The sequence below is a fragment of the Leptospiraceae bacterium genome (genome assembly GCA_024233835.1).
In the GTDB taxonomy this organism is placed as follows: Bacteria; Spirochaetota; Leptospiria; order Leptospirales; family Leptospiraceae; genus JACKPC01.
Window position 1 is genome coordinate 373,357 of the sequence record JACKPC010000002.1, and the last position, 57,671, is coordinate 431,027.

At 37.3% G+C, this 57,671-nt stretch carries 47 protein-coding genes and 1 tRNA gene (2 of these 48 only partly in view); 19 read left to right on the plus strand and 29 right to left on the minus strand.

The genetic code is table 11. The features are described from left to right. A protein-coding gene (locus H7A25_10975) for a hypothetical protein (GenBank protein ID MCP5500418.1) crosses the window boundary here: on the plus strand, positions 1-76 show its end. Its footprint begins 407 nt before the window's first position; 76 of the gene's 483 nt are visible here — the last part of the coding sequence; its start codon lies beyond the left edge, outside the window; its stop codon occupies positions 74-76. Between the two features lie 18 nt (positions 77-94). On the opposite strand, the gene H7A25_10980 is transcribed toward H7A25_10975, so the two are convergent. Both H7A25_10980 and H7A25_10985 read right to left on the minus strand, forming a co-directional pair. After that, positions 95-1,165 (minus strand): virulence RhuM family protein, encoded by a 1,071-nt coding sequence (locus tag H7A25_10980; protein ID MCP5500419.1) that lies wholly within the window; start codon positions 1,163-1,165, stop codon positions 95-97. A gap of 116 nt (positions 1,166-1,281) precedes the next feature. Continuing rightward, positions 1,282-2,802: an SAM-dependent DNA methyltransferase gene (locus H7A25_10985; protein ID MCP5500420.1), complete on the minus strand. Its 1,521-nt coding sequence runs from the start codon at positions 2,800-2,802 to the stop codon at positions 1,282-1,284. Between the two features lie 445 nt (positions 2,803-3,247). On the opposite strand from H7A25_10985, the gene H7A25_10990 reads away from it, so the two are divergent. Then, positions 3,248-3,994, plus strand: a complete 747-nt coding sequence (locus H7A25_10990; GenBank protein MCP5500421.1) for a hypothetical protein — start codon at positions 3,248-3,250, stop codon at positions 3,992-3,994. 300 nt (positions 3,995-4,294) lie between these two features. After that, positions 4,295-5,095 (plus strand): transposase, encoded by an 801-nt coding sequence (locus H7A25_10995; GenBank protein MCP5500422.1) that lies wholly within the window; start codon positions 4,295-4,297, stop codon positions 5,093-5,095. On the opposite strand, the gene H7A25_11000 is transcribed toward H7A25_10995, so the two are convergent. The 3 genes from H7A25_11000 to H7A25_11010 form a co-directional block, all read right to left on the minus strand. After that, entirely contained in the window at positions 5,072-5,938 is an 867-nt protein-coding gene (locus H7A25_11000) for a flagellar hook-basal body protein (protein ID MCP5500423.1), read from the minus strand. The two genes, H7A25_10995 and H7A25_11000, sit on opposite strands and share 24 nt — an antisense overlap. Before the next feature lie 48 nt (positions 5,939-5,986). Continuing rightward, on the minus strand, positions 5,987-8,824 hold the full coding sequence (locus tag H7A25_11005; GenBank protein ID MCP5500424.1) for a response regulator: 2,838 nt from the start codon (positions 8,822-8,824) through the stop codon (positions 5,987-5,989). 117 nt (positions 8,825-8,941) lie between these two features. After that, positions 8,942-9,868 (minus strand): lipase, encoded by a 927-nt coding sequence (locus H7A25_11010; GenBank protein ID MCP5500425.1) that lies wholly within the window; start codon positions 9,866-9,868, stop codon positions 8,942-8,944. Positions 9,869-10,139: 271 nt separating this feature from the next. Here H7A25_11010 and H7A25_11015 point away from each other — a divergent pair, with 271 nt between their 5' ends. The 4 genes from H7A25_11015 (at position 10,140) to H7A25_11030 (ending at position 15,668) form a co-directional block, all read left to right on the plus strand. Next, positions 10,140-12,266 (plus strand): adenylate/guanylate cyclase domain-containing protein, encoded by a 2,127-nt coding sequence (locus tag H7A25_11015; GenBank protein ID MCP5500426.1) that lies wholly within the window; start codon positions 10,140-10,142, stop codon positions 12,264-12,266. A 202-nt stretch (positions 12,267-12,468) separates the two neighbouring features. After that, positions 12,469-14,025, plus strand: coding sequence for a hypothetical protein (locus tag H7A25_11020; protein MCP5500427.1), 1,557 nt, complete (start codon positions 12,469-12,471; stop codon positions 14,023-14,025). 2 nt (positions 14,026-14,027) lie between these two features. Further along, entirely contained in the window at positions 14,028-14,882 is an 855-nt protein-coding gene (locus H7A25_11025) for a hypothetical protein (protein ID MCP5500428.1), read from the plus strand. 3 nt (positions 14,883-14,885) lie between these two features. Continuing rightward, complete coding sequence (locus H7A25_11030) at positions 14,886-15,668, plus strand: ABC transporter ATP-binding protein (GenBank protein MCP5500429.1); 783 nt, start codon at positions 14,886-14,888, stop codon at positions 15,666-15,668. Here H7A25_11030 and H7A25_11035 read toward each other — a convergent pair. Together H7A25_11035 and H7A25_11040 are read right to left on the minus strand one after the other, a co-directional pair. Further along, the gene (locus H7A25_11035; GenBank protein MCP5500430.1) at positions 15,618-16,826 is read right to left on the minus strand and encodes a hypothetical protein; all 1,209 of its coding nucleotides are present in this window, start codon (positions 16,824-16,826) and stop codon (positions 15,618-15,620) included. The genes H7A25_11030 and H7A25_11035 overlap by 51 nt on opposite strands. A 10-nt stretch (positions 16,827-16,836) precedes the next feature. Next, a complete protein-coding gene (locus tag H7A25_11040) occupies positions 16,837-19,194 on the minus strand; it encodes a hypothetical protein (protein ID MCP5500431.1) in 2,358 nt (785 codons plus the stop codon). Positions 19,195-19,602: 408 nt separating this feature from the next. Here H7A25_11040 and H7A25_11045 point away from each other — a divergent pair, with 408 nt between their 5' ends. Then, positions 19,603-22,230: a VCBS repeat-containing protein gene (locus tag H7A25_11045; GenBank protein ID MCP5500432.1), complete on the plus strand. Its 2,628-nt coding sequence runs from the start codon at positions 19,603-19,605 to the stop codon at positions 22,228-22,230. Between the two features lie 45 nt (positions 22,231-22,275). On the opposite strand, the gene H7A25_11050 is transcribed toward H7A25_11045, so the two are convergent. The 10 genes from H7A25_11050 to H7A25_11095 all read right to left on the minus strand — a co-directional run bounded on the left by H7A25_11050 (position 22,276) and on the right by H7A25_11095 (position 33,887). Further along, a complete protein-coding gene (locus tag H7A25_11050) occupies positions 22,276-23,625 on the minus strand; it encodes a DUF389 domain-containing protein (protein MCP5500433.1) in 1,350 nt (449 codons plus the stop codon). 155 nt (positions 23,626-23,780) lie between these two features. Continuing rightward, on the minus strand, positions 23,781-25,664 hold the full coding sequence (locus H7A25_11055; GenBank protein MCP5500434.1) for an AMP-binding protein: 1,884 nt from the start codon (positions 25,662-25,664) through the stop codon (positions 23,781-23,783). A gap of 9 nt (positions 25,665-25,673) precedes the next feature. Continuing rightward, complete coding sequence (locus H7A25_11060; protein ID MCP5500435.1) at positions 25,674-26,870, minus strand: acyl-CoA/acyl-ACP dehydrogenase; 1,197 nt, start codon at positions 26,868-26,870, stop codon at positions 25,674-25,676. Between the two features lie 7 nt (positions 26,871-26,877). Next, a complete protein-coding gene (locus tag H7A25_11065) occupies positions 26,878-28,023 on the minus strand; it encodes an acyl-CoA dehydrogenase family protein (protein MCP5500436.1) in 1,146 nt (381 codons plus the stop codon). Further along, the gene (locus H7A25_11070) at positions 28,023-28,454 is read right to left on the minus strand and encodes a MaoC family dehydratase (protein MCP5500437.1); all 432 of its coding nucleotides are present in this window, start codon (positions 28,452-28,454) and stop codon (positions 28,023-28,025) included. Before H7A25_11070 ends, H7A25_11065 begins: the two co-directional genes overlap by 1 nt. A gap of 9 nt (positions 28,455-28,463) precedes the next feature. Beyond that, positions 28,464-30,467 carry a long-chain-fatty-acid--CoA ligase gene (locus tag H7A25_11075; GenBank protein MCP5500438.1) on the minus strand — a complete coding sequence of 668 codons (2,004 nt, stop codon included), beginning with the start codon at positions 30,465-30,467 and terminating at the stop codon, positions 28,464-28,466. Between the two features lies 1 nt (position 30,468). Next, positions 30,469-30,924 carry a hypothetical protein gene (locus H7A25_11080; protein MCP5500439.1) on the minus strand — a complete coding sequence of 152 codons (456 nt, stop codon included), beginning with the start codon at positions 30,922-30,924 and terminating at the stop codon, positions 30,469-30,471. Beyond that, the gene (locus tag H7A25_11085) at positions 30,917-32,140 is read right to left on the minus strand and encodes a thiolase domain-containing protein (GenBank protein MCP5500440.1); all 1,224 of its coding nucleotides are present in this window, start codon (positions 32,138-32,140) and stop codon (positions 30,917-30,919) included. Before H7A25_11085 ends, H7A25_11080 begins: the two co-directional genes overlap by 8 nt. A 1-nt stretch (position 32,141) precedes the next feature. Next, positions 32,142-33,257 carry a thiolase family protein gene (locus tag H7A25_11090; GenBank protein ID MCP5500441.1) on the minus strand — a complete coding sequence of 372 codons (1,116 nt, stop codon included), beginning with the start codon at positions 33,255-33,257 and terminating at the stop codon, positions 32,142-32,144. A 24-nt stretch (positions 33,258-33,281) separates the two neighbouring features. Then, complete coding sequence (locus tag H7A25_11095; GenBank protein ID MCP5500442.1) at positions 33,282-33,887, minus strand: TetR/AcrR family transcriptional regulator; 606 nt, start codon at positions 33,885-33,887, stop codon at positions 33,282-33,284. Between the two features lie 123 nt (positions 33,888-34,010). Here H7A25_11095 and H7A25_11100 point away from each other — a divergent pair, with 123 nt between their 5' ends. The 8 genes from H7A25_11100 (at position 34,011) to H7A25_11135 (ending at position 41,300) form a co-directional block, all read left to right on the plus strand. Continuing rightward, positions 34,011-34,871 carry a hypothetical protein gene (locus H7A25_11100; GenBank protein MCP5500443.1) on the plus strand — a complete coding sequence of 287 codons (861 nt, stop codon included), beginning with the start codon at positions 34,011-34,013 and terminating at the stop codon, positions 34,869-34,871. Positions 34,872-35,120: 249 nt separating this feature from the next. Continuing rightward, positions 35,121-35,552, plus strand: a complete 432-nt coding sequence (locus H7A25_11105; protein MCP5500444.1) for a cytochrome c — start codon at positions 35,121-35,123, stop codon at positions 35,550-35,552. Positions 35,553-35,555: 3 nt separating this feature from the next. Next, positions 35,556-37,460 (plus strand): Sec-dependent nitrous-oxide reductase, encoded by a 1,905-nt coding sequence (gene nosZ / locus H7A25_11110; GenBank protein MCP5500445.1) that lies wholly within the window; start codon positions 35,556-35,558, stop codon positions 37,458-37,460. A 73-nt stretch (positions 37,461-37,533) separates the two neighbouring features. Next, entirely contained in the window at positions 37,534-38,139 is a 606-nt protein-coding gene (locus H7A25_11115) for a hypothetical protein (GenBank protein MCP5500446.1), read from the plus strand. Further along, positions 38,126-38,572 carry a nitrous oxide reductase accessory protein NosL gene (locus H7A25_11120; GenBank protein ID MCP5500447.1) on the plus strand — a complete coding sequence of 149 codons (447 nt, stop codon included), beginning with the start codon at positions 38,126-38,128 and terminating at the stop codon, positions 38,570-38,572. The genes H7A25_11115 and H7A25_11120 overlap by 14 nt, the downstream gene beginning before the upstream one ends. Next, positions 38,560-39,804 (plus strand): nitrous oxide reductase family maturation protein NosD, encoded by a 1,245-nt coding sequence (gene nosD, locus H7A25_11125; protein MCP5500448.1) that lies wholly within the window; start codon positions 38,560-38,562, stop codon positions 39,802-39,804. The genes H7A25_11120 and nosD overlap by 13 nt, the downstream gene beginning before the upstream one ends. Next, a complete protein-coding gene (locus H7A25_11130; GenBank protein MCP5500449.1) occupies positions 39,791-40,513 on the plus strand; it encodes an ABC transporter ATP-binding protein in 723 nt (240 codons plus the stop codon). The genes nosD and H7A25_11130 overlap by 14 nt, the downstream gene beginning before the upstream one ends. Next, positions 40,500-41,300 (plus strand): ABC transporter permease subunit, encoded by an 801-nt coding sequence (locus H7A25_11135; protein ID MCP5500450.1) that lies wholly within the window; start codon positions 40,500-40,502, stop codon positions 41,298-41,300. Before H7A25_11130 ends, H7A25_11135 begins: the two co-directional genes overlap by 14 nt. 302 nt (positions 41,301-41,602) lie before the next feature. Here the strand turns inward: H7A25_11135 and H7A25_11140 are convergent, their stop codons facing one another. From H7A25_11140 to H7A25_11175, 8 genes are all read right to left on the minus strand, one after another. Beyond that, positions 41,603-42,739, minus strand: coding sequence for a PAS domain S-box protein (locus H7A25_11140; protein ID MCP5500451.1), 1,137 nt, complete (start codon positions 42,737-42,739; stop codon positions 41,603-41,605). A gap of 33 nt (positions 42,740-42,772) precedes the next feature. Next, positions 42,773-43,537: an enoyl-CoA hydratase/isomerase family protein gene (locus H7A25_11145; protein MCP5500452.1), complete on the minus strand. Its 765-nt coding sequence runs from the start codon at positions 43,535-43,537 to the stop codon at positions 42,773-42,775. A 106-nt stretch (positions 43,538-43,643) separates the two neighbouring features. Next, on the minus strand, positions 43,644-43,820 hold the full coding sequence (locus tag H7A25_11150; GenBank protein MCP5500453.1) for a hypothetical protein: 177 nt from the start codon (positions 43,818-43,820) through the stop codon (positions 43,644-43,646). A gap of 86 nt (positions 43,821-43,906) precedes the next feature. Beyond that, positions 43,907-46,678, minus strand: coding sequence for a biotin/lipoyl-binding protein (locus H7A25_11155; protein MCP5500454.1), 2,772 nt, complete (start codon positions 46,676-46,678; stop codon positions 43,907-43,909). 3 nt (positions 46,679-46,681) lie between these two features. Then, a complete protein-coding gene (locus tag H7A25_11160; protein ID MCP5500455.1) occupies positions 46,682-48,340 on the minus strand; it encodes an acetyl-CoA carboxylase carboxyltransferase subunit in 1,659 nt (552 codons plus the stop codon). A gap of 207 nt (positions 48,341-48,547) precedes the next feature. Continuing rightward, positions 48,548-48,889 (minus strand): STAS domain-containing protein, encoded by a 342-nt coding sequence (locus tag H7A25_11165; GenBank protein MCP5500456.1) that lies wholly within the window; start codon positions 48,887-48,889, stop codon positions 48,548-48,550. Next, positions 48,886-51,645, minus strand: coding sequence for a SpoIIE family protein phosphatase (locus H7A25_11170; GenBank protein ID MCP5500457.1), 2,760 nt, complete (start codon positions 51,643-51,645; stop codon positions 48,886-48,888). The genes H7A25_11165 and H7A25_11170 overlap by 4 nt, the downstream gene beginning before the upstream one ends. A gap of 15 nt (positions 51,646-51,660) precedes the next feature. After that, positions 51,661-51,960, minus strand: coding sequence for a hypothetical protein (locus H7A25_11175; protein MCP5500458.1), 300 nt, complete (start codon positions 51,958-51,960; stop codon positions 51,661-51,663). 65 nt (positions 51,961-52,025) lie between these two features. On the opposite strand from H7A25_11175, the gene H7A25_11180 reads away from it, so the two are divergent. The 3 genes from H7A25_11180 to H7A25_11190 all read left to right on the plus strand — a co-directional run bounded on the left by H7A25_11180 (position 52,026) and on the right by H7A25_11190 (position 53,424). Continuing rightward, positions 52,026-52,098: transfer RNA gene (locus tag H7A25_11180), tRNA-Ala, on the plus strand. 57 nt (positions 52,099-52,155) lie between these two features. Then, a complete protein-coding gene (locus H7A25_11185; GenBank protein ID MCP5500459.1) occupies positions 52,156-52,872 on the plus strand; it encodes a hypothetical protein in 717 nt (238 codons plus the stop codon). 9 nt (positions 52,873-52,881) lie between these two features. Beyond that, on the plus strand, positions 52,882-53,424 hold the full coding sequence (locus H7A25_11190) for a peptide deformylase (protein MCP5500460.1): 543 nt from the start codon (positions 52,882-52,884) through the stop codon (positions 53,422-53,424). Here H7A25_11190 and H7A25_11195 read toward each other — a convergent pair. The 4 genes from H7A25_11195 to H7A25_11210 all read right to left on the minus strand — a co-directional run. Next, a complete protein-coding gene (locus tag H7A25_11195) occupies positions 53,421-54,071 on the minus strand; it encodes an RNA pseudouridine synthase (GenBank protein ID MCP5500461.1) in 651 nt (216 codons plus the stop codon). The genes H7A25_11190 and H7A25_11195 overlap by 4 nt on opposite strands. Before the next feature lie 9 nt (positions 54,072-54,080). Further along, on the minus strand, positions 54,081-55,085 hold the full coding sequence (locus tag H7A25_11200) for a hypothetical protein (GenBank protein MCP5500462.1): 1,005 nt from the start codon (positions 55,083-55,085) through the stop codon (positions 54,081-54,083). A gap of 28 nt (positions 55,086-55,113) precedes the next feature. Further along, positions 55,114-57,351: a phosphoribosylformylglycinamidine synthase subunit PurL gene (gene purL / locus H7A25_11205; GenBank protein MCP5500463.1), complete on the minus strand. Its 2,238-nt coding sequence runs from the start codon at positions 57,349-57,351 to the stop codon at positions 55,114-55,116. A gap of 119 nt (positions 57,352-57,470) precedes the next feature. Beyond that, positions 57,471-57,671 carry the end of an ATP-binding protein gene (locus H7A25_11210; protein MCP5500464.1) on the minus strand. The gene runs 933 nt beyond the window's last position, so only the last 201 of its 1,134 coding nucleotides appear in the window; its start codon lies beyond the right edge, outside the window; it ends in the stop codon at positions 57,471-57,473.

Sequence of the window (57,671 nt, forward strand, 5' to 3'; positions counted from 1 at the left end):
GCTTCTGGATTCCTTAATATATAATAGTCAATATATTATCTTTCTGTCCTTCTTTTATTCTCGGACTGTCAGATAATATATTGACTATTATAATTCATGGTTTTTTCTTTTTAGAAGTTTTCGATGTTTTAACTTTTTTCGTTGCACTCTTTAGTTGTTTAACTACTTTGTCAAAGTCCGATTCGATTCGTTGCGTTTTATTAAACTTGTCATATTCTTCGAATGCTTTTTTTTCAGCTTGTTTGCGAGTGACAGAACCATATCCTTCGAGAATTCTATACTCGTTAAACTCCAAAAAACGGTTTACGCTTTCGGCAAAGCTTTCCATTGTAAAGGTCGTGCGATTTTCAATAATGCGTTCGATATAATCAAAAAATCCAGAGACTGCTCTCTCCAGTTTTTTTATCTCATCTTCTTTTAAATAATTCTTTCCAACAGTGGTATCAGATTTTAAAACACGTCCATCCGGTGCATTTTTATAAGTCATCATTCCCATTAATGGCTTTTCAGCATCGGCACTTGAATAAATGATTTCCGCAGCCGTATGACCGGTGATGGCAAAGTGGAACTTATCTTGAACATGGGCATAAAAATTTTTAGTGGTTTCTGATCGTGAATCATAATCAATACTACACTCTGCAAAAATATCGGTTATTTGTTGATAAATTCTCCTTTCACTCGCTCGAATCGAACGAACACGCTCCAGTAGCTCACGAAAATAATCCTTTCCGAAAAAGCGTCCGTTTTTCAACCGTTCATCATCCATCGCAAAGCCCTTGATAATGTATTCTTTCAACAATTTTGTTGCCCAGATACGGAACTGGGTTGCCCTGGATGAATTGACCCGATAGCCGACAGAAATGATTGCATCCAGATTATAGAATTCCAGATTTCGTTTTACCTGGCGGGAACCTTCCTGTTGAACTGTTTCCAAAATGGAAATAGTTGCTTCCTTCGATAATTCACCATCCTGATAGATATTGTCTAAATGCTTCGAAATAGCCGGAACACCCACTCCAAAAAGATCGGCAATACGCTTTTGGGTTAACCAGATAGTTTCATTATGCAAAATACACTCTACTTTTATCTTGCCATCCGGTGCGGTGTAGAGAAGAAATTCAGTTAATTCATCTCCACTCACTTTAAACTCCCTCTTTCTTTCCATTCATCATGCCAGATTCTACGAATTTTTTTATTTTCCATTCCCTGTTATAGCCCTTAGTATTTAGCCTTTGGCTTTTAGCTCCTCTAATACAGAAGCCAACAGCCAATCCCCAATCGCTAACAGCCAAAAGCTTGTAACTCCTTCTTCAACATATCATCTGCCTTTTGGCTTTCTTTCCAGGCTTGTTTTAAATCGGCTAAAGCTTCTTCGACAGAAGGTAAATTATCTTCTATTACTTTTTCCACATATAAGGGAATATTTAAGTTATAGTCGTTCTCTTGAATTTCCGATAACTCAACTACCTTAACATAATTCTCTACATCCTTATAATCTTTATACCATTTATATATTTCATTCACATGCTCCGGGTCTAAAAAATTCTGTGCTCTTCCTACACGAATTTTCTCGGAAGCATCAATGAACAAAACTTTCCTTTGCTTCTTCTTTTCTTTCTTCTGTTTGAAAATTAAAACACAGGCAGCTAATTGTGTTCCATAAAATATATTTGCACCGAGTCCAATAACAGCTTCCAATAAATCTTTTTCAATCAAAGCCTGTCTGATTTTTCCTTCCGCAGCTTTGCGAAATAATACTCCATGTGGTAAAATAATCGCCATGCGACCGGATTCTGGCTTCATTGAAGAAATCATGTGCTGAACCCATGCCATATCTCCATTGCTATCCGGTGGAGTTCCTGCCATATTTCTTCCGTAAGGATCATTCAACCATGATTTTGCTCCCCAGGATTTTAAGGAAAAAGGTGGATTTGCAATTACACAATCAAAAGTTTGAAGCCCATCAGCTGAAAAAAACTTCGGTTCGTTTAATGTATCCCCTCTGATAATTTCAAAATCTTCAATACCATGTAAAAACATATTCATCCGAGCTATAGAACTCGAAGTAAGATTTTTTTCCTGTCCGTATAATTTTAGAGTTCTATAATCCTTTTTATTTTCTTTTAGATGATTTACAGACTCTAAAAGCATTCCACCGGTTCCGCAGGCTGGATCATAGACAGTTTCTTTTTCTTTTACATCTGCAATTAAACCAATTAAATGAACTACCGAGCGGGGAGTATAAAATTCTCCGGCTTTCTTATTAACCAAATCAGCAAAATGTTTAATCAGATATTCATAAGACCGACCGAGCATATCGGGTTCTACACTACTATTAGACAAGTTGTATTTGGAGAAATGCTCGATTAAATCAATCAGCAATGTATCCGGTAACTTTTCTTTATTAGTCCAGGCAGCATCTCCGAAAATTCCATACAGTTTTTCCTGATTCGCTTTCTCAATGCCTCGAAGGGCTTTCTGTATAGCAATTCCTACATTGGATGTTTTTTTCCGAACATCTTCCCAATGGCAATTCTTAGGAATTTCAAACCTATGAAATTCCGGTAAAGAAGCATACTCTTCATCTCCTTCAGACTCTTTCAGTGCCTGTTTAAATTCCTCATCATATACATCAGAAATTCTTTTAAAGAAAAGGAGTGGAAAAATATATACCTTAAAATCGGAAGCATCCACCGGGCCCTTTAAAATCCAGGCTGCCTTAGAAAGATACTGCTCAAGCTGAGATAGAGTCATTTTTTCTTGATGTAGATTTGGAAACTCAAGCAATTGTTGTTTTTTCATAGCATGTAACAATATATACAAAATTAACTTATTTAAAATAAATCAACTACAATTAATAAATTTTAAATAATTTCCCACTTGACTAACCTTACCCGATCCCGGTCAATTCCCGGCTCTAAAGAACAGGTCTGATGTCGGTCGGAATTCATGAAAAGCTCCCATCTTCGACCTTATAGGCTCCTATCTTCGACTTTTCCTTCTCATCCGGTTGCTGTCCTTCGGCTCATTTCATTCGCTCAGGAGCCGCAAGCGAAGCTCGTCGAAGTACGCTCAGGAGTCGCTGCCGGCTGAGCTAGAGAATCGAGCCGAAGCCCGGCTTGGGGAAGGGAAAAGTGGATTTTTTCCCTAATTTTTGCGATTTTTCTTATATTCCCCTTCCCTATTTTAGATTTATCGCTTGCTCTCTGGTTTATGCTATCTAAAACTTTTTCCCAAGGAGAAAAACATGGCTTTATTTGAAAACACTATTTTTTCGGCTCTCAGGGGCAGTATCGATACGGTTACGTTTTACAGGCGGAATGGTAAAACATACATCAGACGAAAGATTATGCGGCGAAAAGTCCCTACTACTCCGGCACAGGCAAAGAATGAAAGTAGATTCGGTCGTTTTCAGAAAACAGCAAAAGCGTTTAAAGAGATGATTCATTTAGGTTTTTCTGATAAAGATGGTAGCAGAAGAAAAGGCAGGTTCAACAGTCTGAACCTGCAACATTTACAAGTCCTAAACGGTCTTACATGTCTGAATTACAGTTCTCTTCGTCTGAGTGAGGGAAGTCTGGAAGAGCTTTCCGACTTACACTTAAATGCAAAAGGAAGAAGCCTTCAACTTTCCTGGAAAGTAGAAGAAGATGTAGCCAGAGAACAGAAGACGATTATCTGTATCTTTAACCAGGCTCGGAATAAAGTAATTTATACAGAAGTTCTAACTACTTCGGGACAGGCCGAATATACTTTGCCGGATGGCTGGGAAAAAAAGGACTGTCATGTATACCTTTTTTCTATGAAAGGAGATAAGCGAAGTGAGTCTCAGTACTTACGTTGTTATTCCTTTTCTCTGTCATTATCTAAGGATTTTCCAATAGTACCTTCCAGAAAGAATTTAGTCTCTCTTAGTTCTATAAAAAAGCCCAGCGGCTTTAGGTTGGGATATACTAACTACACCCCAAAGTTCGGCTCTGGGGTTTGTGAGTGAAGTGGGTAGGCAATCATTAACGATCACCCCCTTAGATCACTCACAAAATCACCCAATAGCCCATTTACAAGCCCAGGCGGGGTACAATTAAAAAACCTACCCGGAATAGAAGCCTTCGAAACCGTAACCGAACAAACCTTCCAGAAACTATACCCCAAAAAATGCTGCGGGTCTCTAAAACCCATAAAAAACCGAAGGGGGGTCTATAGGTGTACTAAATGCCATAAACAAATCTCTATATACGCATACACTCCCCTGCATAGGTTTAAACTACCCTACTGGATGTTCGGCTATGCACTTATGGAAACTACTTTACAATATCCTAAAGTAGTTCCGGCTACCGAATGGGTAAAACGATTAAACATCAGCTACAATTCAGCCTTGCTCTTAAAAAGACGTTTACAACTACTCGCTTCGGATAGCCTCACCATACTTAGAGAAGTGCTATATAATACCTTACAAACCGAATTTAAGGGTTACCAATTGCCCTTACACCAGGGCAATGGTAAAAGCTCGGCCGATTCTGTAGTGCTGTATTCGGCTTCCCAGAGAGCCAATAAAGGCCGTAAACGTAGAAAGCATTCGGGACAAACCGCTTCTATATACCTTTCGGATAGTTTAGGTGGTAAGCAAATTGGAACTTTAGTGCATACTATAGCTTTCCAGAATGGAGCGGTCTTTTACGATGCTATCCAGGATCAAACCGCCGATACCCTTTTACCCCTAATAAAAGCCACGGTTCCCAAAGAATGTCCCATATATACGGACGAAGCTTATTCCTTTCTAAACCGCATTTACCCTAACTACAGGGCGGTGAATCACTCCAAGAAAGGTAAATACAGTAGGTTCGCTAAAGACCGCTGGTCTCAGGATGGGGTACATAACCAGTTAGCCGAGGGCAGGAATTCGGTCTTAAAAACCGCCTTTAGGATTTACCGCTATATTAGTCCTGAGTATGCACCACTATACCTAAACGAATTTTCGTTCTTTGCGAATCTAAAGGCTCTGGGTTGGGATATACTTACTAAACCCCAAAGTTCGGCTTTGGGGTTTGTGAGTGAAGTGGGTAGGCAATCGTTAACGGGTTACTTCGTTAATTAATCTACCGAGTAAGGAGTCATGGGTTTGCAGGGCTTTTGCATTGGCTTCGTAGGCACGGTTTACTTCTATCATCTCCACCATTTCTGTGACCACATTTACATTAGAAGCTTCTAAATATCCCTGCATGACCGAAGGCTCTGTTCCTTCTGCGAAAGGCATAGGTTCACCGGACTCCGGTGTATCATTATAAAAGGAATCCCCTTCTTTATCGAGGTGTCTCGGATTTTCTACCGTGCGAATTTTTATTTTATCGAGAAGAACAGGTGTTTCGTAACGGTTCTGATCGGGGCTTGTGCTTCCTTCCACCGGGTCATTGCCCAGTTCGGCATTGATATAGACCTCTCCGTTTTCTTTCACCAGGAAGTTATTGCGGCCTACTTTTATAGGTCCATTCTCTCCCATAAGAGGAAAGCCCTGGGGAGTTACAAGATAACCGCGGGTGTCGAGAACAAAGGCTCCGCTACGGGAAAGTCTCTCTCCTCGATTAGTCATTACGCTAAAAAATGCCGGTTTCTCACTTCCGGGTCTATCCTGAAGCATAATGTCAAAATTGTTATTGGTAGTTTTTACAGCCCCCTGCTCAAATCGAGTATAAACCTCGTTTACCTCGGTTCCGAGGCCCAATTTGCCAACAACAGGAGAAGTATCGAAAGAACCCATAGGAACTGTGCCGAGACCGTCTTCATCATAACGGTGGATTAGCATCTCAGGAAAGGTTTTAAACAGGGTTAAATCGCGTTTAAAAGCGGTTTTATCGGCATTCGCGAGGTTATTGGCAATCACGTCCATCCGTGTTTGCTGGGCTATCATTCCATTTGAACCTGTATAAATTCCTCTGAGCATTTCTTCGTTTACCTCTCCCTGTTAGTATCGAATGCCTTTACAAATAATTTAGGAAAAATCGTCTTTTTTCAGCACATTTTTTGGCTTTCCGAGGTGAGAACACCAGTATTCGACTGTTTCTTCCAACTGATTTACGTCTATAGGCTTACTGAGATAATCATCCATCCCGTTTTGCAGGTATTTCTCCTTATCTCCTTCCATTGCATTTGCGGTTAAGGCTATGATATAGGGGCGTTTTTCTCCATAGATCCTATGGATTTCAATACTGGTTTCTACTCCATCCATCTCCGGCATTTGAATATCCATTATAATCAGCTGGTATTCTCTCTCCTGTAGTTTTTCCATTACTTCCCGCCCATTCCAGGCAAGTTCTATTTTAAAGCCCATGTTCTGGAATAATCGCAGACATAATTTTTGATTTATCGGATTATCCTCTGCAACCAATATGTTTATATTCGCTTTCTCATGTATGGCTTCTCGCTGCACCTGTGGTTCTATTTCTGCATTCCCGGGTTTTCCATCCTTTGCTTTAATCGTAAAATAAAAGGTACTTCCCTTACCCTCCTGACTTTTAAACCAAATATGTCCTCCCATCATTTCCACCAGTTTCTTAGAAATCACAAGACCGAGTCCTGTCCCACCAAATTTTCGGGTCATAGAAGAATCTCCCTGGGAGAAGGGCTGAAACAATTTCCTTTTCTTGGTATCTGAAATTCCGATTCCTGTATCTTCTACTTCAAACTGTAATATAAATCCATCGTTTTGATACTCAACCATCACCTTCAAAACAACAAAACCCGTTTCGGTGAATTTTAAAGCGTTCCCTAATAAATTTAAAAGCACCTGCCGGAGTCGGGTAGAATCAAGACAAACCCAGTCCGGAACACCGGGAAAAATTTGTAATTGAAACTCTATTTGTTTTTCTTTCGACTTCACTATAAAAAGATTAATTGTATCCTGTAAATACTCATGTAACTGAAAATTTACCTCCTCTATCATGAGTTTACCGGACTCAATCCTTGAAAAATCTAAAATATCATTAATAATTGTAAGCAAACTTTTAGAAGACTGATTTATCAGGTCTAAATACTCAGTCTGCTCTATATCCAAATTTGTATTTTCAAGCAGACTGGCCATTCCGAGTATTCCATTCATAGGAGTTCGTATTTCATGACTCATCATCGCTAAAAATTCCGTCTTAGCCAGATTAGCTCGTTCAGCCTCATCTCTGGCTTTCTGAAGTTCAATCTGGGAATGAATTAAACCGGTAATATCCTGTACTATTGCAATAATAAAATCTATGCTATTATCTAATTTCCGAAAGCAGGATACAGATAACTGCACATAAATCACTTCACCACTTTTCTTAAGAAACCGTTTTTCCATTTTATATTCATCTGTTTTTCCAACTAACATCTGCTCAAAAAGATATACATTTTTATTGACATCATCCGGATGAGTCATCTCTATCCAACTTTTCATCATAATCTCTTCTTTGCTGTATCCCAGCATTTCACAGAGATGCTCATTCACAAACAACCATTCTTTGTTAGCCGAGGTCATCGCCATGCCGACGACTCCCAGTTCAAAAAAGCGTCGAAAGTAAGATTCGTTTTTTTCTATAGCTTCTTGAATCTTTAATTTTAGATTCTGGTTTATTTCGCTTAATTTTTGGCTTAATATCTCTTTTTCTAAAAAAGAGGAAGAAAAGCGTATGGAAAGAATATATGCCTGTAAAAATATAAATATAAGAAAACCATAGCTACTCAGATAAAATGTATATATAAGCTCATTCGAATGCAATACATCATTCACTACAAAAATAACAACCAAAAAGCCGGAAAGTAAAACATGATACGCAAAGCGTCTTTTCTCCCGGATAGCCATGATGATACAATAAATAAAATAAACTATCGTTGATATAGTAATCACCTGGTAAATCGGAATGAGAAGACTCATATACCTTGTAGACAAAATTAAATTCAAAAAAGAAAAAGTAAAAGATAGGATATACAATAAGACCTGTATCGGTCTGGGAAAATTTAAAGGAAAAATACAACGGAAAAAATGAAAGTGTAAGGGTACCGCTATAAAAAAAGTAAAATATTCCATTTTCAAAATATTCCTATAACTCGCAAGCGGCAGACCGAAAAGCAGGTGACGATTCGTAGATACAGTAACCCTGATAAAAATAGTAAAACAGAGTAGAGCAAAAACCAGAGAAGATTTATCAGTTCTTCGAATTATAAAAAGACCAATATGATAGATACTCATTATAAAAAGAGCACCTGATAAAAAGATTTCAGGATATATTCTATTGAAGTGTATTTGTACGATTTTAGTCTGTTTCCCGATATATATAGGATAACGAATCCCTCCCACCCTGAAATCAAAGTTGCTCACCTGTATAAGTATTTCCACTTCTTGTTGCCTGGGAGTAAAAAATACTTCAGCAGGTAAAAAACTGGGAATCGAGTCCTTTACATTTTTCCCGACCTTACCACTTTCATGAAGGAGCTGCCCATCCACATAAATACGAAAAGCTGTAGACTGTGCTCGACAAAAGATTCCATAAGAAGTTTTTTCTTCGGGTAATTTTATATGTAAGCGGTAGGTTGCATAGCCTTCCTTTCGGCTCATAAAACCTTTTCCCGGAATTTTCCAGGTCTGAGGGAGACTGATTATTTTTGCTTTTTCTACTTTGTCAAAAGAAAATTCACCGGGTTCAAGAATTTGAAGCCAATAAAACTCCCAATTCTTATCCAGCTTTATGATTTGATTTCGAAAATCAACAGAACTGAGGTCGGTAACTTCTTTTGCCTGCATGTTTATGATTCCAAGAAGAAAACAGAGTCCATACAGGAAAAAACGTACAGCAAACCACATGAATTAGAATTAGTTATTTAAGAAGTTCTATATAGCAAGAAATTTTTTTTCAAAGAAAATAACAGGAGATGAAAGCACCTCCTGTTACAGCAAACTAAAAATCGGAGAAAAAATGTTTTATTGTTTATTCATAGCATTCTTAGCCATAAAAAGGTAATAACCCTCTACATCAAAAGACCATTCACCGGACTTAAAGGTATTAGACATTTGCAGGTGATCCAGACCGGTAGCAAACCAGTTCCAATTGGGTTCACCCAGCCAGGTTCCCCATTTTTGGGAACTTAAAGGAACAAGGCCGTCATTAGCAAAACCCTGTCCGCCCGAGGAACCACCCAGACCGCAAATCGGATGTAAAATTCCCATCAGAGGGTGTTGAACTATATCAGTAATCGTGATATGAGAGCCTGTAGAAAAATACTTTACCCCGGAAGAATTTGGAGTATAGGAATTAAACGCAGAAAGACCCTCTTTGGTTAAGGATTCCAGGGCAGCTATTCCATCCTGATCAGTTCCACTCCAAATTAATTTTGTAACCACTCCCAGAACCTTACTTACAAAAGGTTCAATCCAATCCGGTAAAACGGCTTTTACAATATCAGCAATAGGGCTTCCATAATGAGGAGTACTGACAGTAGTCAAAGAGGACACATAAGTAGACATACCTAAATTGGAAATCATATAGCGACTATCCAGACCTCCCTGTGAGTGACCAATCACATGAACTTTTTTCACACCTTTGGCGGCCATCCAGACCAGAACTTTTTCCTTGAGTTGCTGCCCCCGGATTTCATTCGATTGGGTGGCTGATTTCGTAGGAGCATAAACCACTGCTCCCTGGGAGCGCAAATATTCATCCAGTCCACCCCAATAATCAATAATGCTTACCACAGCCTTAGAGTCAGAATCTCCCCAACCAAAAAGACCGTGAGAAAGAACGATTGGATAAGAATTCTGAAGAGGCTTAGAGGAAGAGCCGGATCCGCTTGCCAGAAGCGGGAGAGAGAGGAAAAGACCGAAAATTAAGCTTGTTATTAGAGTTTTCATTTTATTTACCTTCTGTTTTCATTTAAAATTTTCAACACTGGTGTCAATTTTACCCTATCCCGAAAAGAACATCGTCCAATCTTATAAGATTTTACTTCTCACTTTATAAGATAAGAGAGAAAATTGATTTTTTTTCGTATTTTTTTGCTTTCCTACTCCAAAACAAAGAATCTTTTCTTTTAATAAAAAATGGTCGATATAAATTGAGATAGATGTTACTATAAATATTTCATTTAATTTATATATGAGTAGAGTCTTGATAACAGGTATTATGAGAAATAAACTTATAATTCTAATGTTTTTTTCCTTATTCCTTAGTTTTTCCTGTACGGATAAGAAAATTTTTCGTCCATCTCCATTAGCCATAAAAGGTGTTTTGGACCTAAGCGATTGGAGTTTTGAGAAAAATGGAATGCTTAATTTGGATGGAGAATGGGAGTTTTTTCGTGAAGTATTACTTTATACAAATAAAACGGATAGTACAAATTTGGAAGCTATTCAAATTAAGGTGCCAAATATTTGGAATGCATATATTAGTAATATTAAAACTGAGAATAAAGCATTCGGATACGGGAGTTATCGATTACGGATTAAGCTGCCAATAGATAGAGATGATTTGGCTATACATATTCCGGATACGGGAACATCTTATAATCTCTGGATAAACGGAGAAAAAATTCGTCAAAATGGACTTGTAGGAACTTCAGTAGAAACATCAAAACCCCAATTTCTCCCGGGTTTTAGTCGTTTAAAAAACCTACCGAAAGAAATGGAATTGGTAGTTGAAGTGGCTAACTTTACTCATTATAAGGGAGGATTATGGGAAACCGTAAGATTAGGTAATTATCAGGAAGTCCATGATTACAGGCAGAATCGCTTATTTACAGATCTTTTTTTACTGGGGAGTATAACTATTATAGGTTTATACCATTTTGGTCTGTATTCATTACGAAAAAAAGATTTCTCCAGCCTTTTCTTTGGATTTTTCTGCATTTGCATTGCATTTCGTTTAATGGTAACAGGGGAAAGATTTCTACATTATGAATTTCCTTCCATGCCCTGGGAACTTGGGAACAAGATAGAATATTTATCCATTTATCTTGCAGTTCCTGTATTTTTTGTTTTTGCAAGAAGCCTTTATCCGAAAGATATTAATAAAACCATAATTTATATATCCATCTTATTTCATGGAATTATTTCCATTCTTACTCTTATAACACCTGCAAAAATATACGCGCATTCTTTGATCCCCTTTGAAGTATTTTTTTTAATAAATTCGATATACATCATTTCAGCTTTTCTTCTTGCTATTTATCGAAAAAGAGAAGGAGCTTTAATATCATTTATAGGGATTTTTACTCTCATAGGAACCGGTATGAATGATATTTTATATTCTCAAAATTTATTACAAACTCGATATTATTTACCTTTCGGACTCTTTGTATTCATATTCATTCAATCATATTTGTTATCTATAAAATTTTCCAGGGCATTTTCTGATGTAGAAGAACTATCCGAAAATTTAAAGCAAACAAACCTTGCTTATAGTCGTTTTGTTCCGATAGAATTCCTAAACCAATTAGGTAAAAGAAGCATTTTAGATGTCTACCTTGGTGTACAGGTTCAGAAGGAAATGACGATTCTTTTTTCTGATATTCGTTCCTTCACAAAACTCTCAGAGCATTTGAGTCCCAGAGATAATTTTGGATTCATAAACTCTTATTTAAAAAAGATGAGTCCTGCTATTAGAAAAAATAGAGGCTTTATTGATAAGTATATTGGTGATGCTATTATGGCACTTTTCCCGGAAAATGTAGAAGATGCCCTGGATTCTGCATTGGCAATGCTCGTAGCTCTAAAAGAACTTAATTATGTAAGAAAGGAGAAAAACTTTCCGGAAATAAGAATTGGTATAGGAATCCATACAGGAACTTTAATGCTCGGAACTATAGGTGATGATGAACGGATGGATGGAACTGTAATTTCAGATGCAGTAAACCTTGCTTCCAGAATGGAGGGACTCACCAAGTTTTATTCTTCTACGATACTTGTGAGTGAGCTTAGTTTTAAAAAAATAAAAAGGCCGGATAAATACCACTATAGAAGAATCGGAAGAGTGAAGGTGAAAGGAAAGGAATCCACAGTATCAATCTATGAAATTTTGGACAGTTCTGATTTGACGAAAGTGGTAAAGTTGGAAAAAACTCGAGCCTTTTATGAGGAAGGACTTGAAGAATATTTAAAAAGAAACTTCGGAAAATCTCTGGAGTTGTTTGAAAAAGTTCTGGAAAACTTTCCGGAAGATAAAGCTTCACAACTGTATAAAAAGAAGAGCCAGTTATATTTAAAAACTCCTCCACCTTCAAATTGGGACGGAGCGGAAGAGGCTGATGATTAAACTTGCCTTTAGAGTATTATATCCGCTCATTTTTTCAGGGAAGTAGCCAAACAAGTGCTTGTTCGCTTACGTTTAAAGAAAAACTCCCGACTTTTTTGAACGGATACAGATTAGAGGAATTTTTTTTCTTTTTTTTGCTCTCAAACTCAAAAACAAAGAATCTTTTCTTTTAATAAAAAATGGTCGATATAAATTGAGATAGATGGATAGTTCCGTTAATAATAAATTAGAACTTGAGATACGTGGTGAAAGGGCTTCTGTATTTGTTCGCTTCTTTTTAACTTTTGTTTTTGCCGCAGGAAGTTTCATTGGCTACAGCATTAAACAGGATGTTTATGAAATCATTCATTTCTTTATTACCGGTGTTGCTATATATGCTGTATCTCCCATCTTTTCAATTATAATTCTAAGCCTGAGAAAATACAGACCCTATGTGAAATACATAGGGATGCTAATAGAAACCATCGGTTATTCCTTTGTTATTTTCGGCTATCTCGCGGTGAAAACACCGGAGTACATGTCCAGAGGTACCAATAACACCACCCTCCTCGGTGTATACTACCTCCTTATCGTATCTGCAACCTTACGATTTTCTACCCGCTTTACTATTTTTTCCGGTAGCATTGTAACTTTTTTATTTTTAATTTCTTCAATCACCCTTCTTCTTGCCGGGGGAACTATCGGTCCGAATCCGATTAATGCTCCCACAATCATTGTCTGCACTCTTTTCTTAACTGCCATGACCATTGCTTCCTCTATAGGAACCTATTTTGTCCGAAGTATTTTAGAAAACTTAAATGAATCCGAAAAAAATGCAAAGCAGCAAGAAAAGCATGTAAAAGAAATATTAGAAGAAAGTAAAATAGCTATAGATGAATTAAACACAATTTACTCTCAGTTAGAAACAATCGTTCAGTCCAATCATGATATCAGTAATAAGCAAAAATCTATCACAGAAGAAGTAAAACAGGCCTTTTCGGAAGGAAATCATAGCTTAAAAGAAATGGCTTCTATGATTGAAGATCAGGATGTTTTAAGTGAAAATTCCAAAAAAGCTATGGACATCCTGACGGAAGACACACAGCACATTGAAAAAATCAGCGCCCAGGTTTCTATGAAAGGTACCTCGAGTCTTTCCAAAGCAGAAATAGGAGAAAAAGAACTCGCCAATACTGTTTCCGAAATTGAAAATATACGTTCCTCCTCTCAAAAGGTAAGTAAAATCATCAGTGTGATATACAGCATTGCCAAGCAAACCAATCTGTTGGCCCTTAATGCAGCTATAGAAGCAGCGAGGGCTGGTGACGATGGCCAGGGTTTTGCAGTTGTAGCTGAAGAAATCGGAAAATTAGCCGGTCACGCAGGAAACAATGCAAGACAAATTGAAGCCCTTGTTAATGAAATGAAGCTTTCAATAGAGAATGGTACGGAAAAGATAAAGCTCTCTGTAGATTCTATTGGAGAAATCATTTCAGGCATCAAAGACATCATTATTGATGTAAAAGAACTTTCCGAAAGAATTAATAAACAGATGGAACAGGTAGAAACTACCCAGCTCAATGCAAACAAGGGACAGGAACTCTCAGCACAAATTCGTAATTCAATGAAATCTCAAGAGAAAAGTCAGAGTTTTGTTCATTTAGCTATATTAAATTTGAATAAAACAGGCTCTCTACTCAGTAATAAAGCAGATGAACTGAGTAAAAGTACGGTTCATCTTGAAAAAATTCGAAACCGTTTAAACGAAAAGATTCAATAAACATGAAAGATACTGTATTCCAGAGACATGAAAGAGAATTCGATAAGAATTTATATACCTACCCGGTTATTTCCCGACGTTCTGCCGGTCTATCAATAGGCATAAATCTTTCCTTAAGAAAGGAATGTAACTTTGACTGTGTTTATTGTCAGGTCGACAGAACAACGTATTTAAGCAATTCCAAAGATATTCAGCTTTTTATATTAGAAGAAGAACTTAGGGCATTGATTGAGAAAACTTTGGATGAAACGATCTTCTCCCACCCCAGGTTTCGAGATACCCCTGAAAAATTCCGAGTTCTAAAGGACATTTCCCTGAGTGGAGATGGAGAGCCGACAAGCAGCAAGTTTTTTGTAGAAGTTACAGATTTAGTCCTTAAAATCATAAAAGAATATAAGACTAAAGGAATATTCATAAAACCAATAGTAATTACAAACGCCAGCTTACTTCACAGAAAAACAGTGAAGGAACAATTATTAAAATTTACTCAGGAAGGAGGAGGTCCCTGGATAAAACTGGATGCCGGTACCAAACAAGAGTTTTTAAAAATTGCTGATAGCTCCATTTCCTTTTCAACTATTTTAGAAAATATTCTATCCTTCTCCAAATTAACACCGATCTATCTACAAACAATACTGTATTCAGACTCAGGAAAGTTATCCTTTTCTACTGAATCCATGATTTCCTGCTTGCAAAACTTACAAGAAAAAGGGGCTCAGATAAAAACAATGCAACTATACACTTTAGCCCGCAGAACCAAAGAGAAAAACCTGAAAGCAGTAGAAAAAGACGTTCTAAATGAGGTAGCCAATCAAATTCAATCTCAAACCGGCATTGAACTTGAAATATACCCCTGAAAAATGAATCTCATAGAAGTACAAAATCTAAGTTTAGAAATAGACAAGAAACCCATTCTAAAACAGGTTTCTTTCCATTTAGAAGAAGAGAAAATTTTCGGTCTGATAGGAGGTTCCGGTTCGGGCAAGAGCACTCTCTTTAAAGCCATTCTTTCTCTCCCCTTAGCGAGGCAGGCAAGTCTAAAAGGTAATATTTTTATAAAAGGACAAAAACCGGAGAGAATTCAAAGAAGACTGATTCAGCCAATTTTTCAAGATCCTTTTGTTTATTTTAATCCGAACTGGAATTTACAGGAAGCTTTAGAAGAACCTCTTATTATAAATTTCAAATTAAACCCCGAAGCCCGTCTGGAAAAAATTCAGTCTTTGCTAAAAGAATTCTCTCTTGAAACCAATATCTTAAAACAGAATATCAAGAAATTTTCCGGCGGAGAACTCCAAAGACTGGCTATTATCCGAGCTCTACTCTGTGAACCTGAAATTTTACTAATGGATGAACCGGTCAGTGCCCTGGATACGGTAATTCAACAGGAGGTTGTAGAAATCATACGGAACTTAAATCGAGAAAAAAAACTTTCCATTCTTTTTATTTCTCACGACATAGAGCTTGTTTCCTATCTCTGTGACTATATCTTTGTAATGAAAGAAGGCGAAATCATCGAAAGCGGAAACCCGGAACAACTATACAAAAACGCTGCTAAAGACTACACAAAACTTTTATTTCAGTCAAGAAACCTACAAACGATCCGGAGAAAAATAAGAAAAGGGAACGGGACGATAGAATAAATCCAGAGAAAGCCGTATCCATTTATTACGCTTAACTAAAATATAGTGATAGTTTTTTCTATCCATTAACTTTCCCGCTCTATCATAGTAATCTTTTCTTATAACTTTTCCCTCTTCATAAAGTATTGATTTCTGCGGCTTCTTTGAAAATCCATAATAAAGAACTGCTTCCTGGTTTCCTTTATAAGAATAGAGAATTTTACGATAACCTTCATAGTTATACACAGGTTTATTTTTAAAGTCCGTATAATACTCCATTTTTTTTCGACCTTTTTTATCGTAATGAATATGCAATACGGGTATGCCGTTTTCATCTCCGGCAATTCTACGGGTGGAATCGTAATTCACAATTTTCACGAGCTTGCCCGAACGAGTGTATAGATATATCTTATAACTATATAATATTCCATTTTTATAAAGTTTTGATAATTTAAGATTACCCATCTTATCATAGGAAAATGTTTCTCTATATCGGATACTGTTATCTTCATTGAATACCATTTTTTCAAGAAGAAGCTTACCTTTCCTTTTATACTTTAGCCTCGAATTAATGTCTTCCGGTAACACAGTTGCTTCTCCGGAAGAAACAAAAGCAGGTAATAAGGTTGTATCTATTTCCGGGAATATAGAGGGAGAAATTTCTTCTTTATTTATATCTAAAGCCTTCTTAAAAGTAAGTTTATTATTAATATAGGTGTATATGTAGCGATAGACACCCTGTTTGTCCAGAGCAGGTTCTCGGTTTTCGTTAAGATTACTGATAGAAAGTGGTTTGAGTTCCTTTGAAAATAAAATCGCATGGAACTTCACAGATTTTCCCACAAGACCGGGTATCGAAGGTAAAAGATAAACATAAGCTTTTTTAAATTTTTTAAAAGTATAGATATATTTCTTTTTTTCTTCCGGTCTATATTCAATACAGGTATAAGACAGTTTTTTATGACGATAAGAAAAGGCCAGAGAGGATTTTTTCTTTTTCTTTGCCGGGTATACGTAAAGTCTTCTTAACTCTTTATCTTTCTTGATTTTCTTTAGCTGGTATTTATAACCACCGGATAGAGCAATCCACTCATCCTGGCTTTTTCCTTCAGGAGAGAAAACCAGGATAGTAGAAATTAGAAGGAAGGTGAAAAAACTTTTAGCTTTCAGCTTAAACAATTAATCTTTATTAAATATTTTTCATTAAAATTGTATGAACTATCTCCAACTCAACTCCTAACTTCTTAGAAATCTCTTCAGGATCCAGATTATCCCTGGTGTAGAGATACATGACCTTATCTTTGAATTCGCTCATTACATTATTATACTTTTGATTGCTTCCTGTTTTACGTTTTTTACGGGATTTATTATGACTCGATGTAAGAAAATCAACTTCTTCCATCATAGAACTAAATTTGGTATATTTATCATCTGCCTCATTCATTAAATCCTGCATACCCTCTTTCATATCCTCGAGGCGTTTTTCCATAGTTGCAATCTGCTTATGGCGGATAGAGAGGTCATTTATCATCAATTCTATTTTATTGAATTTGGATTCCATCATCTTCATATCTACACTCTTAGCGTTAATTTCTGCTAATTTGGTATCAAGAAGTGAGAGAGCCTGGTTAATATCATCTCCCTTTCTATCCAGAAGATCAAAGTCACGTGAAATGTTGTTTAACCTTGCATTCAATTCCATAGTGCGTTTTCCCTGTATATTCAGGTTATTCGCCATGAAACTCACCTTCTTACCCATTTCTGAAATATCGTTTAACTTTTGATTCAGAGTATCTTGAAATTTTTCAATTTCACCAAATTTTTTATCAATAATATCAATGAAAGCCATTTTCTCATTTAGCTTTTCTGCTTTACGGTTGACTATATGGCAGGCCTGATTGGTTTTTTCAAGTTCATTCTGAAGTCCGAGAATCTTTGCTTTTTGTGCATCGATCATCTTTAATTCCATTTCAGAATTCTTTTTAGCGGCTAAAACGAGATCTGCATTACGCAGATAAGAGTTAACATCTTCTTCCCGTATTTTAAGCTTCTCTAATTTAGAAGATATATTTAAATAAGAACTTTCGGAACGACGAACCATTTCTTCGACCTTGTCCATATTCGCATGGAACTTTTCCATTTTGCGAACTTTCTCAGCCAGGGCATACATAGAGTTCTTTAAGGAATCCTTTTCCATGTGCATCTCGTTGAAAAGGTTCTGTTTCATCACAAGTGCACGTTTCAGCTCGTCTTCAATTCCCTCTTTAATTTTATGAAACTCAGTTTTAGATTTGCTGAATTCTTTACGGCTGGCTTCAATGAAATCCATATTGGACTTCTTCATCTGATCCAGATATAAATTCGTTTGCCCCTGTAGAATAGAAGATTGATTGGCAATGCGTCTATCCAGTGCGGTATTAAACTCATCGATTTTTTTCTTATGTTTATCTAAAAATGCAGAGGTTTGCTCGGAGATTTTTTCATCAAGCTTATCATTGAACTCATCGATCTGCTTTTTGTTCTCTTCAAAAAGAGTCTCACCGGCTTCTTTTATACGGTGAATGGCTTTATCGGTGTCCAGTTTTATCCGTAATAGCTTATCCTGAACATCCTTATAAACACTCTCTCCATAACTGGCAATTAAAGCTTCCTGTTCTTCATACAAATTATTGCCGAGCTTTTGGATTTTATTGAGTATATCACGTGTTTCTTGCCTGGAAAGCTCTGTCTTTTCCTCAAATTCACTTAGAAGGTTTGAGGTTTTGGCATCCACAGATTCGAGTCGAGTTCTGAATTCCTTCTCGAATTGGGCTTTATATTCCTGAAACAGATTATCCATCTGAACCTGGAAAAGTTCATTGCTGAATTTTTTACGATCATTCAGGGGAATTTCTAAGCGAATTACAGTCTCATTATTCTCTCTATCAGAGATCAGACTGAAAATTTGTTTTCCAATCCGGTATTCATTTAAGGAAACCACGTTATCGGGTAAGCTTTCAGCAACTTCATTGGAAGCTGTGCCGGGTTCAAGAATAGATTGAGTCAGATTTGGCAGGCTCTTTGCTGATTGCAGCTTCTCTCTGAGTCGATATTCTTCTTCGGGAAGTAAGATAAAATTATTTTTTACAAAAACACTGAGTAATTCGGGACTAAAGTCAAAGGTTGTCTTAACAGAGAGATTATGTTTTTTAAAAGTTTCTCGATATTTTTCAAAATTATTGCTACCATCCAGTTTTTCTAAAAAGTCCAGCCCTTTCTCGTAATCGGTTTGATTGAAAATGTCAAGCCCCATCTCCATAAACAAAGCTCGTTTTAGATTGGCAAAAGTGGCGTGTACGACCATCGCCTTTACCGAATTGTAGCAGATCTCCATGAGATCTTTTCTTTCATACTTTTCTAAGATGGAAGATATAATTTTACGCAAAGAATCTTCACTGGCATCGGATAAATAATAGGTTTTCACCGATATAGGTTTATTCTCATGTATGGCTTTTGTAATTGTTCCGCTTACTTCTTTCACCGGTTTTCTCATCTCACTGTATGACATATAATCTTGCACCCTCTGTAGTTTTTATCCCTATTTTTATAATAAAGCACTAAAGCTATCTATAGGATTTTACGATAACTAGCTAGTAATTTTTGTAAAGCAAACTTTCCAATATTTTTCATTACTTTTTCATTTTTCATTATGTGACATAAACAAGAGTTTTATGAGACATAATTACTTGCATTCCCCCTTATCCTCCAAAAAAACCACCACCAGTTCCTGTAATAGCCTCCCCTCTTTACTTCACTTAACTACAAAAGTTCAACGGCTTACGAATCCTATAGTGAAAAATAAGAATGTCAATAAATTATTATACGCTCTACCACTTTTTTTTAAAAAAAATTCTTCCTATTGAGCTAATTTTAGAAAAATTCTAAATTTACTTGTTATATTCCTAGAGGATAAAATATGAAATATAAACTACTCCTATCCATACTACTTACTTTAACTTTTTTAGGTTGTAAAATATCTCGAAATTCATCAAAAACAGATTCTTTAAACCGTGTTTTTGCTTCACTTCAGTCTAAATCCACGAATCCAAGGTTTACAGTTAAGTGTAAAATGAATAATTCTTCCGGCACTGCGGCCCAGAATTGGGTTATTAGTCTGCAATCCAGTCCTTCTTCCGGCGCTGTATCGACCGCTTTAAGTCTCAGGGCGACCGGAAGCAATGGCACACCAACGCTTTCCCCGAGCGGAATACATTTTCAGGATGCAGATGGCGTAAAAGGAAAAATTTCCGGCTATATACAACTATTAAAAGCTAGCTCTGAAACAGATATAACAGGCTACAGACTGTACTGGGGTAAATCAGAAACAGAAAAAATTTCCCAACTCGCCGATTTTAAAAAGACAAACGGAGATTATAAATACATTCTTGGTAGAAACTCTTCGATTCCTCAGGGAACTTCTTATCTCTTAGCCTATTCTTATAATAATAACGGGGAAAACCCGGTACCGGCAGTAAAAAAACTAATCGATATTAATATTATTGCGACTTCCGATCTGAACGGAGAATACAGTCTTCCCGTGGAAATAGGAGGAAAAACGGTTTATCTCGTAATTAAAGACGGAGAAATATTAGGGGAAATCACCTTTGATCTTTCTGCAATTACCTCAAGCTCGCAAATGGAAGGTGTCAAAGAAGATCCATCAAAATTAAATCTCAGTATAAATTCTTCTTCCTTCACTGCTACTGTCTTAGATATAAACATTACCTCTTCTGATAATACTCTTACAGCCACATCAACACCTATTCACAAAGCAGAGGGTTTAAGTTTTATAACAGATTCTACAGGGAAAAAAACCGGTCTGTATATAAAAAAAGCCTTAGATGAATCCGATCTCAGTCATTATGTTATTTACTTCGGACAGAATGGTTTTCGTCTCGGAATTTTTGCTGCCGTTGCCAAAACCGGCTCAGATATAAGCTATTCCATTCCTTCTTCTGCGAGTCCTCCGGTCGGAGCCGACTCTGTTTTATTGTTTACCAAAAACTCAGCCGGTGAAATGGAGGAAGGAATTAGTTTAGCTTTATCGAATATTACGACGGCTCCCGGTTTTACAAACATCTATAACAATGGTAGAGTAGAAACCACATTTCTTTTAGGAACACAAGTAGCTGCCGAAAGTGTAGAAATTTCTATCGATGGAGGAAGCTATCAGAGTGTTACAACAAGCGGTACTACCTGGAAATTTTCTTTGCCGGTAGGTATAAATCGCTGGAAAGATGATTCTAAGCATACACTTAGCCTTCGACATAAAGGAAACAGTCTTACAAATACGATAACAGTTTTCAAAGGAAAAAATAGAGATATTAATGGAGATGGATACCCCGACTTCGCTATTTCCGAACCTTTTGCCGGTAATAATGGATATGTTCATATTTATCATTCCAATGGAAGCAGTTTGAATACGACTCCTTTTACCATTACCGGTACAGTAACCGATTTTGGAACTTCCCTGGCCATAGAAGATATGAACGGAGACGGTTACGCTGATCTGGTAGTTGGTTCACCCAGTGATTCCAATGGAAGTATTTATATTTTCACTTCAACTGGTACAGCAGGGATTACAAACTCAAATAATAGTACCTATTTTCATAAAATTACCGGTGCTACTACTTCCTCAATGGGAAGCAGTATTGCCCTTGCTGACTTCAATGGTGATGGCTACGTTGACATTGCCAGTGGAAATCCAAGTTATTCTACATCCGGTGGAACCTTTATTTATTATTCCAGTACCGGAAGTTTTAGTAGCTACACTACATCTTCGAATGCTTCCACTTCTTATACGGGAGCTGCTACCAGTGATAATTTAGGAAAGAGCCTTCAAGCAGCCGACTTTAACCAGGATGGATATACCGATCTTGCCATTTCATCTCCCGGAACAGCTAATGGATTTGTCAATGTTTATAATGGTTCGGCCTCAGGTTTGTCAGGCACGGTAAGTTTCACCTATACTTCCACATCATCATCCGGTTTTGACAAAGCAGGAACTTCTTTGAGTAGCGGAGACTATAATGGAGACGGGTATCCCGACCTGGCTATTAGCGGAAATGAAGATAATAACCTGTATCCAAGCGTTAAAATTTTTAATGGTTCTGCTTCAGGCTTAAGTTCTCCTACCTCAATTACAATTATAGGCGGTAATTATTCGGGAGAAACAGCCAGCTTTGTAACTTCAGGAGATGTCAACGGAGACGGCTATGATGACATGGCCTTCGGACAACCTTTCTCTTCAGGCGGAAATGGAAGAATCCAAATTTTTCTTTCAAGTGGTACAGCAGGTTTAAGTAGTACTGCCTATATGAGTATAGACGGACAGGCTTCCGAACAATTAGGTAGCTCAGGAATCTTAGTCGACTATAACGGGGATAATAAAAGAGAACTTATTGTAGGAATTCCCGGATACAATACTTCTGCCGGAAGAGCCGGATACACAGGTATTAGTTCCGGAACTGTAAGCTTAAGTTCTTACCTTTATCCACCGATTCCAACAGCAAACGCAAAATTTGGATATTCATTTTCTAAATAGAACTTTGTAAAAGGCGAGTATTAGCTTTCTCGCCTTCGATTTTCTTTACCACTGGCTCACTTCTTTCAGGTTTTCTATTTCCAGTCTTGATTTTAAATATAAAATCATGGTTTTAATTTCTGAATCAGAAGGTTTTTTCTTCCATTTTACAAGTACTGTTGGTTCCTTCACGCTACTAAAATCTTCTGTTTTGGAAAATAGTAAATCACCAAAGGAAAAGGATTCTACTTTCGGAAATAGAAAAGATATTTCCTTGGTTATAGAAGGTAAGAGTCTTTGTTTATTCTTAAAACTCAGTAATTCATTTTCTAATATTTTAATCCTATCATCCTTACTTTTTATCAATTCTTCATTATTCTTATATAGATTTGTTAGGAAATCTTTGCTGATTCCCTTATCCTCGGTTTTTTGTGGTAAAACCGTTTGTCTGGACTGGTTTACTTTTAAACGAACGTTCTCCAGACCATAAATATCCAGCTTACCTTCTAAGAGGTTGATTATCTCATCTGATAAGGGTTGACCGATTACCGATATTTCAATAGTCGAACCCCGGGCAGAAAACTTCAAGTCATGGTTTAAAACCTTGCTGTTCGGAAAGGTAAAATTCTCTGTCACATAACGGTTTGCCCTGGCTTTAAAGATAGCCTCCGTCACAACCGTCCAGGCCATATAGATACTGGGTATTATGGTTATAATCGCAAAAATAATAATATATAACCTGACTTTTTTCTGTGTCTGCATGTCCACAAAGGTAACTCGACGAAAATTTAATAGGCGAACAAATATGACAGTAGAAATCGCAATAAAAAGTGTGTTGATAAAGAATAAGTAAAAGGCACCCAGAAAAAATGTCCAGCGTCCGGTAGCTATACCAAAACCCGCTGTACAAAGCGGAGGCATTAAAGCAGTAGCAATAGCTACACCGGGAATTGCATTTGTCTTGTCTTTTCTGGCACCGGCCATAATCCCGGCAGCTCCACCAAATATAGCGATAATCACATCATAGATAGTGGGCTTGGTTCGGGCCAGAAGTTCGGATTGCACTTCTGTTAAAGGAGTTATGGCAAAGTAAATGGCTGAAGTAATGATACTCGCAACAGCCGCAACGCTTAGATTTCTTAAAGATTTTTTTAATAAAGGAAAATCATAAATTCCAACCGCGAGACCTGCACCCATAATAGGACCCATTAAAGGAGAGATTAACATGGCTCCAATAATGACAGCAGGTGAATTCGTGTTTAAACCCACTGAAGCAATAAAAATTGCAAAAATTAAAGACCAGAGGTTCCCGCCTTTAAAATCGATACCCTTCTTAATACTTTCGACTGTTCCTTCTTCATCGATCTCGTGTCGAACATTTAGAAGACTCTGAGCGACCTGCACCAAAGAATCCATGTGCTTTTCAAGTTCTTTGTCTTCCGGTTTTACAGGCTCTGTGTTTTTTACTTCTTCCACAATTCCCTCCTTACTCCTTAAAAAGTAAAGGGTCTACTAAAGCAGAAAAAATATACAATCATTTTTTACTTTTTTTTACAGTTTACATGAAAATTTTAGTATATCTGCTCTACTTCTTTTTTAAAACTCTCCAGTATCACATTACGTTTCATCTTTAAAGTACGGGTCATTTCTGTATCCAGATCAAAATTCCTCGGTGAAATATAAAAACAATTTCCCGGTATATGTTCAAAAGATTTGAATCCATTCTTATGGCTGATTTGCTCGCTTATAATAGTTTTAAATAACTTTCTCAATTCTACATTATCATTCCAGCTTGTGTAATTGTTTCCGACTGTGGTAACCTTTTCCATCACCCTCTCATAGTTCGGAACGATAATCACACTCAAGGTCTTTTTTTCATTTCCTAGAACCATTACCTGATCGATATATTCTGACTCCAATAATTTGTCTTCTATTGGCAAGGGCTCCACATTTTCTCCTCCTGCCAGGACTAATGTGTCCTTGGATCTACCGGAAAATTGTAGTTCCTTTTTCCAATTCAGTGAAATTAGATCTCCCGTGCAAAAATATCCATCTTTATCAAAACAGGTTTCATTCAAGTCCGGTCTTTTGAAATAGCCCATCAAAATCTGTTTGCTTTTTACCCAGAGAGTTCCCATACTCCCTATCTTCTCTGTGATATCCTCACCTATCTCGTTCTTCAGTTTTATTTCATACCCGCTTAAAACCGTCCCCAGAGTACCCGGTGTCGGACTTGCTGCATTTCGTATAGAAATTACCGCCGAGGTTTCCGTCATTCCATAACCTTCTAATACAGTAAGTCCTAATGCTGTTAAAAATCTATCTACAACACCCGGCAAGGCACTCCCGGCAGACACCGAAATGCGTAATCTTCCTCCCAAAGCCTTATGTATGGGTTTAAAAACTATATTTGATATTCCCTTTAAAGGTAATAAAAAAATTAATTTTAGACCCGAACTTATTTTTTTGTTCATTCGACTCGATACAGATGGCTGTACAATACTATATTCATAGCCAAAAAAACGAGCTTTTTCTTTCGCCCAGAGTTCTCCTATATGCAAGGCAAAGTTAAATATTGCTTGCTTAGTAGAAGACTCTCTTTTGACTTTTGCCATGATTCCATTATATAAGGCTTCCCAGATTCTCGGAACAGAAGGAAACAATGTAGGACGAAATAAAGCCAGATCTTCTTTCAGGTTCTTAGAGTCAGTAATAACAAGACTTATTCCCAACATTATTACTGCATATTCAATCGCTCTTTCAAAAGCATGCCAGGGCGGTAAAAGACTCATACCCGTATCTTCCGAACTTAAACCCGTACGTTCTATCACCTTTGTTATTCCGATGATCCAACCTTCCTGATTCAGCATTACTCCCTTGGGAGCACCGGTGGTTCCGCTGGTATAGATGAGTGTAGCTAAGTCAGTTGCTTTAGTTGTTTCAAGTCGCTTCTGAACTAATTCCGGCTCTGCTTTTAAAGCGAAACTTCCTTTTTCTATCAGTTCGGAAATAGTTCCCATTCCTTTTGCGAGAGTTCCATCTTCATTCTCTAATATAAAGATTTTCTTTAAATCAGGGGTCTCTTTTTGAAAAGACAGGAGCCTTTGTCTATCTTTTTCTTTTTGCACAATAGCAATCTTGCTTTCCGAATGATTAATAATATATACTATATCGTCTCTGGTGACATCTGTTCCGCGAGGAACACTTACTGCTCCGGAACAAATAATCGAAAAATCAACCAGAAGCCAATTAGTACTGGAGTCACAAAAGAATATTATCTTTTCACCAATTCCTATTCCTTCTGCAATGAAACCGGCAATCAACTCATCTGTTGCTGTTTTTAATTCTCGAAAGGTTCTTCCCTTAAACTCTTTTTCTTGCCGCTTTAAAAAAGCTTCTTTGTTCGGAAACCTATCTGCCGTTCTTTCTAAAAGATAATAAATCTTTTCATCCATATAACTTCTCTAAACCTTTATTCTCTTGGCTTCCGAATGAGCGATGATTTGTTTTTGTATCTCGGAAGTTCCTCCTCCAATCTCAGCAATCTTTATATCTCTATACAATCTGGCTACTTTATACTCTTCCATATAACCGGCTCCACCATGCAATTGCACAGCGAGATTACATACTTCCCTGGCTAAAGTAGAAGATAATAGTTTAAATGTGGCTGTCTTCGCAGTTAAATCTACCGGGAAACCATTGTGTATTAACCTGTCTTTAGATTTTTCTCCTCCAAATTTATCCATCATCCATGCTGTTTCATAGAGTAGGTTTCGGGAAGCTTCATATTTCACCCTCATGTCTGCCAGCATGTAAGCTACGGATTGGTGCTTATAAATCGGTCTTCCAAACGTTTTTCTTGTTCTCGAAAACTTCCTGGACTCAGCAATGCAGGCAGCCATAACTCCCACCGAATAGGCTCCTAGAGAAAGGCGCTCCCTATTGAAAGCATCCATAATAATCTTAAAACCCCTGCCCTTTTTTCCCAAAATATCATCTTCGGAGAGTTCCAATTCATCAAAAAAAAGTTCACCGGTAGGAGATGCCTTTAAACCAAGTTTCTTCATAGGCTTTCCTTTGCTGACGCCTTTTGCATTTGTGTTAACAATAAAGGTTGTAGGACCTATTTTTTTCCCATCATCTTCTAATTTTGCAAGAACAACTGCATAATCAGAATTTGGCGCATTAGTAATATAGGTTTTTTGACCGCTTAAATAATATTTTCCATTTTTCTTTCTTGCTATAGTCTTTATCCCCATTACATCCGAACCTGCATCCGGTTCGGTTACCGCAAGACAACCTATTTTAGAACCTTCTATAATACCGGGTAGATACTTTCCTTTTTGCGCTTCTGTTCCAAACTCAGATATGGGCAAACCAAATAAACCGGCAGAAGCTCCTACTGAAAAAAAAGTTGAACCACAGGCTTCAGCAAGGATTTCCTGGACTATCATAGTTTTCATATAACCCAGCTCAGATCCACCGTATTTCTTTTCATGTAGCAAACCTAAAAAACCCAGATTCGCTAATTTCTGAAATTGAGTTTTAGGTATCTCTCCGGCTTCTTCATAACTTTCCGAATACGGAGAAATTTCTCTTGTGCAAAAATGACGAAAGCCATCTGCAAATTCCTGTTCTTCTTCTGTAAAATCAAAATCCATAATTTCCTCAAGTGTTCGCTGCAATAATAGACCGCATTACTTCTGAGGTTCCTCCCCCCAGAGTACCGAGTCTTGCGTCCCTGTAAGCCCTTTCTACAGGATATTCATGAATAAAACAATATCCACCAAAAACCTGACCCATATCATACGCGACCTCATTAGCCGATTCAGTGGCATAAACCTTTGCAATCGATGACTCAATTGGTGCTGCCTGTCCTTTATCTTTTTTTGCAGCACTCTTATAAATTAAAAGTCTTGCTGCATCGAGTTTCATGCGAGCTCTTGCAATTTTATCCTGTATAGCCTGAAAGCGTATAATCGGTTCACCAAATTGTTGTCTCTGCTTTGCATGACGGACTCCATCGTCCAGCATAGCCTGCATCGAGCCTATAGAAGCCGCAACCAATACAGTTCTTTCCCACTCAAGGGTAGCTCTTCCCACTCTCGCAAAACCCGAATTTTCCTTTTCGATCCGATTTTCTTCGGGAACCTCCATATCTTCAAAGATAAGCTCACTCGTAAGACTGGTTCGCATTCCCATCTTCTCCAGTTTTTTCCCGACCTTAAAACCTTTAAAGTTTTTCTCTACAATAAATACAGAAATTCCCATGGCACCTTTAGATTTGTCAGTCACAGCCATTACAATGAAGACATCTCCTATCGGACCATTCGTGATAAACATTTTAGAACCATTTAATATATATCGATCCCCTTTTTTTATCGCACGGGTTTCCATACTTCCGGCTGCATCCGAACCCGAACCGGGTTCTGTAAGACCGAGACCTGAAGTATATTCACCGGTTGCAATTTTGGGAAGATAACGTTTTTTTTGCTCTTCTGTTCCACAAAGTACAATCGGCATACTCCCTATAATCGCATGGGCTCCGAGAGCAAGGGTAAGTCCTCCATCCAGAGAGCCTTCACCGAATGCTTCATGAGCAACCGTTGTCATTAAACAACTGGCTCCCTGCCCTCCGTATTCCACCGGAATCGAAAGCCCCAAAAGACCCACTTCCCCCATTTTCCTCCAGAGCTGCGGGTCCCAGGTTCCGTGTAAATCACGTTCTTCAGCACTCGGACGCACGTGCTTTATTCCGAAGGCTTTAATCATATCTCTATAATCTAATACTTCTTCCGGTAATGTAAAATCCATTAGTTATCCTTTGAAGGGGGTAAAACAACACAGGAACCCTTGCTTACAACTTCCCCTTTCTGATTTTTCCAGACTAAATTCATTTCTACAGTCTTCATTCTTTCATTTTTCTTAGCTACTCTGGCACTTACAGTTACTGTATCTCCGAAATAGACCGGCTTTCTAAATTTTTGTGTTACTTCAAGGGCTACCGTTCCGAGTCCTGGTAACTTCATACCCAGAATATTTGCCAGTAAAGATGCAGCTAAGCCACCATGAGCAATCCTTGTCCCAAATTCAGTTGTTTTTGCATATTCTTCGTTTACATGCAAAGGGTTAAAGTCCCCGCTGATACCTGCATATAAATATACATCTGTTTCGGTTATCGTCTTTGCAAAAGAAGCTTCTTCTCCTATTTGAATTTCTTCAAACGACTTACCTTTTATATACATGTTCTTCTCCTAAGATTTAGCCGGTCGAAAATACTTAATATCATAAAGAGTTCCTTTTCTATTTTCCTTCTCTTCCCATACAGGTTCAAGCCTAAGACCGATTTCTATCTTTTCTTCCGGGATCTCATCCACGAGATGATAAATATGGGTATTCGATCCATCTATTTTAATGTAACCGTAGGTATAAGGAGGTTTTTTGGGCTGCCCCGGAAATTCCATGTGCACGGTTGTAAAGGTTTCCAGAGTTCCTATGTTGGGAAGCTCAAGGTATTCAGTGCATTCCACATAACAGACTCCACAAAAAGCTTTAGGGGGACACTGTACCTTCTTACATTTCGGGCAGATAATTCCATAGATCTTCCCTTCTTCCTTCAGGCCATTATAAAACTTTGCAAGGGCTTTTCCATAAACCCATTTATACGGAATTTTCAAATTTCCATCGACTCTGGATAAGACTTTTAAATTACCAACATAGTCTTCGACTATCTTATTCTTCTGAATCTTACCGGTAGCTGTTTTCGGAAATTCATTTACAATTTCAATTACTTTGGGGAATTTGTATCCGGCAACCTTCGGTCTGAGATATGCTTTAACATCTCTTTCATTTAAACTCGAACCGCTTTTCGGCAGGATAAATGCACCAACTACTTCGCCATATTTCTTATCCGGAATCCCGACTATTGCACACTCTGAAATGGCATCGTGCTTATACAGAACTTCTTCGATTTCCTTCGGATAGATATTCTCTCCTCCGCAGATAATCATTTCTTTCTTACGACCTACGATAAAGTAATAACCATCCTTGTCCCTGTAACCGAGGTCTCCGGTTCTCATCCAGCCATTTACAAAAGTCTTCTGATTATCTTCTTCCTTCTTATAATAGCCAACCATCATATTCGGGCCTTTTATCATAATCTCACCGACTTCTCCATCGGGTAAAGGTTTATCACTCAAGTCCCAGATGGCCATCTCCTGCCCATCAATCGGAAGTCCGATAGAACCAATTTTTCTTTCACCATTGATAGGATTCAGAGAAGAAACACAGGTTCCTTCTGAAAGACCATAACCTTCTATTATTTTTGCATTAAATTTTTCTTCAAACTTGTGAAATACATCCACCGGCATAGGAGCAGCACCGCAAATACAGGCTTTTAAGAAACTTAAGTCTTCTCCTTCGGCTTCTTTCATTTCGTTCAAATAGTTGTAAATAGTAGGAACACCACTGAATGTTGTACACTTGTATTTCTTTAAGGTTTGAATAAAACTTCTCGGTTTAAACATCTCTTCGAGAACCACTGAAGCTCCCGCCTGCATAGTAGCCATCATAGAAGCAATCTGGGCATTCACATGAAAAAGAGGCATAATACATAAAGCTGTATCTTCCTTCTGTAAGTCTATATAACGAGGAGCTATATAACTATTATATAATATATTTCGGTGTCGTAAAATAACTCCCTTGGGGTGACCCGTAGTTCCGGAAGTATAGATCATCGAAGCATGATCATCAGCTTTAATATCTGCTGAAAAGTTCTTGTCTCCATCAGCAATTATATCTTTTAATAATATAGCATTCGGATATTCTTTCGGCACCTCGTCTCCGGTCAAAATAAGATGCTTAATTTTCGTTAAAAATTTCCAGGAAGGTTCTAACATTTTTCTGTACTGAGGAGTCGTTATTAAAACCTCTGTATCACAGTCATTTATAATATACTCCAATTCCTCAGCTTTTAATAGAGTGTTCATCGTAACCCCTACAAAACCTGCTTTCATAGAACCAAACCAGGAGAAAAGAAAATCGGGAGAGTTGGGAATGAGAATACCGACATGCTCGGATTTTTTCAGACCCAAGTTCGTTAAGGCAGAAGCCGCTGCATTGGTCTCGAGATGAAATTCCTTATACGTCCAGGACTTATCTCCGAAGTACAGGTATTTCTTATCGGGCATTTCACCGGCTCTGTGTGATAGGATTGCAGGTATAGTTTGAAATGGACAGCTTACATCTTCTTGATTCATCTTATTCCTCCGGTATAAAATATTGAATATCCCGTATAGTACCTTTTGTTTTTTCCTTCCATACAGGCTTAAGCTTTGCTCCCGGCTTTAACGCTTTCAACTTTTCCTCCGGTGCAACAACGATGTGTAATAACTCAGTATCCGCTCCTACAAAACTTAAAGCAGCAAGCATGTAGGGAGGCTCAATTCCCTCCGGTTTATTCCAGGGTGCCTGATAGACTATTGTTCCCAGTTTTAAACTCGGATTCGGATTCAGAGTCATAAACTTGTCCATTTTCTTATTTACATAAGGAGACCAGCCGAGTGGGGGAAGAAATACCTTAGAACTTACTGTACAACGAACTGCTGTAATTTCTTTTTCATCCCGAAGATTAGTTAAAAATTTTCCAATAATAGGACCGGGGTTCCACTTATAGTCGAGTTCAATTTCCCCGTCTAAAATCTTAACTTCAGCCATTGCCTTTCTCCTTATTTTTGGCTCTTTTCTTTTCAAGAGCTGTTTGCATATCTTTCTCTTTTGTCATAAGCATGATAGTTTGAAACTGAATCGCTCCTCCCCAACCATGAGCCAGACCGATTTCCGGATCTTTTACCTGATGCTCTCCTGCCCGGTTCATTATCTGTAAAGCAACTTCAGCTTGCCGTATCATTGCTGATCCACCAATAGAGTTATTGGATAAAACTCCACCACTCGGGTTAACCGGAAGTTTTCCATCCATCCTTGTAAGACCGGAATCAATTAAGTCTTTTGGAGCGTTTCCATCTTCACAAAGGCCGAGGGCTTCGAGCCAGATAAGGTGCTGACTACTAAAGGCATCGTAGATTTCTATTACATCAATATCTTCTACCGGATTTTCTATTCCGGTTTCCTTATATACTTTTCTTGCAGCTTCTTTCAGGGCAATCGGAACCGACCAATCCCTATCCACATAGTTTACACCTTCGGCGATAGTCGATACAGCTTGAATCCAGGCTTTCGGTCTCGGATTTTTATCCGCATTTTCCTCGCATTGCATTACCATAGCACAGGCAGCATCGCTGGTCGGGCATGAATCTAAAAGTTTCAGAGGAGTACTGAGCCAGGCCATATTCATCATCATATCTTCCGAAATCTGGGGAAGTTTAAGCGTAGCATTCGGATTATACAGAGCATTTTTTCTCATCATAGTCCCTATCTTCGCAAGATGCTCTAATTTTGCATCCGGTGCTCTGTGCATATAAGCCCTTGTCTGACAGGCAACCGCAGAAGGGGCACCCGCTGCAAAGTCCCGCCCCATAGTCGCTGAATATACCAGGTTTAAACCTCTCTGAACGGAGGTTTCAGTTAGCTTATCACCTGAAATCACCAGCACATTTTTATAGAGTCCGGAATTCACCATATACCAGCCTGTAATCCCGGTAGACGCACCAACCGTTCCTCCGGTCTGGATACGATAATGTGGCTTCATTACTCCGAAAGTGAAGTCGGTAGCAAACATCTCCGGTTCATTAATGCCGCAGAAAAATTCAGGACTACTGCTCGAAATAATACAGTCAATATCATCTATACTCAAACCTGCATCCTCAATAGCAATTCGAGCAGCTTCTCCCATCAGTTCTGCAAAATTCACATCTTTTCGTTTTAACTTTGTCTGTGTCTGAGCGACACCTGTAATCGCAACTTTAACCGGCATTTTAAGCCTCCACCACGTAAACTATATTTGATTGCATCGCAAGACCTGCCTGGGCATGAGCGATGGCTCTTTTCACTCCTTTTACCTGTACCTCTCCGGCTTTTCCACTCACCTGTAAGCTCGCTTCCATTAGTCTGGCCAGACCGGAAGCATAGATCACATTTCCACAGGTTACTCCCCCGCTCGGATTAACCGAAATTTTTCCTGATTTAACATAATCACCCGATTTTCCTTCTTCACAAAAACCGAGGGATTCATAGAGCATAAGTTCCTGATGAGCATAGCATTCATGAACCTCGGCCACTTGTATATCTTTTGCCTGAATCCCGGCCATTTTATAGGCAGCCTGTGCTGCCACTTCAGCACTCTTAATCCTTGAAAGGTCCCTATAAGTCGGATAATAAGCATCCGAGATAAGACCCATGCCCGTTATATAAGAAGCTTCTAATTTATTTTCTTTGATATAATCTTCTGTTGCTAAGATTAGAGCCACGCAACCATCCCCCGTCCTACCGGTATTAAGTTCGGTAATCGGACTGGCGATTTTTGGAGAATTCAGAATATCCTCTACCGAGTAGTCTCCGGCCTCTCCCTGCATTACTCTCGGATTTTTCATGCCTGCCCTGCGGTTCTTTACAGCTACCTCAGCAAAGTCTCTTTCTCCGAGTCCTGTTCTTGCTGAATAATAACCGGCCTGAATAGCCGCTATTGTATTTGCATCTCCACCCACAGGTCGAAGATAAAAGGGATCCGCACACATGCCACTAAAAGCAGAAAGGCCACACTGCGTTCCCTTTGAAAAACCCACCACCAGGGCTGTTTTAAACTTTCCGGAAAGAAGTCTCGCTATTGCATAATGAACCGCCCAGGCACCATCCCTTTCCACTTTGGATTCTTCTTTCTGAAAAGCACCTGCTGCCTCTACAGTTTGAACGTGTTGTATAGCCAGACCATCAGCCACATCGTCTCCTGCCTGTATAACAGTTCCTATTTCCTCAATACTCATAGAAGCCGATTGTAAAGCTTTTTGAACCGTATAAAAAACTGTATCTTCTACAGCCCAGTCCAAATTCTCTCTTTCAATCGTTATTCCGTGTCCGATAATACCAATTCTCATATACTTCCCCAGTATTTAGTTGTTTCAACTTTTCAAATATTGTATAATCATTGCTTCTAATTCACGAATCCGGTTTTGAATCGAACTCTTTCGTGGTTTATAGAGTGTAAAAAATAAAAGTAAGCCATCGATAGAACTCACAATCATAGAAATTAAAGTCTTTCGATTTAAATCTGCCCGAAAGACGCCTTTTTTCTTGCCATCGAGAATAATACGGTTTAAATGAAAGGCCATTTTCTCAAACCTCTCGGATAGAATACGGTTTAAGCCCATACTCTTGCCTTTTTGAGAGGACCAGATTTCAAAGAAAATCAAGATCACCGAAGAAAATTCATCGACATCCCCCATAGCCAACTGTAAAAAGTCCCTTATAGCCTTTTCCTGATCATCTGAGGAAAACTTAAAATTTCTAAACTCCTCACTTTGCCGGTTAAATACATTTCCTATCAAAGAAAGAGCAACCTCTTCTTTACTTTTAAAATAACCATAAACGGTGCCCTTCCCTATCCCGGCTCGAATAGCAATTTCTTCCACCGTAGTTTCTGTAAAGCCCTTATCCTTGTACAACTCAAGAGCCGCTTCCATAATCTGCTTTCTTTTTAATTCCTTATCTACCGGCCTCGGGCTCATATCAGGAAACTATTTATGGTTGACCGACCGGTCAACCATAAATTTTAAGATTTCTCAAAAAATTAAAGAAAAAAGTTTCACTTCCTGAGTAGTCCTGAGACAATGGTTGATAAAGGGAAAAACATGAACCAGATTTTAGTCATTGGTGCAAACTCAGTCTCCGGTCAGGATATCATTCAGAGCCTGCAAAAACATCCGGATAAATATTACATCCTCGGTAGTACATCCGGAGACAAACCCGTACCGGGAGTCCATAAAACCCTTACCGGTATAAACCTCAGCGAGCCCTCTGCTATAAGTTCTATCTTAAAACAAATTGGTAATGTAGATATTTCTCATATACTTTATATTCCTGCGAGAGGCATGGTAGGTCTACCTACTACATATTCCACAAAGGAAATGGTAGAAGAAAGTTTTGCTTATTCGGTAATTCCCATGCTGCAACTTACAAAAGAATTAAAACCCCTAAAAACCATTTGCTTTTCCGGGTTTATCACCATGCCTCCCATGCTACTCTGCTACGGTTGCATGGCTCTAACCAAAATTATTATGGAAGAACTGGCAATACAATTTCCCGATAAACTACAGGTGATTCGTCTCGGTATGTTTTTCAGTAAATCCGTAAGAGGCATTGCCCTTGCCACACAAAGAAGTATTAGGGAAGGTAAGTATCCTGAACTTAAACCCATGCTAAAGGAATGGAAGGAGTCCGGACAAAAGTTTAATCATTACTTTTTTGATAAGAACTGGTTCTATGAGGAAAACATTTATAAGAATTTTGCGAATAATTCTTCAATTTCTTTTCGTAAGACCGTCCCTGAAGATATTACAAAAGCTGTATATACCTGTTTGGAAGGAGAAAAGGCTCCTATTATAAATGTTTTAGGTGATTGGGTATGGACAGATACAAAAATGATTCCCGTGCCCGATGAAATTGAATCTATCCGTTCTTTCGCACCCAAAGACCTAAATCTGTATTTTTAGATAAGACTTAAAATCTCCTGCGAGTCAGCTATGGTCCGCACCTATATTTAAAAAATATTCCTATTTTTTCCTAAAGCGGATAGTTTTTTTCTATTTCTTGATATAGATCAATGACAAACTGAAATAATATATTACCCTCTCTTAGTTTAAGAAAATTTTCATTCATTTTCTAAAATAGTATGTTTGCGAGGAAGCTTTCCTCGCTTTTTTAAAGCTTAAATATTTTGTATAGAAAGGAAATTCTATCTAATGAAGAAACTACTTTTAGTATCCTTACTTTTATTTGTATATACCTGTGATAAACCCGATTCCAATACAGATAAAACCAGCAAACCTGAAGTTACAAATTCAAAGGGTATCGGGCCTATCACTTCAGTCACACTCGGTCCCATTGACCCTAAGCGTGCGGAAAATGGAGAAAAAATATTCCAGCAAAAATGCTCTTCCTGTCATAAAATCACAGAAAAATATGTTGGCCCTGCTTTAAAAGGAGCCACGAAAAGACATAGTCCGGAATGGATTATGAATTTCGTTTTAAACACAGAAGAAATGCTTCAAAAGGATCCGAAAGCAATTGAGTTATTAGAAACCTATATGACTAAGATGATTGCTCAGGGTTTGAATGAAGCAGAAGCCAGAGATGTATTAGAATATTTGCGTAAAATAGATGAGGAGAAATAAACAATGAAACAAATACTTTTGCTCTTAGCTTCACTCACTCTTTCCTTTACAATGAGTTGTAAGGGAAGTAAAAGTGTAGCAGATAAGGTATATATAGCTCCCGGAGAAAAAGATGAAGTTTATGCTTTTTTTTCTGGTGGATACAGTGGAAATGTAACGGTACATGGAATACCTTCAGGTAGATTATTAAAAACAATCCCTGTGTTTTCGGTATTCCCTGAAAACGGATATGGTATGGAGGAAGAGAGCAAAGATATGCTCATGACCTCACAGGGTAAACTTCCCTGGGATGATTCGCACCACCCGGAACTTTCTATGACAGATGGAATGCACGATGGCCGCTGGTTATTCATCAATGGAAACAACACTCCAAGGATCGCAAGGATAAGTCTTAAATACTTTGAAACAGAAGAGATTATAGAAATTCCTAACAGTGCCGGAAACCATGCATCTCCCTTTGCTACAGAAAATACTGAGTATCTCATGGCTGCTACCAGGTTTTCAGTACCCATTCCACAAAAAGACATACCTATCGAAAGCTTTAGTAAAGGTGAATTCAATGGAACCATTACAATGGTTAAAGTGGATTCAAAAACAGGAAGAATGAATATAGAACTTCAACTTCTGGTTCCGGGTTTTGATTATGATCTTTCTAATTGTGGAAAAGGTCCTTCGCATGACTGGTGTTTTTTCAGTTCGTATAACACGGAACAGGCGTTTAAAATGATGGAAGTTGAAGCCTCCAAGAACGATAAAGATTTTGTCTTAGCTTTCAACTGGAAAAAAGCTGAAAGTTGTAAAGCAAAAGCTAAAACAGTTCCGGGAGTTCATTACAACAACTACCACCCACATAATAAATATACTGAATCTAAAAAAATAGAGACAGTCCAAATGCTTGAACCTAAAGACTGTCCCGGAGTTGCCTTCTTACTTCCGACTCCCAAAAGTCCGCACGGTGCAGATGTGGATCCGAGTGGAGAATATATAGTGGCTGGAGGAAAACTTTCCGCTCAAATTCCGGTTCATTCTTTTGCGAAACTACAAAAGGCCATCGAAGACAAAGCTAACTTTGTGAAAGAAATTAATGGTATCCCCGTTCTAAAATATGAATCAACCCTGCACGGTGAAGTTCAAAAGAAAGAAAAAGATGGTGGAAAGAAATTTGCCTGTTTGGGTCCATTACATACACAATTTGATAGTAAGGGCAGAGCTTATACATCCTGTTTCTTAAGTACCAATGTTCTGGTTTGGGATTTAAAAACTCTTGATGTTATTGAAACACTTCCTTCCTTCTATAATATCGGACACCTTATGGTTGTTGGTGGTCATACAAAAAAACCTTATGGTAAATACCTGGTCACTATGAATAAAATGACTATGGACAGGTACCTTCCAACCGGAATGGAGATGGCTCACTCTGCCCAGTTATATGACATTTCCGGGAATAAAGGAGAGCTTCTTCTTGACTTTCCAACAATGGGTGAACCTCACTACGGACAAATGATTCCTGCTTCTATTATCAAGGATAATTCTGCTAAAATTTATCCTCTGGAAGAAAATTCACATCCGTATGCAACCAAGAATGAAAACGATGCAAAAATCATAAGAGATGGAAAAAATGTGCATGTTCACATGACAGCTCAATTAACCCATTTCAAGCCGGATACAATAGAAGTTAAGTTAGGCGACACAGTATATTTCCATGTTACCAACCTGACTCAGAAATTCGATATCCCGCATGGCTTTGCAGTCTACGGAGGTAAGATTCCTAACATCCTTATCATGCCCGGACAAACAAAAACAGTAAAGTGGATTCCCACCCAGGAAGGAGTTTTTCCTTTTTACTGTACAGACTTCTGTTCTGCTCTTCACCAGGAAATGCAGAACTACATCCGCGTAAGTAAATAAAAACATTCTAAAATACAATCGATAGCTTCAATGCTATCGATTGCTTCTAAACAAAGACAAAGAAGGGAAAAATATGAGATTAAATAAAGATATATCCAAAAGAAACCGAATTTTACTAGGTTTTGCAATTCTGTTTATGGTACTTGTATACTTCGTACCTCTGTGGTCCATTGAAATGGGGGGGAGACAATTCCCGGAACCTCTAAAAATATACATCTGGGTTCAAAAATTAAGTGGTGGGACAGATAAAGACATATACACTATAAATGATTTTAATCACTATGTAGGAATGAAGAAAATTCACACAGCTTCCATTCCTGAATTAAAGTACATGCCATTTGTTCTTGCTTATATGATCATAGGTGGAATCCTAAGCCTGTTTTATAAAAAATTCTTTATGATACTACTGGGTATATTTAATACTATTGTTGTTGGAATCACCGGGCTTTATGATTTTTACGCCTGGCTGCACGATTTTGGAACCGACCTGGATACAAGAGCACCGCTTTACAGTAAGGATGTAGACTTTCAGCCTCCTATTATTGCCTGCAAAGAAATTTTAAATGTTACTACCTGTAGTTGGCCCTATTTCGGTTCTATTTTCCTATTCATCACTATGGGTATTCTATGCTTTATTGCATATAATGAACTGAAAGGAGATACTCGTGAAACTACCTAAGTTATGTTTTACAATTTTTTTTATTCTTCTCAACTGTTCACCGGGTAAGCCTATCCCTATTAAAAAAGGTGAGTATAAATGTGAACACTGCAATATGTCAATTGTGGATCTGCGATTCAATTCTCAGGCAATTACCTCCAAAGGGAAAATATTTCACTTTGATAGTGCAGAATGCTTGATCTATTGGAGAGAAAAAATTCATCAGAGTAATGATATAAGCTCTTACTTTAAAAATTTTATTCACCCGGATCAATATATTGCTTTACAACAAGCAATTTTTTTACAATCAGAGACCCTAAAATCTCCAATGGGAGAAGGAATTTCTGTTTTTTCAAGTAAAGAAGAAGCTAAAGAGATCCGGGATAAATTTAATGGAGAGCTGAAATCTTACGAAGAACTCAAAGAGTTGCTTTTAAAGAAATGGAAAAAATAACTTTTCTTCTTATCACATACATTCTTACTGCAGGTATATATGCAAAAAATATGCAGGTATGCCCAAATTGTAAACTTTCCCTCATCTCTGAAGCCATTCAAATCGCTCAAAATTTTGATACAATAGAAGTTCAAAAAGGTATTTACAAAGAATCGAATATTACAATAACGAAACCTATTCATATTCATGGAGAGACAGGTGCAATCATTGATGCAGAAAATAAAGGACACATAATAAAAATTAAATCCGATCAGGTTATAATAAAAAATCTACTTCTAATAAATTCCGGAAACAGTGATATAGAAGAGTTTGCAGCCATTTATCTTGAAGGTGTAAAAGATTGCATAATTGAAAATAATAGAATTAATTCTTCGACTTATGGAATTTATCTTTCCAAATCTCATAATTCTCGTATTGCGAATAATCAAATACAGGGTTTTGCTAAAGGTGAAGCTCTATCCGGAAATGGTATTCATCTCTGGTATAGTGAGAATAATCAGCTCATTAATAATGAAATCTTAGGACATAGAGATGGACTCTATTTCGAATTTTCAAATAAACTTACAATCCGGAATAATAAAAGTTTGCAAAACATACGTTACGGCATGCATTTCATGTTTTCACATGATACAATAGCAGAGAATAATCTTTTTGATAAAAACATTACCGGAGTAGCCATTATGTACTCGGATAAAATTCGAGTTCATAAAAATTTATTTTTAGCCAGTAACAATCGTTCTTCTCTGGGTATACTGATGAAGGAAATAAACGATAGTACCTTAAGTTATAATACTATAGAAAATAGTACTGAAGGAATTATTATTGATAGCTCCAATAAGAATTTATTTTTAAATAATACTTTCCAAAAAAATGGAATTGCAATAAAGTTATACGGTAATTCCAGAGAGAATATATTCACAAACAATAATATTCAATATAATTTTTTTGATATGTCCACCAATACACGAGAGAGCCACAATCTTTTTACACATAACTATTGGGATAAATACCTCGGGTATGATCTTGATAGAAATAATTTGGGAGATGTTCCCTATAGACCAGTTCAGGCCTTTATCTATTGGGTTCATAAATATCAGGAATTATCTATGCTATTGGGTTCACCTGTAGTAGAATTTCTCAATCTTGCAGAAAAAGCATTTCCTTCCTTAAGTCCTGTAAACTTAATGGACAAATATCCTCGCCTAAAAAGAATTATAGATGATAGAAGTTAAAAATCTCAATAAGACCTTTGGAAAACAAGTTGTTTTAAATAAGTTAAACATAACTATTCCTTCAGGTTTGATATTTGCACTCTTAGGCCCTAACGGTTCAGGCAAAAGCACCTTCATTAAATGTCTCCTGGGACTCGCCCTACCGGATAATAAAAATTCTATCTTTTTAAATGGGCAGAATATTTCAGAAGATGTGCATTATAAAGAAAGAATTAGTTATATGCCGCAATCCCCTTCCTTTCCTGCAAATCTGAAAGTAAAGGAAATCATAAAACTTAATGAGAATTTAAATGCAAAAGAACCAATTTTTAAGGATATACTAATTAAAGATCTTTCGATTGATTCATTCTATGACAAACCCTTTAGTAAGCTATCAAGAGGCATGAAACAAAAAGTAAACATACTTCAGTGCTTTATGTATGATAGAGATATATACATTATTGATGAAGCAACTGCCAGTCTCTCTCCCGACATCTCCTTTTATTTAAAAAATCTATTAAAAACTAAAGAGAAGGAAAATAAATTATTACTATTCACAAGCCATGTCATGTCTGAAGTAGAAGAACTGGCAAAAAAAGTAGCGGTTTTGCTCGAAGGAAAACTTGTTTTATTGGGTAATCCTGCTGACATCATTTCCTCTACAAAAGGAAAGAATTTAGAAGAGTCTATTCGACTTCTATGGAAAACAAAGCAAAATGAAAACGTTTAAAACCTTCCAGGTAATTTTTAGTTTTGAAATCTATGAAAACATCAGAAGTCGCTGGCTAATTTTTAATACAGTCGCTTTCTTTTTGTTTAGCTCGATCTTGATCTATTATGGAAACTCTGAACCTCTTTCGGTAATATCAAGTTTATTAAATTTGAGTTTGCTAATACTCCCTTTATTTTCACTTTTATTTGGTTCTATTTCCTTCATTGAATCAATGCCATATTTTGAATTCATACTCATTCGAGACGTAAAACGCTCTATTCTTTTTTTGGGAAAATATCTAGGAATATCTCTTGGTTTATCTTTTAGTTATATTATCGGACTAGGAATATCTTATATAAGTATACTCGGCTTTTCCAACAATCTTATTCACCTCTTCTCTTTACTTTCTTTTGGAGTTTTGTTAATTTTTTTATTCATTGCCATTTCATTCCTATTATCTATCCTCATTCAAAAAAAGGAACTTCTATACGGATTCACTTTATTTTGCTGGTTTTATTTTTATATCCTTTATGATTTACTTATAATTGCATTTTCTGTGTTATACAGAGACTATCCATTAGAAATACCTATTTTAATTTTAGTATTTCTAAATCCCATTGATCTGGTTCGCATAGCCACCCTGTTACAATTTAAGCTTTCTAACCTTATGGGATTCGGCACAGCCTTATTTCAAAAGGTTTTAGGAGATACTTCCGGATTCTGGATTTCCATCTTTTGTTTATCTCTGTGGATCTGCATTCCTCTTTTTATAGCTTATAAGAAATTTTTAAAAAAAGATCTTTAAATCAGGTAATCCCGAACTCACTTTATATTATTTTTCTTATCCGGGTAATTTTAATAATTAAGTAATTGACACAGTTTTTAAGAAATATAGTAAATAGCTTGCTACGAGATGCTAAGGTCCCTAATATTGGTAAACTGACAGATGTAACATTTCTTAAAAATATACCAGCCTAGTTTTTTCTGTTAACAAAACAGATGATGTTGTTAATAGGACAGCTACTTCGGTCAAATAAACCTTACAAAAGAGGCCTCTTGCAAACCCAACTTTTCAAGAGGCTTATCAAAAAAATATTTGCTTATGTCCTAAAGAAATTTATTTCCTGATAAATCTCTCACTACAGCTTGAAGGATAGGCTTCTCAAATAATACCATTGTAGAAAGAGTTACTTCTACAGGAAACTCCTCTCCATTTTTTTTGCAATGGGTCCATTTAAAATGCTCTTTTCCATTTTTAAAAGCAAGATGAACTTTTTCATAAGCCTGTGGAAAGGAATAGCTTCCATCGGCTTGTCTTTCCGGAGAAAATTCTTTTGGTTCTCTGGATAAAAAATCTTCTTTATTATCGCAACCAAACATTTTATATGCCGTGTCATTACATTCAATGTGACCGTTTTCATCATCTATAATGATAGCATCCTGGCTGGAATTAAATAGAGTGCGATATTTTGTTTCTGAACTTTTTATTATTTCCTCAGTTCGCTTTCGTTCTGTTATCTCTTCTGTAACAAATAAAACTTTCTCTATTCTTTGATTGCTAAGAGAAAGAGGAACTGTTCTACAAAAGTAATACTCATTCCCTATTTCTAAATCAAAACCACATTCCTCACCATGTAATGTTTTAATAATATAGTCTTTTATGAATAAATAATTCTCTTTAAACGTACCAAAAGAATTTAAGCCAAAAATTTCTTCCAGCTTCGTAGCACCATGCTTTTTCAAGGACTGACCGGAGATAAAACTAATTTTAAAGTCTTTTTCGAAAATTAAAACATAAGAGTTTGGATAGTTTTCTGCAATCAATTGCAATAATTTTTCTTTTTGCTCTAAGTCCTGATGAGCTTTGAAAAGTTTAAGAGCCATCTTGATTGAGGTATCAAGTATAGTTATACCTGAGTTTTTTACTACATATCCATAAGAAGTAATTTTCTCAGTTTTTTCAACCAATTCCTGCTCCGTATGAGAGGATAAAAATAGGATTGGAATATTTCTTCTTTTTAAGATCTCCTTAGCAGTTCGGATACCATCCATATCCGAACCCAAGTCAATATCCATTAGAATTAAATCATAAGATTGATTTTGTTCTATTATTTCTTTTAAAGCCTCTTCTCCGCTTAAAACATAATTTACCTGATAAGCCCTGTCTTCCAGCTCAAACTTTTCCAGTACCGCTATGGAAAGTACATCTTCAACTAATAGAATCTTTATCTGAGAGATAGTCATGAACTCCACCAGTGCTTATGCTATAGTATTTAATTAGCGATTCTTTCCGGCAATCATATTTAAAGCAACTTCGAAATCGGGACTTTCTATTAGTCCTGGAATGATTTCCAGATCTTCTTTCATTCCGGCTTCAATTTTTTTGTAAATATGTTCACGATAACCCATTCGAGTAGTTAAAAACGTATTTCCGGGAAGTCGAAAAATGGTATCTATTTTTCTATAAATGGCTTTCTGTAAACTCTCCGAGTCAGGAGCTACTTCATCGACAAGTTGTATTTCGAGAGCTTCCTTAGCCTTATAAGCTCTTCCTTCCATAATCGGACGAACAGAAGCAGGTTGCACGAATGATTCGATCCCAGCCAAATAGGCTCTCGGAATCAAAAGTCCGACCAGAGGTTCAGAAAATCCGATTCTACCTCCACCTTCCAACATAAACCTATAGTCAGCCGCACCGGAAATTACAGCTCCACCGGCCATGGCAAAACCTTCAATTTTTACCATCCAGGGTTTAGGAATCATCCAGAGCTTACCATAAAACTTTGTCATTTCCAGGATGGTTTCCTTACGCTGTTCTAAATTGCAGGATAAAAGAAAACTACCATCCAAACCATTACTGAAAAACTTTGAATTTTTTGATTCTACAATAATTGCATCTGCTGTTTTACCGAGGTCTTCCATAATTTTAGTAAACTCTAACATCATATCCAAATTCAATGTGTTATTAGGGGGCAGAAGATCCATAGTTACGATAGCCACTTCCCTATTTTTACGAGTTTCACTTTTTACTTCAAATTGCATTTTAATTCCTCCAATAGATTATCATAGGTATTCTTGAATAAATTTCTGATTAATTATCTATAAGATTATTTAAGGGGAAATAAATCAATGAACAAAAATTCTCTGACTATTTTTCTTGTCGGGTTTCTTTTATTTCTTTAGCACGCGCATCTCGAATGGCCTGCTCTTTATTTGTTCTTTTTTGCATATGTGCGTAGTGTAAAACGGAAGCAAGCATAAGAATTCCGAAAACTACAGTTACGAGGAAAAGAGAGATTAGAAAAATTTTATACTGTAAGTCCACAATTTTTAGTGTATCATGAAAATTACTTTTAAAATCTAAAAATCCTGTAGAGAAAAATTTCCCTACAGGATTTTGCTGAAAGAATCTTATAAACCCATAATCTCCATGGTAAATTTTTTCCTTCTTGCCTGAATTTCAGTTTCTGATTCTTCCACTATAACCTCATCCGGCTCAATTTTAAAAATTGTCTGGCCTTTGGTTACAATTTTTCCATCGGAATCAGCGAGGAAGTTTTTAACAACCTTTCCGCTAAAAGGAGCTACAACTTTATTAAACATCTTCATTACCTCAATAATAAACAGAGGTTGACCGGCTTCAAAATGGTCTCCTTCATTTATCATAGGCGGAAGATTTGGTGCTTCTCTTGAGTAGAACATACCACCCATAGGAGCAACAATTTCGTCGGAGCTGGCTTTTGGAGGGGGAGCCAAATTCTTCACAAGTTTAGCAATATTATCCGGATCTAATAGTTCCTTCGGAATAATTGGATCTAATTTATCATCCACATCGATCTCGGTAAATTTTGCTTTTATTGCTATAGATGGAATCAACTGTAAAAGCTCCATTCCTAACTGGAAGCCGAGGTGAGAAGCCCTGGCTTTTTGCCATACTTCATCTGAGAATTTATCCGGAACCGGATTCTTACCTTCACGAAGAGCTGCATTCCAGAAAGTGAAATTTTCCTTCCTTCCGGAAAGAGTTTCAATATCATTGTAGAAATCCATTGCCGAATTCAAGACTACCTTGTCATGATCCCAAATTTGATCGCAGGGTGCCTTAAGGCCGGTTTCAGAAAGATTGAGATACAGATAAAGGTCAGAAAGAATTCTCATCGGGTTTCTGAGATATTCAATATGTCCATCTTCATGAACTTTCCAGGATCTGCCATGATACCTTCCGATAAAACCACCTAAGAGATGCGCCGAAGACATGAGTTCTTTCATGGGTCTTAAAATCAAGGTGTATTTCTTAGCCATGATCTGAGCGGCGTTCTTGTATTTACTGGCTACACTTTTATAGATTCCCATCCAGGCAACTTCCAGATCAATATTATTGATAATGGCCTGTATAGAACCAATAGCAGCCAGATAAGAACTCATGAAACGAGTAGATGGTTTGAACATCACTTCTTTACCAATTATCCAACTGATTAAACCGTAATGAACTCCCATATTGGTCTGTAGATCCTGACCCCGAAGCTCTGTGTATCTAAGAATTCTTCCCAATCTGCGGATATTTTCTTCCCGGTTATCTCCGTAACTGACAATAAGCGCGATATTGGAATCATAGGCACCGGCAACGCGGTAGTGAATAAAAATTCCCGTATCAGGGTTTGGAATACAGATACCCTGATCATCCCTGATTTCATATTCCAGAGGAGGTGACCAGCTTTGGATGAGTCCTCCCGCGTGGGGTTGTAATGCCTGGTTAGTAGCATTAATCCTGACTTCACCACCGGAGAGGTGACGAACTTCTCTTTCCGGGCGAGGAAGATTTTTTCCATGAATAGAAACTAAAGCCATCGCTTCAATCAAACTTTCTACATAGAAATAGTCGTTCTTATCTTTGGGATTAACGAACTTTAAACGGTAAGCCATTTCTGTAACCCGATGTTCTACCTGGATACGAGTATTCATCTCCATGAAGAAGTGATTCGTCCCTTCTATGATAGACTCGAAAGTAGAAACACTATCAAGGTTAACCGCTTCACCGAATTTTTCAGACTCTTCTTCCATCTCGTTTAGAGCTTTCAGGTCACCTTTCAGAACTTCGGCTTTCGTTTTTTTGCCGGCTTTTTCTGCCTCTGCAATTTCGTATTCCATAAGTTCTTTTGTAAAAGAGATCTCTAAAAGTTTTTGCTCGTGCATCTGCAAAGAACAATCACGACCACCGAGGGAAATACACCATTCCCCGTTTCCTAAAAGCTGAATTTCATTGTGACGGGTATTCTCAATGTTAAGCTCAATTAAAAAGTTACGGTTAGAACCTTTGGCGACTACCTTCGATTCTGCTAATATTTCAATAACCGCAGCTTTAACAGCAGATTTCTCCCTAACGATCCTCTGGCCTTTACCGCCACCACCACCGATATACTTAAAGCGAATCCTTCTACCCGGAAAATCTTTCCAAATTTTTTCTACTTCTTTTTCTGCTTCTGCTTGAATCTCTTCTACAGAAATCAGATCGATTCCTTTATTATAAGAAGCTTGCAAAAGATTTTCTGCATTATCAGATAATTCAATTTTATCATTATAAGTAAAAGTTAAAGCATTTTCCCTGGCAACTTTTTCAAGACCGGCCTTATCTTTTGCTTTTGTAAGCAGGGTTAAAGCAGTAATATTATCAACACCCGGAGTAACAGAAGCTCCGATTTTTCTTGCCAGCTTTTTAGCCTCGTCCTTAGCTCCTGCCTGACGTGCTACGTGAGAACCCGGACCCATAAACTTTACGCCGGATTTTTCAATTGCTTCTATAAATTCAGCGTCTTCGGCCATGAAGCCATACCCGGCAAAAATATGGGTATAATTATTATTGCGTGCAATATTAATAATTTGCTCTATACGCTCTTTCTTTTCTTCTGCACCGGCACCCATATAGTCCGGGACTCTATGAATGTTATGAGTGAAACGAAAGTTCCTGAGTTCTGGAGCCAGAGACATAGGATAGACAATACTATCTTTTTCTGAGAGCAGGATACCATATTCCTTGATTCCTATCTCATCAAAAACATCCATTGTCTCTTTACGGACAGGACCGCGACATACAATCAAACATTTAATACTGGAAAGATCAAACGAGCGCGCCCATTCTGATTCTGCATCTTTAAAACGAATTTTTCTTTTTTTTGGATCTATCATTTTCTACTCAAACTCCCTCTGAACTCCTGACATAGCACTTGGTTTATAACGGCTCATGAGATAATCTAATTGTTTACCCAGAACATTCCTGGTATGACCCGGCATAATTACACTGGAAACAGAACCCAGTGAAAGTGCTTCTTTCGGGTTCATTAACTCTTCTTCATAGCGTGCATTCAAGCCGGCTAAACCTTTGTTTTTCTCAGCCATAGCTTCATTCTGAGACATACCTTTTTTCAGGTTTGCCTGATAATCTGTTTCAATTTTTCTTAGCTGATCTTTATAAACAAAATTGGTTCCTGCAGGTCCCATCACCGCAATTCTGGCAGTTGGAAGAGTATACACCACATCAGCTCCTACAAAATAAGAGTTGAAGGTTGCATAAGCACCTCCGAAGGCATTACGAATGATAAGGGTGATTCTCGGAGTCCTTACATCGATAATCGAATCCAGAAGTTTTCTTCCTGCGAGAACGATACCTCCAGATTCCTGTTCTTTACCGGGTAAGAAACCGGTTGTATCTTCCAGAAAAATAAGTGGTATATTGTAAATATTACAGAAACGAATAAAACGGGTAGCCTTGTTTGCCGCACTGATATCGATCTGTCCTGAAGAGAAAGCCGAATTGTTTGCCACAAAACCTACCACATGTCCACCTAACCTTCCGAAAGCAGTAATCATGTTTCTTGCTCTCTGGGACTGAATTTCAAAGAAAGCACCGTGATCACAAATATTCTGAATATACAGGTTAATATCAAACGGAGTATTCATACCGGTCGGACTATTAAAGGTTTTTCTAAAAAGCAAATCCTCTTCAATAGTAAATCGATCCAGAGGATCGGAAGTTTTAAAGAAAGGAGCATTCACTTCGTTATTATCCGGAAGATAAGAAAGTAAACGTAGTGTAGTTTTTAAGGAACCATACTCATCTGCGGTTACCAGATCCACAACTCCGCTCTGACCGTGAACCTTGGGACCTCCCAGATCATCAGCAGAAATATCTTCACCTAAAACCGACTTCACAACACCGGGACCGGTTAAACCGAAAAAAGTATTCTCTGATTGAATCATAAAAGAACCCTGTCTCGGAAGATAAGAACCACCACCGGCATTGAATCCGAACATCAACATGATACTCGGAACTACACCACTAATTTTTCTCAGGGCACAGAAGGCCTCACTATAACCGTCTAATCCTCCCACCCCGGCAGGCACAAAAGCTCCGGCAGAGTCATTCATACCGATAAGGGGAATTCCATGCTCAGCTGCTGTATAAATGATCCTGGCAAGTTTATTACCATTGGTAGCATCCATAGAACCGGCACGAAGAGTAAAATCGTGACCGTATAAGGCTACATCCCTCCCATTTATATTTAAGATTCCTGTAATCAGTGAAGCACCATCAAGGTTGGGTCCCCAGTTCTGATAATATATATTGGGTTCTTCCCTGGTTAAAACTTTGATCCTTTCCCAAACAGTCATCCTGTCCTTGGAATGTTGTACGATAATTCTATCAACTCCCCCACCCTCGAGAGGTTTTTTTATGAGCTCTTCCCCCAAATTGAGGCACTTCTCATATATTTTCCCCGGTTTCTCTTTAGCATTGGAGCCTTCCTCTGCTTTTCGGAGAGGATTATCCAGCGTTAATTCTGTTATTTCCATGTATATCTTGTCTCTCTTTGCTATAATTTAAAGGTACGATTTTTCCAATTATATGTACAGACTCTCGGGTAAAGTACACCCTATTTCACATATTAGCTTCAATTTATTATATTTTAAATAGTGACATAGTAATAGGTTCCCTGTACTCGTCAATATCCGTCAATACAGGCTTATGAAAATATTTAATGATATATATCATAAAATATTTCAAGTAAGAATTTCTTTCAATGCAATCTCTGTGGTGTCAAAGACTTCAAAAAGGTTTATCATTTCCACTAACTCAAAGATTTTTCTGGTTGAAGGAGTCATGCCGGAAATGATCAGGCGAATATCCTTTTCCTTAGTAAATTTGATAGTCGTAGCAAAAATCCGTAAAGCAGAAGAAGAAACATAAGAGACTTTACTCAGATCCAAAATTAAAATCTTCTTCTTAATATCTTGAAGTATCTCCATATAATCAACTTCAATATCTTCTACCAGAGCAACATCCAGTCTTCCGCTTAAATAAAGTATCAGAGCACCATTTTTTTCTTTGGTTAATAATTTCATGATTTTGTATTATACACGGCTGGAATTTTTTTTTCTAAAAATAAGAGATTCTTATCACTTTTTCTCTGATATTCAACTTTATCCATTAACTTCTCGATTAAATATACACCAAAACCACCTTTCCTTTCACCTTTTATATTGGCTTCAAGAGATGGCTTTTGGACATTATCTCTTTCAAATGATTTACCATTGTCTTCTAATAAAATTTGCACAGAATTATCGGTAAACTTAACCGAACAGGTAAAAATCGGATTTTTTATATTGATACCCTCATAAGAATGCATTACAATATTAGTAGCGGCTTCATCACAACATAAAAGAATATCATCCCGTAAAATATCATTTAATTTCCGAACCTTAATTGCATCATAAACAAAGTCCCTGAGCAAAGGAATCTGCTTGTTTTCAGCTTTAAAGCTTTTCGAAAACTGAAAATCATTATTAAACTTAAATATTAAAAGCGTAAAATCATCAAATTGATCATTAGAACCGGAAAACTTCATAATCGTTTCATAAACTTCTTCGGCTATGGTTTGCGGGTGTAAATCCCTTCTTTTAATAATATCATCAACAAAACGTTCAAGACCATATTCCTCATGACTCTCATTTTCTTCTTCTATAGCACCATCTGTATATAGAACAAAAATATCTCCATCGGAAGGGATGATACTTCCTCCTTCGTATTTTCCATTGGGTAAAACTCCGAGCGGTGCCCCCTTACCCTTTATTAATTCATAAGTTCCATCTTTTTTAATCCATATTTGATCGTTATGTCCTGCTGAAGCATAGTCTATCTGTGAATTAGCCGGATTATAGTGAAAGAAAAAGAGTGTAACAAACATTCCGGATTCAGAATCTTCATAAATCAAATTATTAGCCTGTGCTAATAAATCGGAAGGTTTTAATTTATGATCCCGGCTTAGAGTACGGATTACCGAAGAACTCATAGCCATAAAAATAGCAGCCGGTAAACTCTTTCCGGAAACATCTGCAATTAAAAAAGCAAATTGACCGTCTGCATATTTGTAAAAATCATAAAAATCTCCCGATACCTCCTTAGCAGGCATGAATTTTTTTCCAAAAGTGAAATTAGAGCCACCGGGAACACCTCCCGGTAAAATATTCTTTTGAATATTACTTGTGATCTCAATTTCTTTTTCCATGGCTTTTTTTGCGATGATATCTTCATTTAATCGAATATTCTCATATCCTTTTATATACTGGGCAGAAATTGTTTGTAATAATCGCAAGTGTCCCTGGTTAAAAGCAGTTTTATCATTACGTTCAGAAATACAAATAGCTCCGAAAGGTCTCTTATTACTATCTGAAATCGGTAGAATAATATAGGAACCTACAAGAAAAACTTCATCTAAATCATCTAATTCCTGGTAAATAGGAACTTCTTTTTTTAAAACAATTCGATTGTCAATTATTGCATGAACAATCACTGATTCCCTTAAAAAATTTGCTGTTGAAATTTCTTCTTTACCCTGAACATGAGAGATAAGATTCAGATTTTGTTTTGAAGGATCCTTTAATATTATGACGGCTCTTCTCGCATCTAATTCGCGTACTATAATCCGAATGGATTTCAAAGATAACTCTTTTACATCTTTGGATTCCAAAACAGCCTGTCCGAGATCAAAAAGACTCGCTAATTCACTTACCTTTTTCTCCAATTCCCTGTTTGCTTTTTGAAGATCATCTACAAGCCTTGCTTTCTGAATAGCTACGGCTGCAGCTTCTGAAAAGGTTAAGAAAATATCAATATCACTTTCATTGAAATTATTTCTATCAATGGTATTGATACCTTCCATCACCCCGATTACTTCATCATCTACCACAAGTGGTGTTGCAAGAATGTTCCGAGTTACAAATCCGGAAGTTTGATCGGCTACTTTGTAAACCCGATTGTCATTCTGGGCATCATTGATGATCATAGGTGTTTTGGTAATCGCCACTGTTCCGGCAATACCCTGTCCCATAGGAACTCGAACCTTAGATAAATCTTCTTCTTTCTCGCCGGCAATTGTATGAAAATAAAGATCGTTTTTTTCTTTATCTACCAGTAAGATAGAGCAGGACTCCGTCCTGAAAACACTTTTCACTGACTCCATTAATTCGCGTAACAATTTGGATAAATGGTGAGAAGAGTTGATAATTCCGGTTACCCGGATAATTTCTTTTAATAGAAAATCCAGTTTTTTATTTTCTCGATAATTCTCTGTTCCGGTTAAGAGTATCATCAAAGATGTAGCAAATTTCAAATAGATTTCGTTTAAATCCTCGAAATAAAGGGAATCATGCAGAAGAAGATAAATATTTTGACTATAAACAGAAATGAGCTCAAAATCCTCTTTTGAAAAACTATCAAAATTATTAATCCCTTCTAAAACAAAAACTCCGATTAAATTATTCCTCTCTTTGTCGCCAACATAACAGGAAATATAGGACTCATTAACTGAAATCGAAGTACCCGGAATTAAACTTCCTTTTTTTAATAAAAGATTTTCTACATTTTCTAAAGTATAATAAGCAATCTTCTCAGCCTGTTCCGGATTTTTTAATTCGTTATTCCCTATTAAAACTCCATTGGAATTAAAAAAGTAGAGACAGCCCCTATTTGCATTTACCCACTTTTTTCCTTCCGATACAATCACCTGAAAAAGCTTAGTAAAAATTTTATTATCTGAGAAGAAAAAACGATTTTCCTCTCCCATCTGTAGTACCGGGTAGTGTTTTATATTCTTTTCCAAAGTAATTCGTACTTCTTACATGAAACTGGCTTCTTTTCGGAGTTTCTTATTCTCTTCTTCCAGGGAATTTATTTTATCGAGGGCTGCAATCAATTCTTCCCTGGACATGTTCGCTACTATATTAGAAGCACTTACGGTTTCTTGAGCATTCTTAAGCTCTTGAGATGAAAACTGAATAATGGATTCATAAATTTTTATCATTTCATCGGCATTCGCTAATTCTCTCTCATTTAACCGTAAAACCTTTTCGTAGCCTCTAATAATCGCGTTTTGTGCTTTAATCTGTTTCTGTAATTCTTCAATGGTATCTGACATTTATGCAGCCTCTAATCTTAATTTATTGACAAATAATCTCTAATCAAAAATTCTGTTCTCATACCGGGGATGTAGCTCAGTTGGGAGAGCGTTTGAATGGCATTCAAAAGGTCGGGGGTTCGATTCCCCTCATCTCCAATCTGCCACACCTGTTATTATCAGAGCTAATAATCAAACAGATGTCAATATTTTTTTATGTCCTTTTCTAAAAACAACAGTCTCGAAATTGTTACACTCGGTGAAAAAAGAGGTTTACCTATTATCATCCTACAGGATATTTTTACCGGTTTGGATTTTTCTGATTTAAGCGATCTCTTTCAAAATTATTTTCAAATTCATCATTGCAAGCTGAAACTCAGAAAAGAACATTTCAAACACCAGATTCGAGGCCCTATCAACCAGATTCAGGATATTATTTTTGAAATCCAGTCCATTATCAAAACCAAAGCGGTTCTTCTCACAGGCGGCTTTACATCCATTTTCCTCTTTGAATTTGCAAGACAGAACCCAAACAAAGTAAAAGCATTAATAAGCCTCTCTCCTCCCCCTAAAAGTACGGAAACTTTCTTTCCATATAGCACGTATATTAAGATACTTGCTAAAAATTCAATTTGCCTTCCGGAGCTTTATAGTTTTTTTGCTTTAGAAAAAATAAATTTCATGAAGCGCTTTTTTAAATACCAAAAACTGGTTTATTCCCAGAAATTATATACAAAAACTTACCTGATGTACGAAAAAAAGAAAACCGGCTTACTAAACCCTTCAGAAATTGATGAAATTTTTAAAAATTATCGAGTTATCAAATTCGACACCCCTCCTGATACCTGTTTTAAAGAAAAACGTTTTAAGAAAGTCTTATATTCTGTTTTTAAAGAAGAAACAAAACTAAACCCCAAAAGAATTATTCTATAAGGATATGTAATGGCTATAAGAAAAGTACTTAGACTCGGAGATCCTCTTTTAAGAAAAGAAAGTAAGGATGTATTAGAAGATGAAATTAGAGAAAAAGAATTCAAAAAGCTTTTACGTGATATGTTTGATACCATGAAACATGAAAATGGTATCGGTCTCGCTGCTCCTCAGGTTGGAGTTCTAAAAAAGCTGGTTGTGGTGGGTGAAGAAAGCGATAGGTACGAAGATAAAATTGAAATGAAGCAACACATTCTCATTAATCCTATTATTACTCCTTTAAGCGAGCCGGAAGAGGGAAAAGGTTTCTGGGAGGGTTGTTTGTCCGTTCCCGGAATGAGAGGCTATGTGGAAAGACCCGGTAAAATAAAAATAGAATGGTATGATGAAAAATGGAATTTTCACTCGAAGGAAATCGAAGGTTTTCAGGCCATTGTCTACCAGCATGAGGTAGACCATCTTTACGGAACATTATATGTCGATAGATTAAAAGATTCCCGTCTCTTCGGATACAACGATTCTCTTGTTATCGAAGAAGAAAAAAAGTTGGATTAGATAAATTTCTCAAATTCAATATGGTTTGTATAGGAAATCATATCTTCCGGTATCGGAGCTATAACTTTATGAACCTGCTCTTGTAGATCTTTAAATTTCAATTGATACGCATGTAATAATTGCCTATAAGCTTTTCCCGCGGAAGTATTACCAGTATATACTCTGTCACCCAGGATAGGATGGCCTTTTTCAAAGATATGAATCCGAATTTGGTGTCGCCTACCGGTAATTAATTTTGCTCTTAGTACCGAATAGTTTTTTTTTGAATCTGAATACAGGAGTTCAAATTCAGTAATGGCCTTTTTCCCTCCGGAAAAAACTGTTTTTACTCTCCTGTTTCCATCCTTCAAAAATGATTCTATACGAAATTGTTTTTCTTTCACCAATCCTTCAACAATAAGAATATATTCTTTTTCAGCTTTCTTTAATATTTCATCGTATTCTCTATTCAAAGACTCTGATAAACCAAAAGCCACAATTCCACTGGTATCAAGGTCTAAGCGGTTTAAAGTACGAATATACGGAATGTGATATTTTTTTTGTAAATAGGAGGTGAAATTGTTTCTGTTCGGATCTTTAGTTTCATGAACAGGAATACCGGGAGGTTTGGAAGCAAATAGTAAAAACTCATCCCGGTATAATAGCAATGTATATTCTTAAAACTTAATTTTATTTATCTCAAATTCAGCTACAGGTAGCTTGCCAGAAAAAAGCTTATCTAGCTTAGCCGAAAGGTAGAAATATTCCTTCCCGGCACGAGTAGCTGTAGTCGGAAATACATCGGCTGTAGCCATTTCCTTTTCGATTTTTGCACTAGTCCAATCATCCGTGCTGGACAGGAGAAATACCTTATTAGTTCCTGAATTAGCAATAACTAATAACTTTCCTTCTTCCATCCATAAAAGTCCATCTGCTCCAATCAGCTTTTGTGGTAACTTAACTTCGGTAAAAGTATCGGGTTTATCCACCGGGATTTTAAATAAAGACCCTTCGTTATATTTTGCTATAATGATATATCCGTTATTATGGTAAACCAGTCCATTCAGGTTAAAACCCTCTCCTGAGAACTTCTCATTCCTGAGTAAAATTTCAGGTTTATATTCCAAATTTACTTTATATATTACAGGAGCAAAACTATTACTGACATATATATTTCCCTTATCGTCTATCACCATATCATTGCAAAACTGCACGTCTTTCGGATTCAAGGCAGCAAGGTCAACATAGGAGATTTTAGTCCCTGTAGATAATTGGTATACTCCCAGACCGGCAATCTTCTTCTGGGTTTCTTGCTTTGTTTTTACACTGGCACCCGGATCTGAATTACATACTATCAATCTATCCCTGGCAATATCAGTTTTAATTCCGATAACCGAAATTAATTTTTCATCATTCACAAAAACTTTTGTACTACCATCAGGCTTTACTTCTGTAATCACACCTTTATGAAGAGAGGTTATAAAAAAACGATTCGCAGAAGAATCATAACTTACTCCTTCCGGAAAAAGATTCTCCTGTTTAATACTAATAAGTTCCGGTAAGCCTTTTGTATCTGAAACCGAACTTTCCTTCTTAACTTCCGTACTCTGCTTTTCTTTACAGGCAACTGTGAATAGAACCAGCAGGCTAAAAAGATAAACCAATAAGTTTTTGTGCATCATTCCTATCTCCTTTAATTCTAATAATTCCTTATTCACCAAATACTTCTTTTAAATGGCTTTCATAAGCCTGCTTCCAGGAAACAAGCTCTATTTTTTCTTTATTCCAATTTATATGAAATTCTTTCATAACCGAACCAATAGGGTAAAACTCAAGGTTCTTTTCTATGGATTGAGTCTTAATGAATTCTGCATTTTCTTTCTTATAAGAAATTAAAATAGAAGTTGCAGATTCACCAAATAAGAGTTCATCTCTTCTCATGGAATCAAAAGCTGAAAGATCTAAATTTGCTCCCAGATCTTTTACAAACATTTTCTTACAAAGAGCAATAAGAAGACCTCCAAGAGATAAATCTTTTGCAGAATAAAGCTTTCCTTCTTCATTCAAGCTTAATATCAATTCCTGTAAGTTCTTTTCATCTTCGAGATTAAGTTCCGGGATTGCCCCCTCAGTTTTCTTATGAATTTCTTTTAAATACTCAGAAGCTGCTATTGTTGGTTTAAACTTGCCAACGAGTGCTATTTCCGCTCCTTCCACGTAAAAATAATTCCTTAAGTACTTCGTCACATCTTCAAGGACACCCACCATCCCGATAGTTGGTGTTGGATAAACCGGCCCTTCCGGAGACTCGTTGTAAAAAGAAACGTTCCCACCTGTAACCGGTAAGGAGAGGAAACGGCAGGCATCCCCCATTCCACGAATACATTCAGCAAACATATAATAGTTTTCTGGAATATAAGGATTTGCAAAATTAAGGTTATTGGTGATTCCTATGGGCCTAGCCCCGGTAACAAACACATTTCTTGCAGATTCACAAACAGCAAAAATAGCACCTTTATACGGATCGAGATAAGTATAGCGAGAATTACAATCTGTAGCAGCAGCTATGGCCCGATTGGTTCCCGGAATCCTTGATAAGCCTCCATCAAGACCCGGTGGAATAATTTTAACCAGACCCACTTCCGTATCATATTGTTCAAATAAGGGTCTTCTTGAACAAATATTCCAGTTCGACAGCATTTTCTTTGTTAACTCAGATAAAACCCCGGCCTTATTCAGCTCCGGATCAGGAATTAATTCTTTTTGAAATTTTAATTTCTCATCCAGATAAGAAGGTCTTTTCACATCCCTCTTGTAACGGGGAGCCCCTCCTCCGAGGACCAGCGAATCGGCAGGAATTTCAGCTTTCACCTCACCCTCTTTGATTACACGAAGCATTCCATCTTCGGTAACTTTCCCGATTTCAACAGCATTCAACTCCCATTTTTTAAAAACAGCAATCAGCTCTTCTTCCTTACCCTGTTTCGGAATTACAAGCATCCTTTCCTGACTCTCGGATAACATGGCTTCATACGCATTCATCCCGGTTTCCCGGTAAGGTACCTTGTCAAGATATAACTCCATCCCGGTTTTGCCTTTTGCGGACATTTCTGAACTTGAACAGGAAAGCCCGGCAGCTCCCATATCCTGAATTCCTACGATTAAACCCTTTTGAATCACTTCAAGACTGGCTTCCATGAGGAGTTTTTCCATAAACGGGTCACCGACCTGTACTGCAGAACGTTTCTCCTCGGACTCTTTTGTTAAATCCCTCGAAGCAAAAGAAGCTCCATGAATCCCGTCTCTACCCGTAGTCGCACCTACAATATAAACTGCATAGCCCACTTTACCGGCTGTGCTGGCACTGGCCATTCCTCCATGAGGCACATAACCCACTGTCATAGCATTAACGAGGGGATTCTTATTAAAGGAATCATCAAAGAATAGCTCACCACCTGAAACAGCAATTCCAAGGGAGTTTCCATAATCACCGATGCCCTTTACAGCTCGTTTTAGAAGATAGGTATTACGTTTTCCATCGGGATAACCAAAGCGCAGGGAATTCAAAGAAATGAATGGCCTTGCCCCCATGGTAAAAATATCCCGCATAATTCCTCCAACTCCCGTAGCTGCACCCTGATACGGTTCAACAGCAGTTGGATGGTTGTGGCTTTCAATCTTAAAAACGATAGCCAGCCCTCCTCCAATATCAAGGGCTCCGGCATTTTCTTCACCTGTTTTGGTTAAGAGCCTGTCTGATTCGGTAGGTAAGGTTTTGAGTTGAAGAATAGAATTTTTATAAGAACAGTGTTCCGACCACATTCCGGAGAAAATCCCGAGTTCAGTAGAGCTTGGGTTTCTTCCCAATATTTCCTGAATTTTCTGAAATTCCTCTTCCGTTAAGCCGTGTTCGATTGCATCTTGAAGGGTAACCTGAGCTTTTTCCATAACTATTGTCCATTTTTTTAGTATAAATAAAATTTTCCATCTTAAAAACTCCGAGCTACGCGGCTTTTTATCATAGGGAAACTCTTATTGATTATCCCGTTGGAGACAAAGAGATGGTCTTAACCTATAAATTCTAAAAAGTTCTCCTTTGTTATAAACTCTAAACTTGCATTAGAATAAGTATCCAACCAGAGTTTGGGAACTTTTTGTTTTTGGTTTTTCCATTTGAATTCAAAACCATATAGGTTTCCATCTCTTTCTTCTACCAGATCTATTTCTTTTTTGTCGTGAGTTCTCCAAAAATAAATATTAGAAAATGC

Coding starts and splice junctions, on each gene's coding strand:
- H7A25_10980 (MCP5500419.1), bottom strand. CDS start 1,165: ATGGAAAGAAAGAGGGAGTTTAAAGTGAGTGGAGATGAATTAACTGAA.
- H7A25_10985 (MCP5500420.1), bottom strand. CDS start 2,802: ATGAAAAAACAACAATTGCTTGAGTTTCCAAATCTACATCAAGAAAAA.
- H7A25_10990 (MCP5500421.1), top strand. CDS start 3,248: ATGGCTTTATTTGAAAACACTATTTTTTCGGCTCTCAGGGGCAGTATC.
- H7A25_10995 (MCP5500422.1), top strand. CDS start 4,295: ATGGAAACTACTTTACAATATCCTAAAGTAGTTCCGGCTACCGAATGG.
- H7A25_11000 (MCP5500423.1), bottom strand. CDS start 5,938: ATGCTCAGAGGAATTTATACAGGTTCAAATGGAATGATAGCCCAGCAA.
- H7A25_11005 (MCP5500424.1), bottom strand. CDS start 8,824: ATGTGGTTTGCTGTACGTTTTTTCCTGTATGGACTCTGTTTTCTTCTT.
- H7A25_11010 (MCP5500425.1), bottom strand. CDS start 9,868: ATGAAAACTCTAATAACAAGCTTAATTTTCGGTCTTTTCCTCTCTCTC.
- H7A25_11015 (MCP5500426.1), top strand. CDS start 10,140: ATGAGAAATAAACTTATAATTCTAATGTTTTTTTCCTTATTCCTTAGT.
- H7A25_11020 (MCP5500427.1), top strand. CDS start 12,469: ATGGATAGTTCCGTTAATAATAAATTAGAACTTGAGATACGTGGTGAA.
- H7A25_11025 (MCP5500428.1), top strand. CDS start 14,028: ATGAAAGATACTGTATTCCAGAGACATGAAAGAGAATTCGATAAGAAT.
- H7A25_11030 (MCP5500429.1), top strand. CDS start 14,886: ATGAATCTCATAGAAGTACAAAATCTAAGTTTAGAAATAGACAAGAAA.
- H7A25_11040 (MCP5500431.1), bottom strand. CDS start 19,194: ATGTCATACAGTGAGATGAGAAAACCGGTGAAAGAAGTAAGCGGAACA.
- H7A25_11045 (MCP5500432.1), top strand. CDS start 19,603: ATGAAATATAAACTACTCCTATCCATACTACTTACTTTAACTTTTTTA.
- H7A25_11050 (MCP5500433.1), bottom strand. CDS start 23,625: ATGGATTCTTTGGTGCAGGTCGCTCAGAGTCTTCTAAATGTTCGACAC.
- H7A25_11055 (MCP5500434.1), bottom strand. CDS start 25,664: ATGGATGAAAAGATTTATTATCTTTTAGAAAGAACGGCAGATAGGTTT.
- H7A25_11060 (MCP5500435.1), bottom strand. CDS start 26,870: ATGGATTTTGATTTTACAGAAGAAGAACAGGAATTTGCAGATGGCTTT.
- H7A25_11065 (MCP5500436.1), bottom strand. CDS start 28,023: ATGGATTTTACATTACCGGAAGAAGTATTAGATTATAGAGATATGATT.
- H7A25_11070 (MCP5500437.1), bottom strand. CDS start 28,454: ATGTATATAAAAGGTAAGTCGTTTGAAGAAATTCAAATAGGAGAAGAA.
- H7A25_11075 (MCP5500438.1), bottom strand. CDS start 30,467: ATGAATCAAGAAGATGTAAGCTGTCCATTTCAAACTATACCTGCAATC.
- H7A25_11080 (MCP5500439.1), bottom strand. CDS start 30,924: ATGGCTGAAGTTAAGATTTTAGACGGGGAAATTGAACTCGACTATAAG.
- H7A25_11085 (MCP5500440.1), bottom strand. CDS start 32,140: ATGCCGGTTAAAGTTGCGATTACAGGTGTCGCTCAGACACAGACAAAG.
- H7A25_11090 (MCP5500441.1), bottom strand. CDS start 33,257: ATGAGAATTGGTATTATCGGACACGGAATAACGATTGAAAGAGAGAAT.
- H7A25_11095 (MCP5500442.1), bottom strand. CDS start 33,887: ATGAGCCCGAGGCCGGTAGATAAGGAATTAAAAAGAAAGCAGATTATG.
- H7A25_11100 (MCP5500443.1), top strand. CDS start 34,011: ATGAACCAGATTTTAGTCATTGGTGCAAACTCAGTCTCCGGTCAGGAT.
- H7A25_11105 (MCP5500444.1), top strand. CDS start 35,121: ATGAAGAAACTACTTTTAGTATCCTTACTTTTATTTGTATATACCTGT.
- nosZ (MCP5500445.1), top strand. CDS start 35,556: ATGAAACAAATACTTTTGCTCTTAGCTTCACTCACTCTTTCCTTTACA.
- H7A25_11115 (MCP5500446.1), top strand. CDS start 37,534: ATGAGATTAAATAAAGATATATCCAAAAGAAACCGAATTTTACTAGGT.
- nosD (MCP5500448.1), top strand. CDS start 38,560: ATGGAAAAAATAACTTTTCTTCTTATCACATACATTCTTACTGCAGGT.
- H7A25_11130 (MCP5500449.1), top strand. CDS start 39,791: ATGATAGAAGTTAAAAATCTCAATAAGACCTTTGGAAAACAAGTTGTT.
- H7A25_11135 (MCP5500450.1), top strand. CDS start 40,500: ATGAAAACGTTTAAAACCTTCCAGGTAATTTTTAGTTTTGAAATCTAT.
- H7A25_11140 (MCP5500451.1), bottom strand. CDS start 42,739: ATGACTATCTCTCAGATAAAGATTCTATTAGTTGAAGATGTACTTTCC.
- H7A25_11145 (MCP5500452.1), bottom strand. CDS start 43,537: ATGCAATTTGAAGTAAAAAGTGAAACTCGTAAAAATAGGGAAGTGGCT.
- H7A25_11155 (MCP5500454.1), bottom strand. CDS start 46,678: ATGATAGATCCAAAAAAAAGAAAAATTCGTTTTAAAGATGCAGAATCA.
- H7A25_11160 (MCP5500455.1), bottom strand. CDS start 48,340: ATGGAAATAACAGAATTAACGCTGGATAATCCTCTCCGAAAAGCAGAG.
- H7A25_11165 (MCP5500456.1), bottom strand. CDS start 48,889: ATGAAATTATTAACCAAAGAAAAAAATGGTGCTCTGATACTTTATTTA.
- H7A25_11175 (MCP5500458.1), bottom strand. CDS start 51,960: ATGTCAGATACCATTGAAGAATTACAGAAACAGATTAAAGCACAAAAC.
- H7A25_11185 (MCP5500459.1), top strand. CDS start 52,156: ATGTCCTTTTCTAAAAACAACAGTCTCGAAATTGTTACACTCGGTGAA.
- H7A25_11190 (MCP5500460.1), top strand. CDS start 52,882: ATGGCTATAAGAAAAGTACTTAGACTCGGAGATCCTCTTTTAAGAAAA.
- H7A25_11200 (MCP5500462.1), bottom strand. CDS start 55,085: ATGATGCACAAAAACTTATTGGTTTATCTTTTTAGCCTGCTGGTTCTA.
- purL (MCP5500463.1), bottom strand. CDS start 57,351: ATGGAAAAAGCTCAGGTTACCCTTCAAGATGCAATCGAACACGGCTTA.